Here is a 57,281-nt window from a genome sequence, read left to right as displayed (position 1 = left end):
GTAGTTAAGCAGCTGGAATGCGCGGACAGACTGACGCTTAGGGTCTTTCTGCCGCAGGGTGTAATCGGTGATACGACCGTTCTGATCCACTTCCAGCTTATGGCACAGCAGCGTAGGATAACCCAGTTGCTTCATTAGCGGTGCAGCAAACTCATAGAAGGTATCGGACAGAATCACCACCTGAAACCGCTCACGCAGCCAGTCGATAAATTCACGGGCACCTTCCAATGGCGAAAGACGATCAATAGTTGCCTGAATCTGCGGCAGGGTCAGACCATGCTCATCGAGAATCCGCAGACGCTGTTTCATCAGCACATCATAATCGGGAATATCGCGGGTGGTCGCTTTCAGCTCTTCAATTCCGGTTTCTTCAGCAAAGGCGATCCAGATCTCCGGGATCAGTACACCTTCCAGGTCAAGACATGCGAGTTCCACAAGCGACTCCTGTGTTTTTAGTTATTTAGCAATAAGCGCTACCAAATCATGTGCGGCCGATTCTACCGGATTGACGCACTGCTCAACAAGTAGGAAGAGGCAACGAGACAAATTTTTAGACCGATCAGTAACGGCGTTGATATAACGCAACTAATCCTGTTATTGAGCTTAATTTCGCTAGAGAGATGAAACACTCTCCCCCTAGAATGTCCGCTTAGTCTATTCGGGAGATACCATGATGGGTCAGGCAGACAATACGGACCGCTATGTCAGCTTCTGTGGCATTGAGTGTGATAGCTGGGCGGATGAACTCTATAACAAACTACAGACGATTCTGAATTCTGATGCTAATGAACAATGGCAGCGCTATTTCTCAATGAAACTTGAAGAACAGGCCCGCATGAAGCATGACAACCTGTTCTTTGTTGGCGCGCAGATGAACAACCTCTACAGCTTATTTGAAGAGCTGGATGATCAGGATGCGTTGCAACTGTTGTGGAAGCTGGAACAGGAGTGCTGTTGAGCAGTTTCCCCGCAGCTTAGGATACAGTAATCGATACCTCGCTCAGAGCTGTCCCTACGGCGAACAGGATCAACTGGCTCACCAACACCAGCAGGATAATATCCGGCCAGATATCCGCATCACTGAACTGTTTTAACAGATAAAACAGCACAATAATTGATAACAGCCAGCCAAATGAGGGGATCAGCGACACCAGTGATGCCACACCTGCTGCGATAACCGTATGTGAAAAATTCAGATGGACCGCCGTTACCTTACTGGCGATCCATAAAATAGCACCGGTGATAACAGCATCCAGCACAACAAGCAGTATCATATCCATATGAATAATATCTATCTCAACTAAAGATTATCAGGCGCTATCGTCTGTCAAACCATATCAATAACGTCCTGCAGATGCAGATAACACCGGAAGCGCCTCGCCTTTGAACTCAGACTGATGCTATAAACCTGTCGGTTAACGCACCATACCTATGATAAAGACCCGGCATGTCATCTCAAAGCGTTGCGACGATCAGTTCTCCGCTTTAAATTTGGGCACTACCCCTTCAATCCCAACGTCCAGCCGTGGGCGATCAGCTTCCACTTCGGTCAGCGCTTCGACTTCCTGCATGGTGTTCATGCTGCGGATCGCCAGATCCTGATACTGCCGGGTTCCGGCGGATTTCCAGTCGATCTCTTTATCGGTCAGCTCTTTGATCACCCGTGCCGGAGAGCCCGCCACCAGCGTCCGGGGTGCGACCTCCATCTTCGCCTTAACAAATGACATTGCTGCGACAATAGATGACTCACCAATAATGGCCCCATCCATAATCACCGAGTTCATTCCCACCAGGGCATTCTTGCCAATAACACAGCCATGAAGCACCGCCCCATGACCAATATGACCGTCCTCTTCCACTACCGTATCAGTGCCGGGAAAACCATGCATAACGCAGGTGTCCTGCAAGTTGGCCCCTTTTTTCAGCTCCAGGCGACCAAAATCCCCCCGCAAACAGGCGGCCGGGCCGACATAGCAGCCAGGGCCAACAATCACATCACCGATCAGTACCGCGGTGGGGTGAACATAAGCGGTTGGATCAACAACCGGGGTAATACCATCAATTGAGTAGACTTTCATAGCTGTTTTCCATATTTCTGATAACAGCTTTACCGACAGTAAAGCATTCAGACGCTACTTTAGCGGATTTCAATATACAGGAATACCCCAATATTTATTTCCGGACAATATAGTTAACTTGTTAAATAAATTAATAGTGGCAGAATACGCACCACCACTGTCTACAATGCCCTATTCTCTGAAACAGTAGCGATTATACTTCCAATGCTTAAACCCCAGTCTACAGCGGTCATTATCACCCTTGCGTCAGTCGTTGCACTTGGCCCCTTATCAACCGATATGTATCTGCCAAGTCTGCCCGATCTGACCCGGGTATTCGATACATCGGTGGACCGGGTGCAGGTGACACTGTCGGTATTTCTGTTTGGCTTTGCCTTTGCACAACTCGTCTATGGCCCACTGGCTGATCGTTATGGCCGTAAACCAGTGATGATCGGCGGTCTGATACTGTTTTTCATTGCGTCAGTGGGTTGTGCCCTTGCAACCACCATAGAGGAACTGATTCTGTTCCGCTTTCTTCAGGCACTGGGCGCCTGCGGTGGCCCGGTACTGGGGCGGACGATGGTCCGCGATATCCATGGGCCGGTCAATGCGGCAAAGGTACTCTCGATAATGGGCAGCATCATGGCACTTGCTCCGGCGGTTGCACCGGTTCTTGGCGGTTACATGGTTGCCTGGTTTAGCTGGAGTTCAACGTTTATCTTTCTCAGCGTCTATGCCATCTTAGTGACATTTCTGATTGCCTTTAAAGTACCTGAGTCACTGGCGCCGGAGAACCGCGGCTCGCTTAAACCATTAACCATACTCAACAACTTTGCCACGCTGCTAAAGCATCGCCAGTATCTGGGTTATTCCCTGTGTTGCAGTTTCATGTTTTCAGGGCTGTTTGCATTTCTTTCGGGTGCACCTTTTGTTGTGATTGACTACTTCAACATCGCGGCTGAACACAGCGGTATTTTCTATGCACTTGCCTCATTCGGATTTTTAACCGGCACCATCATCGCTCAGCGAATTGGCTCCAGGGTGGGTATCAACGGCGTATTAAAACGGGGAACAATGATTGCGGTTATCGCAGGTGTGGCGATGCTTATACCCGCCTTGCTAGGCGTTCATCATCTCTGGATTACCACTGTAACCCAGATCATCTATATGATCGCAGTCGGCATGGTAATGCCACAGGCAATGGCGGGTGCACTCGCACCTTTCGCAAAGATTGCCGGTACCGGCTCCTCCCTGCTTGGCTTTATTCAGTCAATCAGTGCTGCAACGGCGGGGATGCTGGTTGGTCACTACCACAGCGGCACCCCTACCACGATGGCGGTCACGATTGCCGCGATGGCGATGTGCGCAATGCTGGCTTTCATTTTTCTTGTAAAGCCCACCCCCGTCACGACACAACCGCAGGCCTGAATTTCAATCCCCACGACCGTAGCCAAAATTTTAATAAGGGTATATCCTTACTCACTTTATTATCTGGCAGGCCAGAGATTCTCGCCTGCTATGTTGCTGTCAACACAACACGGTCTCAGCTCTTATTGATAAGCTCAGATTGATAAGCACTCATATAATAAGCGCCGTTTTTTGCTGGAGAATTTTATGCTGATCTACCCAAACTCATCCTGCCTTCTGGTTGTCGACATTCAGGAAAAGCTGGTGCCAGCAGTACATGAAAGTGAAGCCCTTGTAACCAATGTCCGCTGGCTGGCTGAGGTAGCCAAACTGGCCGGGGTTCCGGTTCTCACCTCTGAACAATACCCGAAAGGACTTGGCCGAACCGTCCCCGAACTGCTGGATGTGCTACCCGAAGAGGGGTTTATGGAAAAGCTGCATTTCTCCTGTATGGCTGATCCCGATTGCAACGCCAAGATTAACAGTATTCGACCCAATCAGGTGATCATTGTCGGGATGGAAGCGCATGTTTGTGTTATGCAAACGGCGATTCAGATTAAACAGCAGGCCCGCGAAGTGTATGTGGTAGCCGATGCGGTGTCTTCACGTAATCCGGCAGATAAACAGGCAGCGCTGGAACGGATGCGCCACTGCGGTATCCATATCGTTACCAAAGAGATGGTCGGCTTTGAATGGATTCAGCAGTCCGGCACCGCTGAGTTTAAAGAGTTCAGCACCAGATTTCTGCGCTAACAACTGAGTAACTTTTGCCGGATGACAAGGGAGCCTGAGGCTCCCTTTCTCTTGCGCGTTATAGTTTTATCCTCTCGCTTAGATCATTGGCAGAGCCGAGAATAATATCCACCAGACTACGGGCAGCCGTCGACAGTGGATAGCGTTTACGCATCACCACACCAACAGGCCGTTGCATCACCGGGGTATCCAGTTCACGGCAGACCGCCCCCAGTTCCCGCATCTGCTGAATACACAGGGAGGGCACCGCACTCACCCCCAAACCAGTTGCCACCATCCGGCCGATAGTCGCCAGTTGATGGGTTTCGAATTCAGGTAACACCTGCATCCCCAGCTGACGCAGTTTAGCTTCAATCAGCAGGCGGATACTGGAGGGCCGTTGCAAGGTAATAAAGTCATTTTTAAGCAGCGCCTGCCAGGGGATATTGCAACTTTTCGCGAGTGGGTGATCCGGATGAACCACCGCCACAAACCGGTCGTCAAACAGCGGAGTAAAGGTCAGGTCTTCAGAGCGGCCCGGATCAAAGGTGATACCCACTTCCACCTGGCCATTGCGCACCATATCCACCACATCCTCGGCGATGACATCATTCACGGTAATACTGACATTGGGATAGAGTGTGCGGTACTGGCTGATAATGCCCGGCAGCAGGCTGCTGGCAAACGATGGCATCGCCGCCAGTACCACCCGTCCCCGGTTAAGAGCAAAGCGCTGATTCAGATCATCCAGTGCGGATTCACAGTCATGCAGAATCTTCTGTGCCACCGGATAAAACTCCTCTCCTTCCGGCGTCAGGGCGATGGCACGGGTGGTGCGACTAAACAGCGCACCACCGACCTCCTCTTCCAGATTTTTAATCGCAATACTCAGCGCAGGCTGTGACAGATGCACCTGAACGCAGGCCTCAGTAAAACTCTGAGTACGGGCAACCGCAACAAAGGCTCTTAGCTGTTTCAGGGTGATATTCTTCATGCTTCTTTCATCCAGGCGCTCATATATAAATGCATTACATCCCACTGACGGAGCATTAAGCTTACAGACTAAATTTATAAACTATATTTATAAATAGTTAAAATCATTAAATTTGCTAAATAATACCACCTATATGAGACTTAACCTATTCGCTAAACAGGTATCCGGTGTTCCGGGAACGGAACTGTCCCAGCCGGATATCTACCTCATTTAGTTGAACTCAATAACAAGAACCGAAAATGCGGAGTTGCACACATGTCGGGTTTCAATAAAGTTGTAAACAGCTACGAAGAAGCGATGGCAGGCCTGGAAGATGGTATGACCGTCATCGCAGGCGGCTTTGGCCTCTGTGGTATCCCGGAGAATCTGATCGCTCAGATTAAGAAAATGGGTACCAAAGAACTCACCTTTGTATCAAATAACTGTGGCGTTGATGACTTCGGTCTTGGCATTCTGCTGGTCGATCGCCAGATCAAAAAGATGATCTCCTCCTATGTCGGTGAAAACGCCCTGTTTGAAAAACAGCTGCTGGCAGGCGAACTTGAAGTTGAACTGACACCTCAGGGCACCCTGGCCGAAAAAATGCGTGCAGGCGGTGCTGGCATCCCGGCGTTCTACACCGCTACCGGTTATGGTACCCCGGTCGGCGAAGGCAAAGAGGTGCGGGAATTTAATGGCCGCAAGTACATTATGGAAGAGTCCATTACCGGCGATTTTGCCATCGTAAAAGGCTGGAAAGCCGACACCTACGGCAATGTGATCTACCGCGATACGGCACAGAACTTTAACCCGATGGCGGCAACCGCAGGCAAAATCACCGTGGTTGAAGTGGAAGAGATTGTGCAACCGGGTGAGCTGAAACCCACCGAGATCCACACACCAGGTATCTACGTTAATCGGGTAATTAAGGGCAGCTTCGAAAAACGTATTGAGCAGCGCACTGTGCGCCAGGGCTGATACGACACTCCGGTAATTTATTGAATTTCTGATAGCCCTTTCGCTACAACGCTGTCAGAAAGAAGAGGAAAGACAATGGCACTCTCACGTGAACAGATAGCACAACGCATTGCGCGCGAACTGGAAGATGGTTTTTACGTTAACCTGGGTATCGGCATTCCGACCCTGGTCGCAAACTATATTCCCGATGGCATCGAAGTGATGCTGCAATCCGAAAATGGTCTGCTGGGCATGGGCCCATTCCCCACTGAAGATGAAATTGATGCGGATATGATTAACGCCGGTAAACAGACCGTCACTGCGGCCACCGGCGCATCGATATTCTCCTCTGCTGAATCCTTCGCCATGATCCGTGGCGGACATGTCGACCTGACCGTGCTCGGCGCATTCGAAGTGGATGTTAATGGCAATATCGCTTCCTGGATGATCCCCGGAAAGCTGATTAAAGGGATGGGTGGTGCAATGGATCTGGTGGCAGGTGCTGACAATATTATCGTCACCATGACCCATGCCTCCAAACATGGCGAATCCAAACTGCTGACCAACTGCACCCTGCCCCTCACCGGCGCGGGTTGTATCAAGAAAGTTCTCACTGATCTGGCATTTCTGGAAATTAAGGATGGCGCTTTCCACCTGAAAGAGCGTGCCCCCGGTGTCTCGGTGGAAGAGATTATCGAGAAGACCGAAGGCAAGCTGGTTGTACCTGACCACGTGCCAGAGATGACCTTCGCTTAAAAGCAGTAGCCAGATGCGGCTGCGCCGCTTGCTAGAGGTTAGAAAAAGCGTGTAGGCGGGTGATTACTGATCGTTTGTAACAATCACTGGTCGATTTATAAAGGCTGATACCTGATGTATCAGCCTTTTTTATTTAGCGGTTGAAAGGGCCTTGAAGCGGGTTTTTACAATCCTGCTATATGCCTGACAAAAACGTCGGGCTCGATAACCCCGATCAGCGTCATATTCGGATGATACTGCCCAGCACGGTCGTAGAAGATCAGTGCCGGTGGGCCAATAACGCTGTACAGAGTGCTTAACTCTTTTGCCGCATCATCATTCGCGGTGACATCGACTTTAATACGTTGGAAGCCACTCAGCCCCTGCTGTACTGAACTATCGGCAAAGGTGACATAGTCGAGTTCGACACAGGAGATACACCAGTCGGCGTAGAAATCCAGCATAACAGGCTGTTGCTTCTCTTTAGCATCGCTAAGCAGGTTATCCAGCTGCTGTTTGTTGGTTACTGTGACAAAGCTCATCGCTGCAGCGCTCTGAGCCTGAACACCGGTGACCGCAACCCCCTTCAGCGGTTGCAGTAAGCTTTTGCCGCCCGTCAGTCCGCCGATAAAGAGGATAGCGCCGTAAAGCAGCAATACCACGCCGATCCCTTTCCAGAAATAGCTCCAGCCCGCGGCATTATCCTTTAACCGATCCAGGGCTTTCATATGTACCGCTGCCACCAGCAGAATCACTGCATACAGTAGCAAGGCGATATTGTCGGCAATCACCCGGTCCAGCATCCACACGGCCAGCAGAAGTAACATGACACCGAAACCCGCTTTGACACTTTCCATCCAGGCACCCGCTTTGGGCAGCAGTTTACCCGCAGAAGCGCCCACAACCAGCAGCGGCACCCCCATGCCTAAACTCAGGCTGAACAGTGCAGCACCGCCTAAAAGAGGGTCGCCACTCTGGCCGATATAGATCAGCGCTCCCGCCAGCGGGGCCGCCATACAAGGGCCAACGATCAAAGCCGATAACAGCCCCATCACGACGACCCCCATAATAGAGCCGCCTTTCTGGCTATTACTTATATTGTTCAGCCGACTCTGCCAGCTGGAAGGTAGTTGGAGATCGTAAAAACCGAACATCGACAGCGAGAGCAGTACAAAGATCAGACTGAAAAAGCTGATAATCCAGACATTCTGAAACGCTGCCTGGAGGTTTTCACCAAACAAACCAGCGATGACTCCCGCCACCGTGTAGGTCAGGGAAACCGACAGCACATAGATAAGCGATAAAAAGAAACCATGACGGGCCGTGGTTTTATGCCCATGCCCGGCAATAATACTGGAGAGGATCGGAATCATCGGGAACACACAGGGTGTCAGCGCCAACGCCAGACCGGCAACGAAAAACGCCCCGAGAGTAAGCAGCAGGCTGCTACCGGAGATCAGTGCAGCAAAGCGGTCCTGTTCGCTCTGCATGACTGCCGGTGCTGGCATCGTCCTGGCGGGTGCTGCGCCCGACTGCCCGGCCGCAGACTGAGCATTAGTTGCCACCACCGCCGAGTCTTCAGCTTGCCCCTGATTCACCGGTAACTGCTTCAGATTGATGGTTTTACTAACCGGCGGATAACAGATTCCCCCTTCCCAGCAACCCTGATAGTTCACAGTGACAACACTGTCTACCGGCTGCCCGGTGGTGCTGGTGAGATCCAGATTAATCACGGCCTGATTGTGATAAACCCACACCTTGCCAAACAGAGGATCATCTTTTTGCTGAGCATCGGAGTATCGGCGATCCAGCTCTTCCAGCTCTGAACCATAGGTCAGTTCAATCTTATCGCGATAGAGATAGTAACCATCAGCAATGGTCCAGATTAGTTTAACCGCACCATCGACATCCTGTTCATAATCAAAGACAAATGCCTGCTCAACCTGCAAGGGGCCATCATTACTGGCAAACGGATTGGCATTATCAAACAGTCCTGCCCTGACCGGCGTACTGAATTGCAAAAACAGTAACACCAGAATGGCTATGGCTGGCATGGTCAGGCGTTGAAACAGTAACGGCACGGTAACCCCTTTATGTATAAATGAGATCGAACCATTGATGGACAGCAAGCAGTCTGGGGAGTTCGATCCAGCCTGCTGATAAACAGGCAGAAAACTTAGCAAAATACGAAAAAAGTCACTGGCTTTGCGACAAGCCGGTTAATTTCAGCAATTGTATCACCGGATCCCCCCTATCAGCACTTAAACCTTCACCATTAATATGTTACAAAGTACCTCCTTTACGAACGCGCTAACGGGTGTACAGGGTAAAGGCTGTGCACTTTAGGAAATTGAGATGTCTGATAACCGAGTCGAAAACCTCAATATTGAGAGTAATACTGTTCTGGTCACACCTGACCAGCTGAAAACCAAACAACCCCTGTCAGAATCTGCAGCCGCCACGGTAATGGAAGGCCGCCAGGTGATTAAAAACATTCTTAAGGGTGAAGATAAACGACTGTTTATTGTGGTGGGCCCCTGCTCTATTCACGATACCAAAGCGGCGATCGAATATGGTCACAAGCTGAAACAGCTGGCTGAACAGGTTCAGGACACTCTCTATCTGGTTATGCGCGTATATTTTGAGAAGCCCCGCACCACAGTTGGCTGGAAAGGGCTGATCAACGATCCTCATATGGATGACTCTTTTCAGATTGAAGAGGGCCTGCATATCGGTCGTGAGTTGCTGATTCAACTGTCGGAAGCAGGTCTGCCACTGGCAACTGAAGCGCTCGACCCTATTTCACCCCAGTACCTTCAAGACCTGATCGCCTGGTCTGCCATCGGTGCCCGTACCACCGAATCCCAGACCCACCGTGAGATGTCCAGCGGTCTGTCCGGTGCAGTCGGCTTCAAAAACGGGACTGACGGTGGCCTGACCGTTGCTATCAATGCCCTTGAATCGGTTTCTCATCCCCACAGTTTTCTGGGCATAAATGAGCAGGGACAGGTTTCAATCGTACGAACAAAAGGCAACAAGTATGGCCATGTCGTGCTGCGCGGCGGTAATGGCAAGCCAAACTACGACTCTGTGCACGTTGCCCTGTGCGAGCAGGCTTTGGATAAAGCCGGACTGAAGAAAAACATTATGGTGGATTGCAGCCACGCAAACTCCAATAAAGACCCGGCTTTACAGCCACTGGTGATGGAAAACGTTACCAACCAGATTCTTGAAGGCAACAAGTCGATTGTCGGCCTGATGGTTGAGTCCAACCTGGGCTGGGGTAACCAGAAGATGACCGAAAACCCTGCTGACCTGCAATACGGTGTCTCTATCACCGATGCCTGTATCGACTGGGACACCACCGAAAAAGCCCTGTTGGATATGCACAGCAAACTGAAGCAGGTGTTACCTAACCGATAATCACACTGCGGAAAGAGAAAAAGGACCTTCGGGTCCTTTTTTGTTATTACGGGCAGCAAAAGACAGGAAAAAATGCTGCAGTGCGGTAATAAAACTACAGTAATACTATCTTTTAGTCGATATACCCCTATGGAATACCGCTGCCTACTTCAGTATTAGTAGTTTTTTAACGTATAATGCGCCCGCGGAATAATTAATTATAAGGCTTAAGCAAAGATGTTAAGGACAGTCACAAGCTGCCCGGTTAAGCCTCTGGCTACCAGCCAAATGACAAGGGGATAAAATGACTACAACGAATCAAACTATTTACTGGACCCTTACCGACGAAGCACCATCACTGGCTACCTGTTCTTTACTGCCAATCGTAAGGACTTTTACCAAGGCTGCTGGCATCGACGTTAAGATCAGCGATATCTCTCTAGCTGGACGTGTGCTGTCAGCATTCCCCGAAAAACTGACTGAAGAACAAAAGGCCGAAGATGGCCTGACGTTCCTGGGCGCCCTGACTCAGGACCCTCACGCAAACATCATCAAACTGCCTAATATCTCTGCGTCTATTCCTCAGCTAAAAGCCTGCATTGCTGAACTTCAGGCCCAGGGATGTGATATCCCTAACTATCCTGAAGCGCCGCAGACTGATGAAGAAAAAGAGGTTCAGGCACGCTACTCTAAAATTCTGGGCTCTGCTGTAAACCCTGTACTGCGTGAAGGTAACTCTGACCGCCGTGCTCCCGGTGCAGTTAAAGCCTATGCCCGCAAGTTCCCACACTCCATGGGTAAATGGAGCAAAGCTTCCCGCACCCACGCTGACTATATGCGCGACGGCGACTTTTTCTCCAGCGAGCAGTCAATCACCATGGAACAGGCCGGTACGGTTCGCCTGGAATTTGTTGATCAGGCTGGCAATGTAGAAGTGAAGAAAGAACTGCCTCTGGAACAGGGTGAGATTCTTGACAGCATGCGCATGAGCTGCAAAGCCCTGCGTGAGTTCTTTGAAGAAACCATGCAAGACGCTAAAGAAAGCGGCGTGATGTGGTCTCTGCACGTTAAAGCAACCATGATGAAGGTGTCTCACCCAATCGTATTTGGTCATGCTGTAACTGTGTTCTACAAAGAACTGTTTGATAAATATCAGGATCTGTTCGATGAGTTAGGTGTTAACCCTAACAACGGTATCGGCAGCGTCTACGACAAGATCTCTACCCTGCCCGCCTCTAAGCGCGAAGAGATTGAAACAGCGATCCATGAATGTCTGGAACACCGTCCAGAGATGGCGATGGTTGACTCTGTTAAAGGGATCACCAACCTGCACGTGCCTTCTGACGTCATCGTTGACGCCTCTATGCCTGCGATGATTCGTAACGGCGGTAAGATGTGGGGTCCTGACGGCAAGCCTAAAGACACTAAAGCGGTTATGCCGGAAAGCACCTATGCGCGTATCTATCAGGAGATGATTAACTTCTGTAAGACCAATGGCGCTTTCGATCCGACTACCATGGGCACCGTGCCTAACGTCGGTCTGATGGCTAAGAAAGCTGAAGAGTACGGTTCACACGACAAGACTTTCGAAATGATGGCCGACGGTATCATGCGGGTTGTTACCGCTGATGGCACCGTGCTGATGCAGCACGATGTTGAGAAAGGTGACATCTGGCGCGCCTGTCAAACCAAAGACGAACCTGTTCGTGACTGGGTTAAGCTGGCCGTTAACCGTGCCCGCCAATCCGGTATGCCGACGGTTTTCTGGCTGGACCACAAACGTGCCCACGACCGTGAACTGATTAAAAAGGTTAATACCTACCTGCAGGACTATGACATTGAAGGTCTTGAGATCTCTATCAAGACTTACAACCAGGCTATCCGTTACAGCATGGACCGTATGATCCGTGGCAACGACACCATCTCTGTCACCGGTAACGTTCTGCGTGACTACCTGACCGATCTGTTCCCAATTATGGAACTGGGAACGTCAGCTAAGATGCTCTCCATCGTGCCAATGCTGAAAGGCGGCGGTATGTATGAAACCGGTGCTGGCGGTTCTGCACCTAAACACGTACAGCAGGTTGAGGAAGAGAACCACCTGCGTTGGGACTCTCTGGGTGAGTTCCTGGCTCTGGCCGTCTCTCTGGAAGAGATGGGCATTAAAGAGGGCAACAAGCGTGCTGAGATTCTGGCTAAAACCCTGGATGCAGCAACCGGCACCCTGCTGGAGAACAACAAATCTCCTTCACGTAAAACCGGTGAGCTCGATAACCGTGGCAGCCACTTCTACCTGGGCATGTACTGGGCACAGGAAGTAGCAGCACAGACAGAAGATGCCGAACTGGCAGCAATGTTTGCACCACTGGCGAAAACACTGACAGACAGCGAAGCGCAGATTATTGCTGAGCTGAGTGCTGTTCAGGGCAGCCCTGCGGACCTGGGTGGTTACTACCATGCCAACCGTGAAACGGTTAAGAAAGTAATGCGTCCTAGCGCAACACTGAATGCAGCGCTGGCGGCTCTTTCCTAAGCACTGAATTCAGGGTTACAACACCCGCTAAAAAAACCGGATCAGCTAAACTGATCCGGTTTTTTTGTAGCCCCTTGATGTAACCGTCTGCTGGCAGTCGTAATCCTGCCGCAACAGTCCGCTGCTTTAATGCAGTTTCATTTTTGGCTTCACGGTTCCACTGATCTTCTGGGCCCAGTACACCGCAGCCGCTCTCAACCAGCCATGGATAGCAATCTGGTGCATCCGGTAAAGCGAGATATACACTAATCTGGCAAGCTTCCCTTCGATAAACATCGTGCCGTTAGTGAGATTACCCATCAGGCTGCCAACCGTACTATATCGACTCAGGTTAACCAGCGAGCCATGATCCTTGTAGATATAGCTCTGTAGCGGCTTACCCTGTTCTAACAGAAGAATATTCTTATATACCAGACTTGCCATCTGATGCGCCGACTGCGCCCGGGGCGGAACCCAGCTGCCATCCGGTTGCTCGCAGGCACAACAATCTCCGATAACAAACACAGCGTCATCCACAGTACTCTGCAAGGTGGGCTTCACCACAATCTGACCATTGCGGTTGGTATCAAACAAACCGGTCTGCCTGATAAAATCCGGTGCCTTAACGCCAGCAGCCCAAACCTGCAGATCAGCACTAATCAGTGCGCCATCACCGGTCACAAAGCCCTCTTCGGTTGAACTGGTCACCCGCACATTTTCATGAATACTGATGCCCAGAGCCATCAACTCTTTTTTCGCTGCCGTCGCTATCCTTACAGGTAATGCAGGCAATATCCGTGGGCCAGCCTCAATCAGGTCGATACTCAGTCGCTTACCCGACATCTCCGGCATGCCGTAGATCTTAAACAGATCAGCAACATGATAGAGTTCTGCTGCCAACTCAACACCGGTGGCACCACCACCGACAATGGCCAGCCGCAGTTTCGCTTCCGATGCTTTCTGGTTGATCCGTAAAAACTGGTTTAACAGTGCCCGGTGAAAGCGTTCAGCCTGCTGATGGGAATCCAGGAAATAGCTGTGCTCAGCGACCCCAGGTGTACCGAAATCATTACTGACACTGCCGACCGCCATCACCAGAGTATCAAAAGAGATCTCCCGCTCCGGTAATACCTCTTTCCCCTCTTCATCTTTGAACGATTGCAAACGGATACTTTTAGCAACCCTATCCAGGCCGATCATCGTCCCCAGCTGAAACTGATAATAGTGCGCTGCGGCATGAGCACGATAGACAACACCATCACTGTTCATATCCAGCGAACCCGTGGCGACTTCGTGTAATAAGGGTTTCCAGATATGACTGCGATTACGATCAACCAGGATGATATTGGCGCGTTTCTTTTTACCCAGCTTATGGCCCAGGCGTGTTGCCAGCTCAAGACCACCAGCCCCTCCCCCTACGATGACGATTGTTTTCATTTCAGATCCTCAAAAAAGTCAGGTTAGCACTCAGGCCTAAGCGCTAACCTGACTCAGCTGTGCAGAAAACAGCGGCGCTACAGTATAAATAAACCCTCTGTAAGCAAATTTATAAATATATCGATAGTGCTAAACAGCCGATACTTTCAGGCAGGGCGTTACACGTCAGATGTCTGCTGACTAAAAAATTGACACAGATCATAGATTATGAAGAAGAGCACTCCCAGAGTAAACGTTCGCAGGTGCTGAGCAACACAAATTCTGTTGCTCAGTCCTCCCCCTGACGGCGCGAAGATTCAGCCCTGCAGCCGCCCAGATTCAAACAGTTGTTCATCCAGAGCAGAAAGAACCCTCTTTAGCCAGCCTTATCTGCTCCAGCCGATACCCATTTTAAGAGGTCTGCCGCTTGAGAAAACAGGTGATTATTGCTTAGATAAGGCAGATAAGCTGCTTTTTATAATTATCTTTAACTCTGGACTTTTGGTGCCCTTACTCAGCTTTATCAACCTCCAAATCAGATCAAAGCATAATCTGTCTGGTTATATGGATATGGTTATCAAAGAGGTTATTCAATGAAACTCATACATGATGACACGCTTGAATTTGAAGAAATTTCGTGTGATTCAGAATCAATTCTTGTCTCCCGTAAGTCCTACCGGCTGCCAATACAGGACCGGGATAACAATTTACTGGAAGCCAACGGCAAAACTTACCCCCTGCTAGACATCAGCACCGAAGGCGTTTGCATCGGTATTGAAGCCACCTCCCCAATCTCCTCGGAGGATATCCAGCCAAGCTGCAAACTGACGCTCGGCGGACAGAGCTTCGACGGTTTAGAAGGTGAAGTGGTGCACGCCTCTCTCGATGGTGACGGTAACTGGATATGTGGAATTCAGTGGCTGAAGGTCGATGAAGAGACGCTGAACTCAATAGAACAGATGCTAGTAAAGCTCCGTAAGGAAATTTTTGATAATGCCTGATCAGAACAAGCTCGACATTATGGGAATGTTGCTCAGCGAAGAGGTCGGAGACGACATCGACGAGCTGCAACAACTTAACAACATCATTTTTTGCGATACTGATACGACCCCTTTAAACGAAGCCGAGTCCCGCAAGGATCAGGGTGAACTTATCTGGCAGACCGATAGTGATCAGTTTGCGATTCACGCCTGGAAGTTAAAAGGCAAAATAAGTCTTAAATTTATCACCAAGTCTAAAACTAACGTCTCAGTGGAAAGACTGGCCAAGATTGCCTTGAAGGCTATCCTGGAAGATCTTAAGAAGGCTAACCCATGACTATTATTGTTTGCCCAAACTGTTCTCGAAAGCATCATGCTGATACCAGTAAGGTCGCTGCAAAGAAACGCTTCGTGGTGCGGTGCAAGGCGTGTGATCATAAGTTTCTGATCAACCTTGATAACAGCGAGATCATTCAGCCTGTTGCCTCTCCTGTTCCGCCAGCGCCAGCGCCGGCAGTGCAGCCCCAGACCGCCAGTAATCCCGTAGCGCAAAGCGCGCAACCCCCTGCCGCCCCTCAAGGGCAGAAAACGCCGAGAAAAATCTGTGTATCACTCAGTAAAGGAGGGGTCGGTAAAACCACGACCGCAGTGAATCTCAGTGCCGGTCTGGCGATGGCGGGCTATAAAGTATTGCTGATCGATACCGATACCCAGGGCCAGTCATCCTTTATGCTGGGTAAGAAGCCCCCAGCAGGCCTGACCGAACTGCTCACCGGCGAACTGACGCCAAAAGAAACCATCGTTGAAGCACGGCCAAATCTGTTTCTGTTAAGCGGTGGACGTTCTCTGGCGGGTGTTAAGCGAATCATTGATAAAAAGAGTTTCGGTTCTGAGTGGACACTGTCTGAAGCGATGGAGAGTCTCGATAAAGAGTATGACTATGTCGTTATCGACACCTCGCCCGGCTGGGATCAACTCACGGTTAACGTGCTGTTTTACGCCACCGAGGTGCTGACACCGGTATCTCTTGAGGTAATGTCGCTGCACGGTCTGGCGGAATTTACCAAAAACCTCCATGCGATCAAGAAATATAAAGAGATCGATCTCAACTATATTTTGCCAACATTTCTTGACACCCGGGTGGAACAGCCGCAAAACATCTATCGCAAACTGCAAAGCCTCTACGGTGATAAAGTGTGTACACCGATTCGCTATGACGAACAGCTAAGCCGCTCGCCCTCCCATGGAGAAACCATCTTTGAGTTTCTGCCTGACGGTGATGGCGCTGCTGATTATTCGGCGCTGGTGCGAACCATTACCGGCAATAAAGCCATTCTTCTCGGAGACAAAAAAAATCACGATGAAACGGTGATTCCCTCTCTGTAGAACAGCCAGCTTCAGGCCCAAAAAAAGACAAACACCGGTTTGTCTTTTTTTTCGATAGTCAGCGGCTAAACCGACCGCCAACACCGGCTTTTACCGCTTATAGCCGGTTCAGCGCTACCTTAACCGGCCTGGTAAACGGCTTTTCGCGCCTGATGCAGTTTCTTGTAACTCTCAATCAGGCGCAGATGCTTATCCAGCCCTTCCAGCTTCATACTGGTGGGTGTCAGGCCATAGAACTTCACCTCAGCATTGACAGAACCAACCACATTTTCCATCACCTCTGCGCCAAACATCCGCCGCAGACTGTGCAGGTAGTCGTCCAGCTCCAGCTCATCATCCAGCACGATTGTCAGCACCGCATTCATCGCCCGATAGAAGAGTCCGCGCTCAACGGTATTGTCATTGTATTGCAGAAAGCTATCCACCAGCTCCTGTGCGTCTTCATGTTGCTGCAATGCCAGATAGATGAGGATCTTAAGCTCCAGAATAGTGAGCTGTCCCCAGACCGTGTTTTCATCGAACTCAATACCGATAAAGGTTTTGATCTCGGTGTAGTTGTCCTCTTCACTCTCTTCCAGTCTCTCGACCAGATCCGCCAGCTCGTCATCATCCAGTGAGTGGATGTTGAGAATATCCTCACGGAACCAGATCGCTTTATTGGTGTTGTCCCAGACCAGATCCTCCACCGGATAGACCTCAGAGTAATCGGGCACCAGAATCCGGCAGGCAGAGGCGGTCTGATCAGGCCCGAAACCATTGAAGGTGGCGACATAAACCTCTTTCCCCATCGCCTGCAGGATCGCCATCAGACGGTCGCACTCCTCCTCATTGGTACCTGAGAAGTCCCACTCAACAAAGTTGTAATCGTGCTTAGCACTGAAGAAACGCCAGGAGATCACGCCGGTTGAATCGATAAAGTGTTCCACAAAGTTATTGGGTTCAGTGACCGCCATACTGTTAAAGGTAGGCGGTGGCAGATCGTTAAGACCTTCAAAGCTTCTCCCCTGCAGCAGCTCAGTCAGACTGCGCTCCAGCGCAACCTCAAAACTGGGGTGTGCACCAAAGGAGGCAAACACACCACCGGTGCGGGGGTTCATCAGGGTGACACACATCACCGGGAACTGGCCACCCAGGGATGCATCCTTGACCACAACCGGAAAGCCCTGCTCTTCAAGCCCCTGAATACCGGCGAGAATGCCTGGGAACTTCTCCAGAACGGCCTGAGGAACATCCGGGAGTACGATCTCCTGCTCAATAATCTGCCGCTTCACCGCCCGCTCGAATATCTCTGACAGGCACTGCACTTTCGCTTCAAACAGGTTGTTACCGGCACTCATGCCGTTACTGAGAAAGAGGTTTTCCAACAGGTTGGATGGAAACCAGACGGTTTCATTATCGGACTGACGCACATAGGGAATCGCACAGATACCCCGTTCATAGTTACCGGAGTTGGTATCGATCAGATTAGAGCCCTGCAACTCACCATCCGGGTTATAGATCTCCAGACAGTAGTCATCCAGCAAACCTTCTGGAATGGCATCATCGTCAGTGAGCGGAAACCACTTTTCATTCGGGTAGTGGACAAACTCAGCGTTCGCCAGCTCTTCGCCGAAGAACTGATCGTTGTAGAAGAAGTTGCAGCTGAGACGCTCAATAAACTCACCCAGCGCTGAACAGAGAGCGCTCTCTTTGGTGGCCCCTTTACCGTTGGTAAAACAGAGCTCTGAGGCAGCATCGCGGATATTCAGTGACCAGACATTGGGCACGATATTACGCCAGGAGGTAATCTCAATCTTCATGCCCAGCCCTTCGAGAATGCCGGTCATGTTGGCGATGGTTTTCTCCAGTGGCAGATCTTTCCCTTCAATCATGGTGCTCACACCATCATCAGGAATTCCCATCGCCATAATCGAGGCATCGGCATCCAGATTTTCAACGGTTTCGATCTTAAATTCCGGCCCTTCCTGCACCACTTTCTTCACGGTACAACGTTCGATGGAACGCAGAATGCCGGTGCGGTCTTTGTCGGAGATCGATTCTGGCAGTTCAACCCGAATCTGGAAGATCTGGTTATAACGGTTTTCCGGATCAACAATATTGCTCTGGGAGAGACGAATATCATCGGTCGGTATATCCCGGGCGTTACAGTAAACCTTGACAAAATAAGCTGCACAGAGCGCTGAAGATGCCAGAAAATAATCAAACGGGCTCGGGGCAGAACCATCCCCTTTATAACGGATCGGCTGATCGGCAGTGACGGTGAAATCATCAAACTTCGCTTCAAGCCTGAGGTTATCTAAAAAATTTACTTTGATTTCCATCTGAATACTCTATCGGAAACTTTTATAAGGATATCGATATAACTACCGACTTAGAGATTGCGCAGACTTAGCCCGGTTACAGCCCCTGTTTTGGGCAGCATTTTACACTAATAGGCAGCTTAAAAACGATCTGATTACGATTAATATCAGTAAAGGAGACGCGCACCGATATACGGTGCGCGGTTAAATCAGTGAGAAGCGTTTAACAGCTGCTCAGGCGGAAAGGCGGTACAGAAGTTACCCCAATGACGGCCATTAACGTAAAGTGGCACCGAGATAGAGTTGAGGATCTCACCGGTATCCCGGATAAAGGTTAACAGCAGAAACGGTGAGGTCTGGCTGGCCCGGCGTATCTCAGCCCGGCTACCATTGTAGATACGACGATGCCGGCTAAGTTGGTTATCTTTCTCAAAATCCCCCGTCATAGGTTTGGATACCTTGGCGTTATGTGCCGGGCAATAGCCATTCACATCAAAGGCTGAAGCGATCAGAAATGCAGGTTTATCCGCTATAAAACGGTCAAACAGTGGCTGCATAACCCGCTCAAATTTGTCGGTATAGCTGGTGTCAAATTTTTCAGGTTTCTGGTCAGGATTCGTTCGTTGATACTGGGTATCAAAAACATTTAATCCAGCATCGGCCAGCTTTTGTAACTCTCTCTGGGTCTCACCCGCCCACCCGGTTGCAGTCGTCACGATCTCTTCAAATCCACCATAACCAATACTGAAGCGGGATAGCAGTTCCTGCATCTCTTCTGTTGCCGTTTCCAGATTGATTGAGTGTTCGGCAGAGACCGTCATCTCTGACTGTATATGGTCTGACAGTTCAGCTATTTTGGAAACATGCTCGTGAGTACTGTTATTGGTATAAGACATCTCCTCAATAGCCGCACTGATCTCACTCATCTGGCTATGTACTGTTTCAAAATCAGTAATCATCGCCACAAACTTATCGCTGGTTTGAGAGATAAAACTATCGGTTTCAGAGACATAGCTTTTAATTTTTGACGCGCCAGAGCGGGTATCATCCACCAGAGTGACCATCTGGTGAATATTTTTGTCGATCTCCTGGGTGGCTGTATTCACCTTCTGAGACAGACTGCGAACTTCATCTGCCACCACGGCGAAGCCGCGACCAGCCTCGCCCGCCCGCGCCGCTTCAATAGACGCATTCAGCGCCAGCAGGTTAGTCTGATCAGAGAACGCCTGCACCAGCTTCAGCACTTCAATAATGTTGCTGGAGTTATCCGATAGCTGCAGCACGACATTCTGAAAATCGGTCAATTGATCTTCAATCGCATGGATCTGACCTTTAACACGCGCCATATCCTCACCAGCGGTCCGAATCTCAGTCAGGTTAAGATCATTACGTTTGGCGATATTCTGAGTATGCAGAGCAATGCCCTCAATCGCCTGAGTAGCTTCCTGACTGGCCTGAAACACCTTTTGTGCCTGGTCCACCTGTGATTCAGCCGTGCCTTTCGTTTCAAGCAGAACCTTCTGAAGCTGACTGACACTTAAAGAAACCCTGACACTGCGCTCCCGGGTATCCGCGATGATCTGCTTCAGACTGCCGGAAAAACCATTATAGTTTTCCGCCATGCCGGCAATCTCATCGAATGTTTTCACCGGCAGTGTGGCCGATATATCACCCTCTTTATCTTTCACTGCGCTGAGTACGATGTTCATATCCCGAATCGGAGATAAAAACAGGTGCCGCATAAAATAGATACTAAAAACAGTGACGACCAAAATGAAAATCACCATCAGCATGACGACATTAGAAAGCGAGTGGGTGAGCGATAATAACTCACTGCTAATCGCAGGATCCGCGTCTGCTTGCTGCGGCAGATTAAGCAAAGAAGTATATATCCAGTAGCAGACCCCAAGCAGAAGAAGGCTGGGTAGCTGCAAAAAAGCCACGTTGCCGATAATTTTCTTAGTCAACGTATAGAAGAAAGTCTTCTCTACCGTTTTATACATACCCACTTCTTTCATCTCCATTATTATTTTTGTCACATCTCATGAAACCAGAGTCAATAATGCCTGATAAGGAAAAACTCTTAATGACACATAATTTATTTCTATTGATTGAAATTGAGTATCACTTAAAAGAAGCCCATTAGCAAAACCTCTGTATGACGGATCAACAAACAATTACCCAAAATGGTTATGCATAGCTATGTTGATTAAAGTAGGATTTCCACTTTTGTTGATTGCTGACGAAAGCCGTCAGGATAGATGGCTGGAGGTGGCAAATGAACGGATAGTCTGCCCCGCCAATATGACTTTCAGGAGATCTCTCTTCACCCTGATCTGTTTTTACCGTTAGGAAGCACCAATCGTACTGTTATGTGACAGTCGCTCACTCCGGCAGACCGTCGAATTCTGGCACCTCACCTACCCCATCCCAAGCCGCTTTGCTGGATGAGAAAATGTGCGCCGTGGGCACCCTGCCGATTTTTGTGTCCAGACACCCTGCCGGCACGACGAGCAAACCTGCAACCTGAGTACCTGGCAATGCCGAACCACACAACTTACAAAAGCTTTTGCTATGATGAGTCCCTGGAAGCGTAAAAGAAGTCACCGCATCTGCACCTGAAAGCCAGTTTAATTTAGCTGACGTTGAGAACAGATTTGCCGCATGAGCAGAACCGGTATCTTTTTGGCAATGTTGACAATGACACAAGTAAAAGCTCTCAAACTCCCCTTGCACTTCAAATGTAACCGTGCCACACAGACAAGAACCAAAGTAATCAGCCATAACGTTTCCCTATTTGAAGAGTGCGATGAATAGTGCAGCAACATATAATTTCGATGCGATTGAAAAAAGCCCATGAAGACCTTGCCAACACTTTGATGAAAAACCGAAAAACCCCTGAAATAGCCTACAGCTGGGGTTTTCATTACTCGACACACGTTACCCGGCGCTTCAGAGCCATCTATGAGTGTACACCCACAAATGACCGGCAGCAGGTTTTAGAGGAATTTCAGAGTTGAATTGAGTGTTAACAACGGTGAGCTCACAACCATGTTTCACATTCCTTAACTTAACCCTGAAAGATAAGTACATATGCAAGCATAAACATTCAGGAATGGAAGTGACTGGCGGTGGACTGTAACGCCAAGAGTCTTCGTTTTAATTACTTCAAAACAACGAATGTCTCGGGGTTTTAAAAAGCTATCAGCCTTGCTAAAACACTATTGCTTGCGGTTTCTGAAAGATACAGACTTTGCCCGGTTTCCACATGTTCTCATGTTGCACCACCGCCGCCCCCTGCCCCGACCTTGATTCAGGAACATCCATGAGCAACGCCCACACTCTTTGAGTTTAGAAATGTCGTGAAAACGTAGCAGACTCTCAATGGATAGCGTCAGAACGTCAATGACCCAGTTCGGATTAACCATATCGGGTACCCATATATAGTTGTTTCCTTTCAGTTTCAAAGACGAGTTATTTAGCGCAATTCTTATACCCTCTTCAAGCTTTTGCAGCGCTTCATCCGTTTGTGTTTCTCCCGATGCTATGCCGCTAAGTGAAGCATATGCAGTCTCCCTTAGTTCGTGAATGCTTGTCAGCAAAGTTGTAATGTCGGTTTGTTGTATCTCATTTTCCAACGCATTCATCTGTTGTTCGCTGAAGAGAGATGAAGCGTTCGCCCATCCCAGAAAGCCTGGCCAGTCAGAAATACGACTACTGTCTCTGCACTTATCCTGATCATCGACGGTATTCACAAAATCAAGTGCAGGATGCCCACCAATGAACGCATCTTCATTACATAGCGCCATACCATAACCTATTACTTCAATTTAACGGTTGTTTAATTCTACCCGACTAACTAACCTATTATATCTTATTAACGGTTATACGGGTGCGTTTTATGCTTAATTTGTCACATCGTTTCACATTTGAAGGGCAGGATATTGCATGGGGGTGTATTGGCGAAGGTGAACCACTCGTTCTTATTCACGGAACGCCCTTTTCCTCACAGGTCTGGAGGAAGATCGCACCACTGCTGGCAAGGCGAAATAAAGTCTACTATTTCGATCTGCTTGGATATGGATTATCAGAAAAGCGAGAAGGCCAGGATGTATCGCTGGCGATTCAAAATACTCTGTTTACTGCTCTGCTTCAGGAATGGGGAATCGAGAAGCCTGAAGTGCTCTGTCATGATTTTGGTGGCGCAACCGCGTTGCGGGCGTACTACCTGAATGGCATCCGTTATGCCCGTCTTACTATTATTGACCCGGTAGCCGTCGCTCCCTGGGGATCGCCGTTTGTCAGCCATGTCCGTGAATACGAAGAAGCCTTTGCGGGACTACCCGCATATGCTCATGATGCTCTTCTCCGTGCATACCTTCAGAGTTCTGCGTATTCTGAACTGAGTGAAGAGACGCTTGAAATCTATATGGCCCCCTGGCAAGGCAGCATTGGACAATCAGCATTCTATCGCCAAATAGCACAGATGGATCAGCGCTACACCGATGAAATAAAGAAGCTTTACGCCCCCATGGAAGACCCAGTACAGATTTTGTGGGGCGAGAACGATGAATGGATACCTATTTCGCAGGGCAGGAAACTTGCAAACCTGCTGACCGGTGGAGTGTTAACAGCGGTTCCTGCATCGGGCCACCTGATGCAAGAGGACGCACCAGAAGCCATCGTGGCGGCTATGTTTGACTAAGAGAAACTTCACGTTTGAGAGGTGTCTGATTTGTGGTCATTCAGGTCAATCTGATGGTACCAATCGAGGTTAGTCCAACCCTCTTAACTGACTGTTCGTGGAAAACACCATGGTGTCCTATTGTAAAACTATTTTGTAGTACAGCGGCAATCACTGCATGCTATGCTAAAACTCATTCTGAACAAATGGAAAGAGGATAAGGGATAATGAAACGGGGCTTACAAAAGGACCTACGACTTTTTCAAATAAGATGGCGACGCCGACGTCGCTCCAATTCAAAGTTGCGGAAACCAACCCTATCCACGTGTTACTATTTTTCAAGGGACAAGGAGAATGATTACAATAACCAGTTTATATGTGCCATACATGAAGTCGGCCATATGGCTCTACTTCACTATCTTGTTCCAACTAAACTGATAAACGTTAGAATATGGAAAAACAATAGATTGGAGTGGGAAGGAGAGACAATTCCAGACACTATTCCTACTAATCTCGACTACCTAGCTAAATGCTTTGTTGCGGGATTTCTGGCTGAGATAATGGTCCATAAAGTATTATGTAGGCTTTCTTATAAAGAGTGTTATAAAATATTCAAAACTCAACCAGAAACCGCTCAAGACTATAACGGCTTTCGTAATACCTTTAAAGAACTGTTTACCGCAGAAACACATATCATATCTGAATTTGAGTATTACATATCAATACATGAAGAGGTGTATGGTTATTTACTACGATTTGGCATTGACCGCATGAATCAGACAGCAAAACTATTAGCAAGCAAAGGTAACTGCACATACAGAGATTCATGTTACCTGTATTAAAACTATCATAATTTGAGCACAGACTGCTGTTTTTTAAGTCTCTTTTTTCGATTCTGTAGGATACCAGCGAATAAAAACCTCATAAAACCCAAAACACGCAATGGCAAAATCAATTCGATTACCATGTTGTCCAAACATAAACTTTTGGCCTGGATTCCTAATCGGCATCACCAAATATCGGTTTTGTACTGGAGTAAACATCACTCCTAGTCCTTCGAGTTTATTTACCAGTCTTACCAATTCTTTCAGATCACCATTTTCAATACATGTTGATTTCGAGTGGGCTATTTTATTTCTAATTAAATTAATTTGATATATAACCTTTGCTATAGGTAGTGGCATACCAAATGCTGCCGAAAGGGCAAGCTTCATTCCAAAATCACGTGGTTCTCTAACAATTCTTCCGATATCTCCTCTTCGCTTTTCTTTTAAATATTCCACAAGCATTGCCTCTATCAACCAATGAAAACGAAGAACCGTTCCTAATTCGTCATCGGTTTCTAAGGCATTAATTACAGTAGATACGAGCTCTTGAAGCTCTTTAAGAAAGTGACTCAAAGAATCTATAAATCGTTCCATAAATTTCGGGCATCCTTAATGGGTTGAAAATGAATTTCGAGGCCTGATAGCGACAAAAATTGCTCCACTATCGACGTGTCGTGAACATCACGCTTTTATCACATAGGAGGAGTTATATATTTCAGTATGAACGAAGCTTTGGCCACTACCTCTGTAATCGGCCCTCCAAAAATTACCACACCGCTCTTCTCGAAATCTTAAATTTCCTTTACATGGTGGGCATACTGACACCAATCTTTGGCATTTAACATTAAAGCGATCTTCAACCTTCTTTTCACTCTGACTGGTTGAGCACGCTTTATCTATGCGCACCCCAAATCACTTTTACCACCAAAGGATCTGCCTATAGCTTACAACACTTCCAGCTGAATCACGGATATCGTAAAGTCATAAAGCTCTGAAAAAACGACCATCTCTTCACAGCTTTCTTCAAACCATACACCGGAAGGAATCGATACCCCTTTTCTTTGATTATCACGAGTAGTGGTGCCACTTGCTAATGAATGCTGAGGTACTGTAATTGGTGACTGATTACTCGTCTTGAAATAAACACCAGACCTATACGCAGCTTTGCTGGATCTTGCCCACAAGATAAAACCATCCCTCGATACAACAATTACCGCTCTTCGTTCAGTATATTCTATCCACCGAAGCGTTGCGGCGATCAATGACACAGCATACCGATCAGCACAAGATCCAATCATGTCCAGGTCAACTTTGATCGTATCTGGGATCTGCTTTCGGTAATCATCTAATGGCATTAGTAAGTTTGATGCAAAAACATTAGCTTGATGTTCAATCTGAGCGTAAGCAGAATCCCATCTCACCATATCTTGTTCCCCACACTGAATACCTTGAGGGTATTCAAGCCGATGAAGCAAATAATGGCCAAACTCATGAGCTAAAGTGTAATTTATACGTCCCTGCGACTCCATCGCATTATTATAGATTATCCCCCACCCCTTTTTACCTGAAGGAGCTTTAAATAGACCTCCATCAAACTTCGGAAGATTAGCCCCCTTGATCATAGTTATAGGGTCTTCAGGATATTTATGGTGTGAAAAATCTTTAGCAATATCCTTCACATTGACGGGAAAACGTTCCTGATCAGAAGAATACGCGTTTAAGATATGGGTTAGTTGAAAAGCCCATTTTTGTGGTGTCATATTATTCGCTATCTTCATCATCCCAAAGATCAACAAATGAACGAATCTTGGTCTTTGTCTTTTCATCCATTTGTTGATATTTACGATAAAAACGAGCATCAGCTGCATCTTCGATCGTGATGCTAGCCTCATCATCCATCAAGTACTCGATTGTGACGCCTAACTTTTCAGCAATCTTTGACACCTTCTCTGCGGATGGTCTAGGAGGGTTCTTGTTTTCGAGTTCCCAAATATAACTTTTACTGGAACCGGTGAGATCAGCCAATTTTTCAAGGGTATACCCCTTACCTATTCTAAGATCCTTAATCTTAGAACCCAACGCTGTAGACATAATAAATTTCCTTCACTACATCAAAAAGTTCGGAATTGACTTACATTATAAGCTTGACTTACGAATATTTCCATGGCTAAATTTGTTCAGCATTCCGAACTTATGGTGTTTCTTTTGAGGTATTACAATGTCTAGAACACACGTAGATCACAAAGACATAGCAAAATTTGCCCTGGATAAAGTCAATCTGCCGAAGACAAAGGCTGATGAATATAGGGCTCAAGCTCGTCGCTTACGTGAAAAGCTAGAAAGTTATTTGAAAGATCACCCAGACTTTTCACTCCGGAGAATGCAAATTTCAGGTAGTTTGGCCAAAGGCACTGCTCTTCGGTCACTCAACGATATCGACATAGCGTGCTACGTAAGTGGTGCTGATGCTCCTTCAGATATATCAAAGCTGCTAAAAGGTATTGCTGAAAACCTACGCAAAGCATTTCCGAACTTTTCACCTGATCAAGTTAAGCCTCAAACATATAGTATTTCAGTATCATTTAAGGGAACTGGGTTAGATGTAGATATCGTCCCCATACTCTATTACGGGGACAAAGACTGGTACGGCAATTTGGTAAGTCAGGATGACGGCTCTTTTCTTAAAACTAGCATCCCTAGACACCTGGAATTTGCAAAAAAACGAAAAGCTAGCCTGCCACATCATTTTGCTCAGGTTGTTAGACTGGCAAAGTACTGGGCTCGAAAAGAAAAACGAGAAAGGGACGGATTCAGATTTAAATCATTCATGATCGAAATGATTTTGGCAAAACTAGCAGATGACGGTGCTGATTTTTCTGATTACCCAGAAGCACTACAAAACTTCTTTACCTATATCGCCAGGACCGATATGAGAGAGTTAATTGTATTCAACGACTACTACCCGGCATCAGACATCGGAACCATTTCAACACCAGTAAAGATTATGGATCCAGTTAATCCAGAGAACAATGTCAGTCAGCTATACACGGATTATCAAGCCGACATTATTGTCGAAGCTGCATTGGATGCTGGCGATGCCATTGACGCTGCCTTATCTGCCACGTCCAAAACGGATACAGTTTACTATTGGCAGAAAGTTTTTGGCTCAACTTTCCAAGTGTGAGGTCACAATGAGCTATAGCTATTCAACAACCGAATCAACTACTTTCACTGTTACCCATGCAAAGCATATAGCAGCCAAAGTCGCCACTGATTTAAAGCGCATGCAACGTTTCTATGGAAAACCCAGTGATACGTCAATCGATCAATACGAATGTGAAATAGTCGAACTTCTAAAGCATGGTTACTTAGAAAAAGTTACTTATGGCTTTCAAAAAAATGACAACTGGATTGAACCGACACTCATTTATACATCTAGAGACCTCAGTATTTCAGAAAGTGATGATCCAGGAAAAATCAGGCCTGGTAAAAACATTGATAATGCATCATTTGCAAGCTTCCTTGAGTACTCTAACACTTGGAATACCTTATCTAGTGAAGAACGGAAAACTTTTAAGGAAAACTTACCCTTTCAACGTACTACAGGTGATACTCCTGGTGTCACTGGCTATCTAGAAGACGACAGGACTTATTCATCAGGCGGTAGATCATTAGCGCGGTCCAGTGTAAGGAGCTATACATGAACACAAAACCTTCCCTCGACGAACTGTTTGAAAAGCGAATATCATATCCCGACTTTGAGGCTCAGGATAGACTGGCACGCCTTGTTGGACTGGATGATAAGAAAAGCAGTCTTTCAAAAATGCTGGGCTTATTAATTAACTCAAAAGGCTTAGAAAATTGGGCTAATAAATACCACAGAGGGGCCGACCAACTAGTAAACATGATCTTGCGACGACCACCCCTAATTGTTTTAGCCGGCGATGTAGGTTCAGGTAAGACAGAGCTAGCTGAAACTATTGGTGATATGGTTGCAAGACAGGAAGACATTGATATCAACCTGTTCCCGTTAAGCCTGTCTGCTAGAGGCCAAGGCCGTGTCGGTGAAATGACTCAGCTTATCTCAAGTGCCTTTGATTATACCATTGCTGAAGCCCGAAAGTTAAAATCAGAAAACGGCCCAGCTCGAGGTGGAATAATACTACTCATAGACGAAGCTGACGCGCTAGCTCAGTCTAGAGAAGCAGCTCAAATGCACCATGAAGACAGAGCTGGAGTTAATGCATTCATTCGTGGAATTGACCGAATAGCCAACGGGCAACTACCTGTAGCCGTCGTTATGTGTACAAATCGTGTTAACGCACTCGATCCCGCCATTAAAAGACGAGCTGCTGACATACTTAGCTTCTCTAGACCTAACGCAGAGCAACGCTCATCAGTCCTAAGCAATCCATTATCTCAACTGAATTTCACGTCTGAACAGATTAAGACCATTGTTGATGCCACAGGCGTAACTCAAAACAGAACTTATGGATTTACTTTTTCTGATCTTACGCAAAGACTTATCCCGGGAATCGTTCTTGATGCTTACCCCCTGAAAGCCGTATCAGCCTCTAGAGCACTAGAAATCACTAAGACTATAACGCCTACCCCTCCTTTTAAAGAGGCAGACATATGAGTGAGTGGTCTTTACCTATAATACTGGAAAGCCTAAGCGAAGACATTGAACATCGCTTATCTACTATTAGACAGGCGTTCAATCATCCCGTAACAAAGGGGAATGGTACTGAAAACACCTGGATTGATTTACTTAATACTTACCTTCCAGAAAGATACAGAGCCAGTGAAGCTCATGTTGTCGATAGTAAAGGTGTTTTCAGCGGTCAAATGGACATCGTTGTTTACGACCGACAATATTCACCATTTGTTTTTCACTATGGAGGGCAAGTCATCGTACCTGCGGAAAGCGTTTATGCCGTTTTTGAAGTGAAACAGTCTCTGAATTTAGACATGATTAAATACGCTCAGGAGAAAGTAGCCAGCGTCAGAAGCTTACATAGAACCTCCTTGCCGATCCCATATGCCAATGGTACTTATCCAGCTAAGCCGCTAATACCGATTATTGGCGGTATACTTACCCTTGAAAGCGAATGGAGCCCAGCTTTTGGGATGCCACTATTAAAGCAACTGAAGGCAGATCAAGCAGAAGGACTTCTCGATATAAGCTGTGCAGCGAATCATGGTTATTTTTATTTCGATGACACTAACAGTGACTTTATCCTTAAGACACAACAGAAAGCCACTGCTGCCTTTTTATTCAAACTGATCTCAATATTGCAATTCAGTGGAACAGTTCCCATGATTGATGTTCAAGCATACGGAGATTGGTTAGCCTAAGGAAGAACTTTAGTCCTTAAGCCAAGGAAACTAATTGACACAATTTCCAAACCAACATGCCTACCTGAGTATTATTTTCTTTCAGGGCGGCCATCGCGAATTCCTGATGGCAAGAATACTTTTGAGCGCTATACCTCTTGCGCTATTGAAACAGATTCCTGAATCAATAACTGAACCATAGAGCACATTAAAAGTTAGATAAAGTACGTCTTTGCCTAACTTTTTATTACCTTTGTCTTCATTTTAATTACGTCTACACAAACTAAACCACCTGCCCCGCAGCCACTCCGGACGCCCAGGCCCACTGGAAGTTGTGGCCGCCCAGATGGCCGGTTACATCGAGGCACTCGCCAATAAAATACAGACCAGAAACAGATTTAGCTTCCATGGTTTTCTGATTGATTTCATTAGTATTTATACCACCAAGCGTCACTTCAGCTGTACGATAACCTTCAGTACCCGACGGTTTGATTTTCCAGCAACAGAATGCAGCCGCAACCGCTTCAAGCTGCTTATTGGAGAGGTTTCCTATTACGCCAGAGAGTTCAAATTTTGCACAGAGTATCTGTGCCATCCGCTTACTCATCTGCTGCGCCATGATGGTGGTCAGTTCTGCTTTTGGGCGTTGTTCCCGCTGCTCTTTCAACCATGCGAACAGATCGAAATCGGGAAACAGGTCGATCTCAACCTCCATGCCCGGCTGCCAGTAGTTGGAGATCTGCAGCACCGCAGGGCCACTCAGCCCCCGGTGAGTAAACAGCATCATCTCAACAAAACTGGTTTTACCGATACTCGCCCGCACCCGGTGCGAAACACCGGACAGCTCGCTCAGCTGCTCTTTATCTTTAGGTTGCAGGGTAAAAGGCACCAGAGAAGCGCTACGCGGTAACAGATCCAGCGAAAACTGCTCGGCGATGTCGTAGGCAAAACTGGTGGCTCCGCCGTTTGGAATAGACAACCCACCGGTAGCAATCACAACCGATTTTGCCGCTATATTGCCAGCAGTGGTTTGCAGCTGAAAACCGCACTCGGTCTGTTTCAACTTATGTACCTGAGTTTCGGTTCTGATCTCAACCCCTGCCCAGTCACACTCGGTGAGTAAAACCTGAAGAATCTCTTTACTGGATTCGTTACAGAACAACTGTCCCAGCGTTTTTTCGTGATACTCCACTCCATGGCGGTCAACCAGATCGATAAAATCCTGAGCGCTGTAGCGGCTTAACGCCGATTTACAAAAATGCGGATTTTCTGAAATGAAGTTCGCAGGTGAGTTATGGAGATTAGTGAAGTTACAGCGGCCACCGCCAGACATCAGAATCTTCCGGCCAATCTTAGCCGTATGCTCAAGCACCAGTACGGATCGACCCCGATAGCCTGCCGTAGCAGCACACATCAGACCGGAAGCACCAGCCCCGATAATAACCACATCAACCTGTTGCAAGGTAACTATTTCCCGCTAAAAAATGAAACGCATTGTACCCAGTCAGATCGGTTCTAGCGAGTTCTATTGGCTTTGCGGTTCTTATTGACTATGACTACCGTCACACAACGGTGGTGTTCCGGTCTGTTTGCACTGGCAGAGAAAAACCGTTTCCGTTTTGCGGGCCACAAAGACTACCGGGTCGAGCCCTGTGCCCTGATGAGAGCCATCACAAAAGGGTTGCTTACTGGAACGCCCACAGGCACACCAGCCATAGGTTTCACCCTCAGTAAGATCAACTTTGGCTGGCAGATCGCCAGCACGTTGAACATCAGCATGAGACATACTCTGATCTCCGTTTACTGCCTGCGAATCATTCCGCAGGTAACAGTAAACGTAGAGTACGGTTTATCAGAGATCAAACTCCAGGAGAGATTATTCCTCGTCAGAGGCGTTCTGACGGGCTTCTTCTGCCTTTTTCAGACGACGGATTTTTTCCGCTAATGGCGTGTTGCGCTGCGGCTGACCCGACTCTTTAGCCTGTTCAGCTTCGCGGGCTTTCTCATACACAGACTTGCTCTTACTCTTTTTCTTCTGTTCCAGATTACGGCGCTTACGGCTTTCATAGCTGTCAGGGTCTGCCAGTTTTTCACTGCGACGCGGCACATCGAGAAAGATAGGTTTTGGTGAGGTGCGTTTTTTCTTAATTCGTGTCATATCAATTACCTTTATTTCGGTGAGCCGAGCGATCACTCTGTGACTCTGCCTCTACCCGTTCCTGTTCTAGTCGTTCCTGCTCAAGCAGCTCCGCTTCAACGCGTTGCCGTTCCCACTTTTCCAGCCATTCATCGACCGTTTCGTAGGTTATCTGGCCGAGCTGACCACCGCGCAACTCGTTCAGCAATATTTCCGATGCTTTATGCATATCGACCTTGCCACCAGGCCTCAACCCGCCCCGCTTGCGACCAATCTCTTCCAGCACCTGATCGCCACGCTCGGGCATCTGCTTCAACTTATAGCGGGTCATCAGGAGTTCTGGATATGCTTTACGCAGAAATTCAGCGGCATAGAGCGCAACATCCTCAAACTCGATAGCCGTATTCTTAATTGCGCCACTGGCAGCCAGCCGGTAGCCGGAGTCCACATCTTCAATCTTTGGCCATAACATTCCCGGGGTATCGGATAACGCCATACCGTTGCGCAGGGTAAAACGTGTTTGCCCTTTGGTGACAGCCGGTTCATTACCCACCTTGGCAATTTTTTTACCCAGCAACGCATTGATCATGGTGGATTTTCCCACGTTGGGAATGCCCATAATCATCGCCCTTACCTGGCGGCCATTATTACTACGGGAAGGCACCAGCTTATTGCACAGATCCGGGATGGTGCTGATCAGTTTTTTCTGCGAATAATCGATCATAATCGCCTGAGTATCAGGCAGGCCATTATAGTAATCAGCCCATTCCTGGGTTCGCTGTGGATCAGCCAGATCACTTTTATTCAGCAGTTTGATCACCGGTGTCCCTTTACGCAACTGAGATACCATCGGATTTTCACTGGACACGGGCAGGCGAGCATCAAGCACCTCAATGACCACGTCGATCTCGTCCATCACCTTGGCGATCTCTTTGCGGGCTTTATGCATATGGCCTGGGAACCAGTTAATTGTACTCATAATCACAGTCTGCTAAATCAGGGAGCAACATTATACCTGTCGCATAGAAAACAGCGACTTCTTTCGCCGTTTATCCGATAATCTGATTACCTGTAATGGTGATATACCCTGCTGACAACAAAAGCTGTTACTTATATGCTTAAACTAAAAAGCAGTTTTGAATGGAAAAACCTATATGGAAACCTCATCAGATTCACAAGTTCTGATGGCCCGACAGCCGATCTTTGATCGCAGCCAGCGGGTTGTTGCCTATGAACTGCTATACCGGGATGGACAGGACGCTGAAAACAGCTTATTTCGTAACTCAGGCAGCAGTAGCGAAGTTATTCTGAACTCTTACACCAGCATCTCCGACCAGGGGGAGCTAAAACGGGTGCCTGCGTTTATTAATCTCAATCGTGACCTGTTAATATCAAACGATTTTCCGGAACTTCCACGTAAAAATATCGTTCTTGAAATTCACCAAAACGTTAAAGTAGACCGGGACGTGATTGTCGCTGTTTACCGCCTGGTAAAAGCAGGTTATCGGATAGCGTTGGATCACTTTACCTATAAACCGGCCTATGAGCCGCTGCTAAAGATGGCCCAGATCGTCAAAGTTGATGTACAAAATATGAGCTTTGAGGAGGTTGCTGAGCAGGTTCGACTGCTGACCCCTTTCAAAGTCACGCTGCTGGCAGAGAAAATTCAGACAGTAGAGATGCTGGAAGAGTGTAATAAGCTGGGTTTCAAGCTGTTCCAGGGCAATTTTCTCAGCAAACCTAAAATGGTTAAGGGGAAAAAAGTTGATCCTAACCAGGCCGCACTGTTTGAACTGGTGCAGGAACTGCAAAATCCCAATACGACGCCCGAACGACTCGAAAATCTGATTATACGTGACCCGGTTCTCACCTATAAACTACTGCGCATTGTTAACTCTGCGGCTTACTCTCTGGTTCGTAAGGTTGAATCGCTGACGGAAGCGATTGTGATGCTGGGCATGGCGCAGATCAGAAAGTGGGCTACCCTGATCGCTCTGAACAACCAGAGTGGCAAACCGGAAGAGATCTGCCGCAGTCTGCTCGTAAGGGGGCGCATGTGTGAAGAGATCGCGCTGGCCTCTAAACGCACTAACCATGGCAGTTATTTTATGACCGGCATGATGTCCAATCTGCACCTGCTGCTGGATATTGATCGCGAATCTATGCTCAGAGAGGTTCCGCTGAGTGATGAGATCAAAGATGCGATTCTCTTCCACCAGGGTGAGATGGGTGAAACACTTATGTACGTTGGTAACTACGAAGCTGGCGACTGGGACCTGCTGCCCACCAATTTTGATTCTACACTCTATGAAACCAGTTATCGCAAGGCGCTCGACTGGAGCAAAGAAGCGATGCAGGCGCTTAACGACCTCGACTAACCGTTGCCTAAGTGCGGATCAGCACTCACCACACTACAGGCCGCTGTTGCGGCCTGTTTGTTAACCACTTCACGCACCAGGTTGCAGATCAGGATGGGCATCAGCGAACGCTTTAAGTTTTAAGCAGTTTTCATTTACCCGCACAATATTAGGGTAGCAATCGAGGATGCAGCCAAAGCGATTGGCATTAAAGACCTGAGGAACCAGATAGAGATCAGCCAGGGTGACGTCGTCAGCAAAACTATAATCGCCTGCCGTGTCAGACAGTATCTGTTCCAGCGCATCAAACCCCTGGTAGATCCAATGCTGATACCACTGGGTTTTCTGTGCTTCGCTGACACCTAATTCAGACACAAGATATTTCAGCATCCGCAGATTATTGAGCGGGTGGATATCACAGGCTACCAACTGTGCCATACTCCGCACCTTAGCTCTGTCAGCCGCATTTTCAGGTAACAGCGGCTGAGCACCTGGGCAGCTCTCCTCCAGATATTCACAGATCGCCAGTGACTGGGTTAACAGCAGCTCACCGTCCTGGAGCGCGGGCACCAGCCCCTGAGGATTTCGCTGCAGATACTCTGCTGAACGCTGTTCTCCCGCCAGCAGGCTTATCGGCACCTGCTGATAATCAACCCCTTTTAAATTGAGCGCGATACGCACACGGTAGGCAGCTGAAGAGCGGCAGTAATCATATAAAATCATATATTCCCATTAGCCTTTCTTTTTATAACAAAGAGTTAAAACAATTAACGAATGTAAACTATAGAATAAAGCTCTGCTATAACACCCCATATCCGGGTGTTATAGGGGCCTCTCATACTTTAATTTTTGCTGCAGATTCCGATCCAGCCAGCTCTTGAAAAAGTCGATAAACAGGCTTACTTTTGGTGGGCTGTATTGGCGCTCAGGATAGACCGCATAAAGACTGAGCCGCTCTGCCTCATAGCCGGGCAGCAACAACTCCAGCCTGCCCTCTTCAACATATTGCTCAATCACAAAAGAGGCAAGGTTGGCCACGCCGCGATGGGCCAGCGCAGCCTGCAACACCAGCAGACTATTATTAGCTTTCAGATCTCCGCTCACCTGAATTGTCTGACTCCCCGCAGGATCTGTCAGTGTCCAGGCATTGGTATTACTGGCAAGCATAAAAACAAGGCAGTTGTGTTGCCTGAGGGCCTCCGGTGTTTGCGGTCGCCCATGTTGTTCAAGATAAGCAGGAGTCGCACAGAGAAACAGCGGGATCGAGGCGATCTCACGGGCGATCAGACTGGAGTCTGGCAGTTGCGGATGGGTGATCCTTAAGGCCAGATCAAAGCCATCTTTGAGTAGTTCAACATCACTGTCATCGAGAGCAACTTCCAGCTGAATATCAGGATAAACGGCCATAAACTCAGGTATAGCTTTGGAAAGCAACAGCTGCCCGAAAGTCATATTGCAGTTTATTTTCAGCACACCACGGGGCTTTCCCTGAAGTTGTGATACCAGGTTTTCAGCTTCGTCGACTTCCGCCAGAATCACCTGACACTTTTCATGATAAGCGGCTCCCACCTCTGTAACGCTAAGGCGCCGGGTCGTTCGTTGCAGCAACCGTGCCCCCACATGCTGTTCCAGATGGGCAATCTGCTTGCTCACTGAAGAGCTGGAGATCCCCAGCTCAGTTGCCGCCAGAGAAAAACTTTTAAGATCGACTACCCGCACAAAGACTTCCATCGCCGACAAAACATCCATTCACAGCCTCTCCTGCATACTGATATGAGGTTAACCTAGCAGGGCATCCCCGGAGACACAATATTAATTCCATAGTGAGAATAATCATCAGGGCATAAAGAGAAAAAGCGACCCAATGGTCGCTTTTCAAAGACAAAACAGATGATCAGAGGGGAACAATCAGCACAGGGCGTTTCGAATTATGCATCACCTTATTGGCCGTAGACCCCAACAGAAACTGGCCCATCGCTGAATGTGTGCGGGTTCCCATCACAATCACATCAGCATCAATCTCATCAGCAACCTTCAGTATGGTTTTCCAAGGGACCCCCTCTTCTACCCGGGAATTGATCGCACCCTCAGCCAGTATCTCATTCTGTTCAAGCTCTGACTCGCAAAAACGCTCAATGCGCTCCTGAATTTTAACCTTCAGGTTTGCCAGACTCTGATCATGCAGCTCATTTAACGTTTCATCATTTATCATCGTTTGCACGATGCTTTGAGCCGAAGCGCTGAGAGGCTCGATGACATGCAAATAGGTAATCTGAGAATGATAGTGACCACAAAGACTGACCGCCGCACGAAACGCAGGGCGTGATCCGTTATCAATATCAGACGCATAGAGAATTTTTTTCACATCAGGCAGCATATTGCAATCCTCAGATAGAAAAGGCCCCTCGGGGTCCTAATAGTGTTAACTGGGTTATTAACGATACAATAATTCTGGCAAAAAAAGCGAGATCGACGAGAACAGTGTAATCAGCGCAAGACGCACAATATCAGCACACCAGAACGGAGTAACTCCTTTGAAAATCGTACTGGCTTTAACATCCCGCAGCACTGCACTCAGTACAAAAACGTTCATCCCTACCGGTGGAGTGATCAGACTGATCTCTGTTACCACAACCACGACAATACCAAACCACACGAGATCAAAGCCCAGGCTCTGAACCAACGGGAAAAAGATCGGCACCGTCAGCAGAAGCATCGACAAACTTTCAAATACCATCCCCAGTATGATGTAGATTGCCAGAATAACCAGAATAACGACCATCGGGGCAACATCAAGACTGTTTACCAGATCCAGCAGATCAGCAGGCAAACCCGCACGATTAATAAAGTTAGAAAAGATCAGCGCACCGATTAGCACACCAAACAGCATTGCAGAGGTGCGTGCGGTATCGGTGAGAATATCAAACAGAGAGCCCATAGTCAGAGAGCGGCGATAGAGGGCTATAACAAACGCACCACCAGCGCCAATGCCTGCGGCTTCCGTTGGCGTGAATATACCCATGTATATACCGCCCATAACGATAGAGAACAGAGCAAGCACGCCCCAGACACCATTCAATGCCTGAACACGCTCGGGCCAGCTCATCTTATCGCCACAGGGACCAGCCTCCGGGGTACGCCAAACAACAAAGCGCACCGCACAGAGATACAGCAGAATACCCAGAAAACCCGGAATAAAGCCTGCGGCAAACAGTTCACGGATACTGGTCTCAGTTAACAAACCGTAGATAACCAGAATTACTGACGGCGGAATCAGTATACCCAGCGTTCCTCCCGCTGCGATTGACGCTGTTGCCAGTGAGTCCGCATAACCATACTTACGCATAGGCGGCATAGCGACCTTTGCCATAGTGGCAGAGGTTGCCAGACTGGAACCACAGATAGCCGAAAAACCACCACAGGCAACCACGGTAGCCATCGACAACCCACCTTTACGATGCCCAAGAAAAGCATAGGAGGCGCGATACAGCTCATGGGAAAGACCCGATTTGGTTACCAGATTGCCCATCAGAATAAACAACGGAATCACCGACAGGCTATACTCCTGAGCGGTGTTGATAACCCGCTTAGACGCCATCGACAGAGAGGAATTCCAATTGAAGTCCATTAAATTGTCGAACCCCAGCCCCTGCATATATGCAAAACCGAAAAAGCCCACCAGCCCCATCGCAAAAGCGATAGGCACGCGAACCACGACAATAAACAGCAATAATATTGCAAAACCAGTTAATGCAGTAATCATTCTTATAATACCTGTAACGTTGTCAGTGCATCTCTACCGGACTAACCGGCATCAATCCCGGGCAAGGAATAGGAGCCGGTAAACACCGTAGCTAATCATCAGTGCGGCGGTTAGCCAGCTCATGACAGCGATGTATTCAACAATATACCCCACCGGCATCTGCAGAAACTCAGTTACCTCATCGCGGCTTATTGAGCGCACGGCAAGCTCATAAATACGAACAGCAAGAAAGTATAACGATGTCGAGATCAGAAAAGCGGACAGCAGGCCGAGCACTTTAATCAGCGTACTGCCCAGTACGCGATCCAGAATATCGACCACCACATGACCGCCGCGCCAGGTAATAATTGGCATCTCTGCAAACACCAGAATAGCGAGACTCATCTCGGTCAACTCTGTCGCGCCATCTACCGCATTGCCGAGAAAATAACGGCCAAATACATCAGCGCAAGTCAGCATCATCATAAAGAAAAGCGTGAGAGCAGCGATCAACTCAAGGAAAAAGGCCAGCCAAACGACCGGCCCCTTCTCCTCATAGTGCGCTGTAATCCAGGCACTCAAGGACATAGCAAACTCCTTACTTATAGCTGCGGGCGATTTGCCGCAGCTCAGCCAGAGCTGCTTTTGCATCCACACCACGATCAGCTACAGATTCGTAAAATGCCTCATCCATACCCACGGTCAGCGCCTTAAACTCTTCTGCCATAGGCTCTCCAGGCTTGACCATAACAACATTCACACCATTTTCCTCTGCTGCTTTGAGTCCTTCAACATCGGCAGCATCCCAGGCGCGACCTGCCATTGCAGAGAGTTTTTCACCGGAAACACTGAGAATGGCTTCACGATCTTTCGCATCAAGCCCCTCAAGGAAGTCAGGATTCATGAAAATGCCGAAACTACCCAGGTACATACCCCCCGGCAGTGCAACCACGTTGCGGGCAACTTCATGCAGACGCAGAGATTTCTGCTCGCCCATAGGAATAAAGACGCCATCGATAACGCCCTGTTGCATCATCTCATACACTTTTGGCGCTGGCGCACCCACTGCAGTTACGCCCATACGTGCGCCGATCTCGCCCTGAACACCCCCGCCTAAACGGATCTTTTTACCACTCAGTTCAGACAACGATGAGATTGGATTAGCAAGATGGATCTGACCCGGACCATGAGTAAACAGACCGATGACCTCCAGGCCATCATGCTCGTTGGCCTTAGCGAAGTACTTCTGATGTACACGCCAATGGGCCACAGATGCTGCCTCAGCACTGGCACCCAGCAATGGCTGTTCAACTGCCTGGGTTAGTTTAAAGCGACCTGGCACATAGCCGTGATAGCTCCAGGAAGCATCAACAACACCGTCTTCTACCAGCTCAAACATGGTTTTTGGATGGCCCAGTCCATACTCGATCTCAACCTTAACCCGACCTTCAGTGGCATCTTCAACCCACTTAGCCCAGGTTGGCCAGACAACAGCATTCTGCGGATGGGTCGGTGGCAGCCAGCTCGCTACACGCAGTGTGGTTTCAGCCATTGCACTTACGGAAAAGGATACGCCTAAAGCAACTGCAGTAGCTGTCTTGAGGAAAGTCATTTTTGTCATTCGGTCTATCTCCTGGCTATCTCTTCGACGTTTATAACGTCACTTATTTTTATGAGAGATTATTGGGGCTTTGCCCCTATTTATTATTAAATTTACCCGAGCATCTCTGCTATAAGGTCATTCGAATCATAACCAACAACGTGATACATTTCCATCATTACAATAAAACAAATATGTATCAGTAATGTTGCATACTGTTTTTCTTAATCGCTCGCTGACAGTTCTGCCAACGCTATTTAGTTAACATGTTAACTTAATAAATTTTGTTCGTAAACAGCTAGTCAGAGTATTCCTCTTTCTGAGTAAGGTTTTTAACATCCGCTGATCGCACCTTTCATCAGCATAGCACCCAATAGTTAACACTGACGTATCAACTTACCAACCGACCCTGTTGGATATAATTACCGCCTCTCATGTTGATGGCGCTATTTTTTGCACATAAACTCTGTGAAATACTGGTAATATCCACTGATAATATGTCTTATTTGATTTGGATACCCCTTCCCGTTCTGATTGTATGAGTACCGAATGAGCAAACTTCGTTGTATTGAAGAGCTGGTTGATGAGTTCAAGAACCAGCGCCCTATCCGGGGTGGTTCTTTAATTATCACCATCTATGGCGATGCGATATCGCCCCGAGGAGGAACAGTCTGGCTGGGAAGTTTGATCAAACTGCTGGAGCCACTGGGACTTAATCAGCGGTTGGTGAGAACATCAATTTTCCGACTGACAAAAGATGGCTGGCTGGCATCAAGTCAGGTTGGACGTAAGAGTTTTTACAGTCTTACTGACACCGGACGCCGGAGATTTGAAGTCGCGTTCAGACGGATCTATGCCGAGCTTTACCCCGAATGGGACGGCAAATGGGATATGATTATCACCACTCAGCTTGATAACGAGCTGCGCAAGGTGGTCAAAAAAGAGCTCGAATGGCTTGGATTTGGCAATATTGCGCCCAGCTTCATGGCCCATCCAATGGCTGATATAACCGATGTTAATACCACCCTGCAGGAGCTATGTGTTCTTAATGATGTCATTCATATGCGCTCAGAGCTGGTCGGCAATCAAACCTCTTCACCTCTGAAAGAACTGGTACATGAGTGCTGGAACCTTGATCAGCTGGCGGAAGGCTATCAGGCGTTTCTGGAACGCTTCAGGCCGATTCTCAGAGCCTTAGAAGCGCAGCCCGAGCTGGACCCCGAGCAATGCTTTCAGCTTCGTATCCTGATGATCCATCACTACCGCAGAATTCTGCTAAGAGACCCTCAGCTGCCGGAAAAACTACTGCCCGCAGACTGGAGCGGAACATCCGCCCGAGTGCTGTGCCGCAATATCTACCGGTTGATCTATAAGGGAGCTGAAGCGCACCTGTCCTCTACTCAGGAGACCGCCGACGGCCCACTGCCTGAACCCGCTCCCCGCTTTTACAAACGCTTTGGTGGCTTGTAAGCAACTGCAACAAAACATTGCAAGCCACAACAGTTTATGGAATTAATAGTTTACCAGGCGAGCCTGAAAACCGGCCGCCGACGACACTATTACTATCAGAAAGAACAGATTCTATGCCGCTACCTCAAGCCGTTAAACGCACCAAGATTCACACCCGCACCGTCACCTGTCAGGGATTTGAGAGGGCTGACGGGCTTTGGGATATCGAAGGCCATCTGACCGATATCAAAACCATACCGATTACACTCCGTGACCGCAGCCTGAGTCCGGTGGCAGCCGGTGAGCCGATCCACGATATGTCGATCCGGATCACCATCGACCTGGATTTCAATATCCTCGATGCTGTGGCCAGCATGGAACACACCCCATTCACAATCTGCCCCTCAATTACCGATGCTTACAAACAGCTGATCGGTCTGAGAATAGCCCCCGGATTCACCAAACAGTGCAAAGAACTGTTTGGCGGCACCCATGGTTGCACCCATCTGCTGGAGCTGCTTGGCCCGGTGGCAACCACCGCATTTCAGGCAACCCATCAGGCCCGGGAGGCCAGAAGTCACGAGTCCAGTGAGGAGCACCGCCCCCACACCCTTAACACTTGCCATACCTTTGACAGCTCGGGTGAGGTGGTAAAAAAATATTGGCCGCAGTACTACGAAGCCGACAAACTGATCGCCAGCAAACAGATCAGCTAAAGCGTTTTTCGTTTGCGTGGAACATCACGAACTCGATAAACAGCCGCACCTTACCGGGAATATATTTGCGTTCAGGGTATAACATATGAACCTCCCGCGGGTGTGGCTGCCAGCCCGGCATCAGCCGGGTCAAGCGGCCTGCTGCCAATGATTTAGTCACAACATAATCAGGCAGATTCGCAATACCCAGCCCATGCTCGGCCGCCCGCGCCGCAATATTCAGCTCATCCACCTTCATCCGCGCATGACCATCGATCCTGACCGTTTCCTCCCCTTTACTGAACTGCCAGACCGGATTCCTGCGGGTTAAAATCAGAGTGTGGTGATACAGATCCTGAGGATGTTTTGGTGCTCCCCGCCGCCGCAGATAGTCCTCGCTGGCGCAGACACTGAAGCTTGATTGCAACAGCGGTCTTGATATCCAGTTCTGTAGTCGCACCTCACCGATGCGAAACGCCACATCAATCCCCTCCTCCACCAGGTCGATATTGCGGTTAACCACGATCAGTTCCAGATTGATACGTGGAAAGCGCTCCATAAACTTAAAAAACCACTCTGCCAGCAGATCGTTGGTAAGGCTGACCGGTGCAGTCACCCGCAACAGCCCTGAAGGCTCCATCAGTTCATCATCAAGCTCTTTAGTGGCAGACTCCAGCTCAGTAAAAAGCGGCTGGCAGCGGTTATAAAATTTAACTCCCGCCTCTGTCAGCACCATTTTGCGAGCACTACGATGCATCAGCTTGTAGCCAAGATCACTCTCCAGCTGCTGAACCTTACGGCTGACGGTTGATGTTGGCACCGATAAGGATTCTGAGGCAGACAGAAAACTGCCCCGCTCAACCACCTTCAGAAAGATAAACAGATCCTGATAGTTCATTTGATCACCATAAACCCATATTTGGGATCATATATTACATATCAGCATCATCTTTTTATATAGGCAATCATATATGATGATTTGATCATAATCATAACAATCCAGAGTGCTTATTTAATGAATATCGCAACCAAACATCTGAATATAAAGCATCCTGATATCAAACAGCTGTCAAAGCAGGTCAGATTCCAGAACCATGACGGTACCGTCTGGTTTGGCGAACAGCGCATGCTGTTAATGCAGATGGCGTCACTGACGACCTTTCGCAAAGAGCAGATACTCACCGTTGGCCTGGAGCGAGCCAAAGGTTTTTTCATGCGCCTGGGCTACAGCCTGGGACAGAAAGACGCCGAACTGGTTAAGCGGCTGGCCGGTGACCTTGAGCCTCTGGAGCTGTTCCGTACCGGTTTTCAACTGGACTCCCTGAAAGGCTCGGTAAAGGTTGAGGAGCTCAAGCTGGAGATCGATCCTGACAACCAGCATTTCTACGCCTTGCTGAATATGCATGACTCTTACGAGGCAGAGATGTTTATCTCTGAACTGGGCCTGACAGACGGCCCTGCCTGCTGGGCACTGGTAGGCCATACCAGCAGCTTCGCTTCAGAACTACTGGGGCAGGAGATCATCTTTAAAGAGACCCACTGTCGCGGCTGCGGCGACCATCAGTGTCTCTTCGAAGGCCGGCCGGCCACTGAATGGGACGACTATCAAACCTACCGCGACTACTTTAAAACCGCTCCAATCATTGAGGAGCTTTACGACCTTCAGAGCCAGGTCACCGAACTGCGCCACAAGGTGGAAGACTCAACTTACATCGACAACCTGATTGGCAAATCAGAAGGGTTTAAGCAGGTTTGCAAACTGGTGAAAAAAGCGGCAACCGGTAAGGTATCAGTGCTGCTGCAGGGTGAAACCGGTGTCGGTAAAGAGCTGGTAGCAAAAGGTATCCATGAAAGCTCTGGTCGCGCAGCCCAACCCTTTATCGCCGTCAATTGCGCTGCTATCCCCCCCGACCTGATTGAAGCGGAACTGTTTGGGGTTGAGAAAGGCGCATTTACCGGTGCCAACAATACCCGCGAGGGACGCTTCGAACGCGCCCATCTGGGAAGCATCTTTCTTGATGAGGTTGTCGAACTCAGCCCCCGTGCGCAGGCGGCTTTGTTACGGGTGTTACAAGAGGGCGAGCTGGAGCGGGTGGGCGACTTCCGTACCCGCAAAGTCGATGTCCGGGTTATCGCTGCAACCAATGAATCGCTGATCAAAGCGGTTGAAGCTGGCCGTTTCAGAGCAGACCTTTACTACCGTCTGAATGTCTACCCGATCGATATCCCCCCATTGCGTCAGCGCCGCGAGGATATCTCCATGCTGACAGCGCACTTTCTGCAGAAATATGAAGCAACTTACAACAAAAAAACCCTTGGACTCTCAGACCTGGCAACCAAGGCGCTGCTTAACTATGACTGGCCCGGCAATATCCGTGAACTGGAAAACATAATCGAGCGGGGAGTAATTCTGGCGGAAGATAACGAAACCATTGATGCCGAATATCTGTTTCCCAATATCCATCAGGACAGCAGCAGCCAGGTGCTGTCCAGGTCTGGCACGCTGATTGAAAGCCCCACCCTGTCGCCAGAGAACGAAGAGCTTAACTGGACCAGGCAGGCACTTGAGCAACAGGGCTCGATGGAAAAAATCGAGGAAGCGCTGGTGCGATATGCGCTGTTACAAGCGGACAACAATGTTGCTGAAGCCGCCCGTATGCTGGGCATCACCCGCCCGACACTGGCGTATCGACTTAAAAAACTGAATATAGAGGTTGAATAGATGTTATCTGAACAAAGCCAGCAACTGCTGACTCTGGCGATCACCACCGCTCGCAACACCGATGTCAATGTGAATATCGCGATCTGCGATTCTGGCGGCAACCTCTGCGCCTTTCAGCGCATGGATGGCTCACCTCTGGGATCAGTAGAGATTGCCCAGAAGAAAGCCCGCAGCGCAGTACTTTTCGGCGCCCCCACCGAGGCTCTCGGCCAGCTGGTACGGCAACAACAACTGGACAGTTTTGAGCAAACCAATGGCGGCCTGATTCTGTTTGCCGGTGGTGAACCGGTCTTTCATCAGGGCAAGCTGATCGGCGGAATCGGTATCTCCGGTGGCAGTGCAGCTGAGGATAAGATGATTGCCCTGGCAGCCATCAATCAGGCAGGGTTAAGCCCGGCAGGAGCGACAGATGAAGCTTAAGCTTAGCGTCGTTGACCAGTCACCAGCTCATAACGGCCAGCCTCAAAGCCAGGGACTGCACTACTCCACCCGCCTGGCGCAGCTGTGCGAAGAGTTGGGTTATCACCGTTTCTGGATTGCTGAACACCATGACACGGCCAGCTATTCCAGCTCCTGCCCGGAGATTCTGATTGCCCATATCGCCCAGAATACGCAAAAGATTCGCGTCGGCAGCGGCGGCGTCATGCTATCTCACTATAGCCCCTTGAAAGTTGCCGAAGTGTTTCGCACCCTGGAAGCGCTTAATCCGGGAAGAATCGACCTGGGCGTTGGCCGCGCGCCCGGCGGCACTGACCTGACCAGCAGAGCGCTGGCTTTTCCGAACAAGCCCAACACGGCAGAGCTATACCCTCACCTGCTGAGTGACCTAAGTGGCTTCTTACATGACAATCTACCCGAAGAGCATCCATTTTTCGGCATTAATGCCACGCCGATCAATGCCACCGCCCCACAACTATGGACACTGGGGTCCAGCAGCGGCAGTGTTGATCTGGCTGCTGAGCTCGGTCTGGGCTTCGTTCTGGCACTATTTATAGGCACTCATGAGCGGCCAGCGGAGATCTTTGAGCGCTATAAAGCCAGATTCCGGCCTAATGGCCGGGGGCTGGAGCAGCCACAGACCATTCTCTCAATCGCCTGCCTCTGCGCCGACAGCAAGGAGGAAGCCGCCTATCTGGCCGCACCCAATATGTACTGGAAGGTGATGGCATTCCGTCATGGTATTCGCGAGCACCTCCGTAGTCCTGAAGAGGCGCTCAGTCTTTATAACAAACTGCCGCTATCGGATCAGGCTTATTATCAGGAAACCCTTGATTCGGTGGTCAGCGGATCACCTGCTGAGTGTCGTGAAGAGCTACAGTTACTGGCGCAACACTATCATGCAGAGGAGCTGATGCTAGTAAACGTTACCCACGGTTTCGAAGATCGCTGCAACAGTTATCGCAAACTGATGGCCGCATTCTAATAGCGAAAACAGCCGTTTCAGTTATGAACCGGCTGTACAGCAGCGGGCAGCAGGCGCAGCTCTTCAGGCAGGCTGATGGTGACCATCGCGCCATCAATAGCCAGTGTTAACTCAACTGCCTGTAGCAGATGATAGCCGCTACCCAGCTGCGCAAAGTCATTTTCATCCAGGCCTTGCTCAATTCTCTTGAGATAAAAACGCCCATGGTGAGCATATATTTTATCCCCGACTAACGGGTGACCCAGATAGCTCAGCTGGGCGCGAATCTGATGCTTGCGCCCGGTATACAAGCGGCACTCAATCAGGGACCGGTCTGCATCACTGCGTATCAGACGAAACTGCGTCTTACTGGAACGAGGTTTGCTGTAATCTCCGCCATCTTGGTCGACAACATACACCTGACTACGGATCGCACTGCCCGACTGCCCGGATAACTGACACTCCATCAGTTTTTCCTGCCAGTCAGGTCGCCCCTCAACCCAGGCGTGATAGACCTTGGCACGAATAAGCTCGCTAAGTCGGGGTTTCCAGTATCGATCAGCAGCCACATCCTTAGCCAGCACCACCAGACCGGAGGTCTCAGTATCCAGACGGTGTAATAAACGGGCATCATAGTAGGGTGTCTGCCGACGTACCAGAGAGATCAGCGTGTTATAGAGATTACGGGTGGTACGACTCACGGGCAAAAGCGGCGGCTTATACACCACAAGCAGCTCATGATTCTGCCACAGTAAACGCCACCCCGTATCTACCCTGTCCTCTGTGTGGCCGGGCAAACTCAAACTAACCTGTTCAACACCGCTGAGCATATAATCGGCGGACACCGCCGTGCGGTTGATACAGATATAACCACCGGCAAATAGTTCCGGCAATCTCAAGCCATCTGCAGCGGTCAGTCGTGAGCGCAAAAACTCGCTCAATAGCAGTGGAAATCGATCAGTGACCCCAGCAATCGCAGCCTCAGAAAGATTAAAAGTAAGTGTGAAGCATCTGGCCAACGGATCGGTTCCCGGGATTAAAATAGAAAAAGCCTCATGAGAGGCTTTCTGGCAGAATAGTGTAGAAGATAAACCGCTAATCAGAGATCCGGTAGTTGCTGATGGGCAAATATCTCTTCGATCTCGGCACGACTGCTACAGGACTGTACCTGTTTAACCACATCCGCTGTCAGATGTGGCGCAAACTGCTGAATGAAATCATACATATAGCCCCGCAGGAAGGTGCCTTTACGGAAACCGATCTTGGTGGTGCTGTAATCAAACAGATGGCTGGCATCCAGACGCACCAGATCACTATCCTGTTTTTCATCAAATGCCATACTGGCAATAATACCCACCCCCAGTCCAAGACGGACATAGGTTTTAATAACATCTGAATCCACCGCAGTGAACACCACTTTCGGCTCTAACCCTTCCCGGCTGAAAGCATCATCCAGTTTTGAACGGCCGGTAAAGCCAAACACGTAAGTGACGATGGGAAACTGAGCAACATCCTGTAAGGTCAGTTTTGTTACCTGCGCAAGGGGGTGGTCCTTCGGCACAACCACGGAACGGTTCCAACGGTAACAGGGCATCATAATCAGATCATTAAAATGTGACATTGCTTCAGTGGCGATGGCAAAGTCCACCACCCCGTTAGCCGCCATTTCAGCAATCTGCATCGGCGTACCCTGATGCATATGCAGGGAAACATCCGGATAGTTCTTCATAAAATTATTAATCGTCTGAGGCAGTGCGTAGCGGGCCTGAGTATGGGTTGTTGCCAGATCAAGACTCCCCATTTTTTCGTCACTAAACTCCTGAGCAACCTGCTTGATGCTTTCCACTTTCCGCAGAATATCACCGGCCACCTCAAGAATCGCTTCACCGGCAGGGGTTACCCGGGTGAGGTGTTTGCCGCTACGGGCAAACACTTCAACCCCCAGCTCATCTTCCAACAGCCGAATCTGCTTACTGATACCCGGCTGGGACGTATAGAGGCTCTGCGCAGTCGCCGAGACATTGAGATCATGCCGGGCCACTTCCCAGATGTAACGCAACTGTTGCAGCTTCATTTATACCTCCAACAACGATAAAACTGTATTTTAATAACTATTGATTATAATACACTGTTACCGTTTTCGGAAAACCTATCTTCTGCCTTTAATCCTTTAACCAGGCTAAGCAGGAGGTAAAGTGATTAACACCATAACGCCACACTTTCAGCTTAGCCGGTTGCGCAGCTTACGAATCTCTTCCTCACACGAGGTGATTTTCTTTTCCAGCGTGGCCAGCCGTGCAGTGGCACGCATTACCTCCTCCGTTTTGTCTTTCACCTGCCCCCGAAGCATGTTCTCACGCCGCGCCGCATCGTTGACCGCCAGCAGGTTTTTCTGATTTACCCGCTTCAGCTCCTCCTTCACTTCATTGACTTTATCGTCAAGACGCTTACTGCGGTTCTGTTCCGAGAGCAGCAGACTGCTTAACTGGCTGCGTTCCCGGCCATTCTGGCTATCTTCGGTCTTATAGCGTTTAAGTTCGGCCTCCAGGGTTTTAATCTGGGTCGCAGAAGTTTCCAGCTTGACATCCTTCTTCGCCACCAGCGCCTGAAGATTATGAATGTCTTTAGTCAGAGCGGACTCTTTCCGACCACACTCATCGCGAAATTTTTCCAGGGCATTGCGATAATAGCGAGTATCAGCCTCTACCTTAGCGACCTGCTCAAGGCTGTGGCGCTGCTCATCGACAATGCGCTGATCAAAGGTTCGCTTAGAATCGTCCATTTTTTTCTGCAACAGGTTCAACTCCTGTTCCACATTCAGACGGCGTTGCTCCTCTGCTTTTTGTTCAGAGGTTGCGGTTCCCAGATTAATTTTCAGCACAGAGATCTCGGCTTCCAGCACCTGAATCTGATGTCTCTCCTGCACCAGTTGCTGCTGCAGGTCGCGAACATTCTGATCCATCTCTGCCTGCTGACTCTGGGCTTTAAACAGTTCAGTTTCAGAGTGGCGCCGGGCGTCCTCACTGGCGAGTTGCTGATACTGCTTATCCGTCGCCAGGGAAGACTGCGCTTCCTGCACAGCAAGCTGCCACATTGACTCGAAACTATGAACTAAGGACTCGGGCAGCTCAGGCATTTTAGGCGAGGAATCACCATACATGCGCATGCGATCAGGCAACACGGACCACCACTGCTCCAGCAGTGCCTCCAGCTGTTCCGCCCCTACCCCGAGCACCTTTGCCAGATCATCCGTATTGGGTGGACGACCACTTTTCAGCATCGCATCAGCTGCTTTATTAAACTCTTCAGTACTAATCTGTTGACTCATTAATAACGCCTTACCGGGCAGATGGTTGCCCGTCAATTTTCTGCAAATTTTTTAATCCATTTTCTAACTCATCCCCCAAGGGCGCGTAGAAAATTTTTCTGCCACCGGATGGCAGAGGTACTCGTAGCTCAGCAGCATGAAGAAACAACCGGCGGATTCCATACCCTTTCATCTCCCGGTTTACCGGGTCAGTACCATATTTATCATCACCAATTATGGGGTGCCCGGCAAACTGACAATGCACCCGAATCTGGTGAGTCCGACCGGTGATTGGTCGCGCCTCAACCAGTGTCGCCACACCATCAAAACGCTGTAAAACTTTATATTCGGTGAGCGAAGGTTTTCCCAACGGATGGGCTTTTACGATCCGTTCACCGGATTTTAGTTCATTTTTCTGCAGCGGCGCATCGACCTTTGTTTTGCGGGCAGACCACTTTCCCTCTACCAGTGCATGATAGATTTTAGTGATCTGCTTCGCTTGTAAGGCGGCGTGCAGAAAACGCAGGGCGCTGCGTTTCTTCGCCACCATAATGCAGCCTGACGTATCCCGGTCTAGCCGGTGAACCAGCTCCAGAAACCGGGCTTCCGGACGGATCTGGCGGATCGACTCGATGAGCCCAAGACTGATACCACTGCCACCATGAACCGCCAGCCCTGAGGGCTTGTTCAGGACGATAAGATCATCATCCTCAAACAAAATTGAGTTCTCAACCAGATGTTTGAGATTATCACTGACCGCGGCCTGAGGTTTCTCTTCACTCAGCCTGATGGGCGGCACTCTGACCAGGTCCCCATCCTGTAAACGATAATCTGGTTTAATGCGCTTTTTATTAACCCTGACCTCACCTTTACGTAAAATCCGGTAGATCAGGGTTTTAGGGGCACCTTTAAGACGGGTGCGCAGGAAATTATCGATCCGCTGCCCGGCTAACTCTGAATCAATTTCAAACCATTGGACTGCAGGGGCTGATACTGCTGTTTCTTCTGACATATTAATGGGATATCGGACCTTTCGATTGATGCTATCTGTTTAAGCTGCTATATTCTAGCGCTGCTGCGAGCAGTTGGCTTTAGCTAATTTGAAATTCCCGATTATTTTGCAATTTAGTTCGTAGAATCAGGCAAATAATCGGTTTGAATCCCTCGTACAGCATCAATTTTAAGAGAATTACTACGTATTTCATCCAGCTGGCAATGCCCTGAATTACAAAGCCAGTTGGAGGTGAAGATGTCAGTTGCCCGGAACCTGCCAATATAAACCGGCAGACACAACCTGATCAGACTCGAAATAAGAAGTCGATATGAGGCCACTGTTTCCTTCACCGTCGATAAGACCAGAGTGCATCGCTATGCTTTCTGGCATTAAGTTAAACACATGAGTCGTTACGAAGACTTGGCTTTTTGTGTCTGTTTAGTTTACAGGCACCTCTCTGTGTGGCTTGCGGCTGGATGAAGTGCGTTAGTGTTATAAGAGAACGCTAACAAACAATGAAAAGAATGCTAATTAACGCAACTCAACAAGAAGAGTTGCGCGTTGCCCTGGTTGACGGGCAGCGCCTTTATGATCTGGATATTGAATCCAGCTCCCGCGAGCAGAAAAAAGCCAACATTTACAAAGGCAAAATCACCCGGGTTGAGCCTAGCCTGGAAGCCGCTTTCGTAGAATATGGCTCCGAGCGTCATGGCTTTCTGCCTCTCAAAGAGATCTCCCGCGAATACTTCAAAAAAGGCTCCGATAAAGGTGGACGCCCAAATATTAAGGAAGTCATTGCCGAAGGCACTGAGGTCATTGTTCAGGTTGATAAGGAAGAGCGAGGCAACAAAGGTGCTGCGCTGACAACGTTTATCAGCCTGGCAGGCCGTTATCTGGTGCTGATGCCAAACAACCCCCGTGCCGGCGGCATCTCCCGCCGCATCGAAGGCGATGATCGCAAACAGCTGAAAGAGGCGCTTGATGGCGTCACTATTCCGCCCAAGACCGGCGCCATCGTACGTACTGCAGGCATCGGACGCACCTCTGAAGAGCTGCAGTGGGACCTTGATTATCTGATGACCCTGTGGGAAGCGATTACCGGCGCTGCTGAAGAGCGCCGCGCTCCCTTCCTGATCTATCAGGAAAGCAATGTGGTTATCCGCGCAATCCGCGACTACCTGCGTCAGGATATCGGTGAAGTGCTGATCGATAAACCTGAGGTCTATCAGGAAGCCCTGAACTTCGTGCAGCAGGTGATGCCCAGCTATCAGAACAAGATCAAGCTGTATGATGAAGCGATCCCGCTGTTCAACCGTTTTCAGATTGAGAGCCAGATTGAAACCGCATTCCAGCGTGAAGTTCACCTGCCATCCGGTGGCTCTATTGTTATAGACCCAACTGAAGCACTGGTATCGATCGACATCAACTCTGCCCGTGCAACCCGCGGCAACGATATTGAAGAAACCGCGCTGCAAACCAACCTGGAAGCCGCAGATGAGATCTCCCGACAGTTGCGCCTGCGGGATATCGGCGGCCTGATCGTTATCGACTTTATCGATATGACCCCCATTAAGAACCAGCGGGAAGTTGAGAACCGGATGCGTGATGCGCTGAAAGTGGATCGCGCCCGGGTTCAGCTGGGCCGTATCTCCCGCTTCGGTCTGATGGAGATGTCTCGTCAGAGACTGCGTCCGTCGCTGATCGAAAGCCGCGGCGCGGTATGCCCCCGCTGTAATGGTCAGGGGACTGTACGGGATACCGAATCTCTTGCACTCTCTATCCTGCGCCTGATTGAGGAGGAATCATCCAAAGACCGCACCGCGCAGATTCGCGCTATCCTGCCGGTCTCTGTCGCGACCTTCCTGCTCAACGAAAAACGTCGTGAAGTTCACGAAGTTGAAGTACGTCACAAAGTTCGGGTTGTGGTTGTCCCCAATCCAAACATGGAAACACCGCATTACGAAGTGGTTCGCCTGCGTGATGATCACACTGTGATCAACACCAATGATGCCAGCTATACCCTGCAGCCTGAGCCTCAGGAGGAACTGGAAGTCGAAGCGGCCAGAACCCAGCCTATTCGTGAACGCGCCGCTGTCAGCACCGTAGCACCCTCTACTCCCGCTCCGGCACAGGCAGCACCCGCACCACAACCTGTAGCGCCGGTACAGCAGCAACCTGCCACGCCATCACTGACCAGTCGTATTTTCAGTGCCCTGGGTGGTTTATTTGGCAACTCAGAAGATGCCAAAGAGAAAGCCCGACTGGAACAGGAAAAAGCCAGACAGGAACTGGAGCAGGAAGAGCGCAATAAGAAACAGCGCGGTCGCAAACGGACTGGTGGCAACAACAATCGCCGGGATCGGGATCGCAACCGCAATCAGCGCCGCGACAGCGACACCATCATTGATAACCTGTCTGACTCCTCCGAATCACTGGTCGCTCGCGACCGGGATGATACGGCTGAGGATTCAGGTCGCGGCCGCTCACGCAACCGACGTCGCGGTGAGCGTGACAAAAACAGCCAGCAGGACCAGTCTGAAGAGCAAAACAACACGCAACGCAGCGCAACTCAGCAAGCCGAACCCCAGAAGAGTAACGACCTGGACAAGCCATCTGAGCAGAACGAAGATGGCCGGGCCCGGGGTGAGCGCCGCCGTGGACGTCGCCGTCGCGGCGAACGAAGCGGTAAGCGTACGACTGACAGCAATAACACAGAAACCAATGAGCAGCTGGTTACTGCTGAGGTGGCCACAGAAACCACCGTTCAACTGGCGGTTGAAGCAGAAGTGGACACTTCGGTAGAAACAACTCAGAGCGATGTTAAGACTGAAGAGGCTCCGCGCAAGCGCCGTCAACGCCGTCGTGGACCAAAAGCCGATAATGCTGCCAATACCCAGGCGGATGAAACTGATCTGTCAGCGGCAACAGAGTCTACTGTAAATGCAGAAGATCAACCGCTTGAAGTGGAAAAATCAGAGCCATCCTTAGAGTCTGAGCCTGTAGTATCAGCAGAGTCTGAGCCTGTAGCCGCTGAAACGATAACAGAAAACGAGGCTGACGCCGGGCAGCATAAACAGCCTGAAGCTGAAGTCGCTGCGACTCCTGAAGTGATTGTTTCGGAATCACCAGCGCCGGAATCGGTAGCTCCGGAATCAACAGTTCCAGAGTCAACAGCACCTGAAACCGCTGTATCTGAAACCGTTAGCGAAGCAACGCCTGCGCCTGAAGCAGCTATCGCTGCGGATGACGTCGCTGATGAAAAGCCAGTCGTTGAAGCAGTCGTAGCCGAAGACAACGATGTAACAGAAAATATCGTTGAAACCGTATCGGCTGAGCAGGTGGCTGTCGTACCGGAAACGACTGCGGAGCCAGTCACTGCAACCGAGGACGTTCTCGAAGTAGAAATTGAGATTACAACTGACTCAGAGACACCCGAACAGGCTGAAACAGAGAAGGAAGAGCAGCAACCCGCTGGTCGGCGTGTGCGTAAGCGTCCTGATCTGACAGCTCCGGTTGTTGCCCCCGATGAAGTGATGACCGCCCGTCCCCGTCGTGAAGCGCCGCCAACAGCAGCGCCGGAGCAAGCGGCACCCCGTCAGCGTCGTCAGCGTCGAGCACCTAACGACCCTCGCCTGCAGGAAAACAGCGATAACTGATACTCTGTGATAATCAAAAAGCCGGCTAATCGCCGGCTTTTTTTATACCTGATTTGCAACAGAAAGCAGTTGCTAATACCGTATTATTCAGGGATAACAGCGAGGCTCAATCTCCAGCATCACCCCAAATTGTTTGTATACATCTGCCTGAATCGCGCCCGCCAGTTCAATAATATCCGCGCCGGTAGCGTTACCATGATTGACCAGCACCAATGCCTGCTTCTCATAGACCCCGGCATCGCCCTGAGTACGCCCTTTCCAGCCTAACTGGTCGATCAGCCAGCCCGCAGCCAGCTTGCAATATCCCGGTTTATCAGCAAAAACAACCAGCCCGGGAAAGTCCTGTTGCAACTGTCCAGCCTGACTTTCAGATATCACCGGATTTTTAAAAAAGCTCCCGGCATTACCCAGCTGCTCAGGCTGAGGCAGCTTGCTATTGCGCACCTCACAGATAAGATCACTCAACTGCAATGGCTCAGGTGTTGTTATACCACGGTCCGCCAATTGCCCGGCAATGCCACCATAGTGGAGCACCGGTTTAAACTCACGACTCAGGGTAAAAGTTACGGCGGTGATCAGATAACGTCCTGGAAAGCGACTTTTAAAAATACTGTCACGATAATCAAACTGGCAATCGGCAGACGTAAAGATGACCGGTTCGCCGGTTTCCAGATCAAACGCTGCCAGACTCAGCATCCGGTCTTTAATCTCAACCCCATAAGCCCCGATATTCTGAATCGGTGCGGCCCCCACGGTGCCTGGTATCAATGATAAATTTTCCAGACCATACGCGCCCTGCTCCAGGGTCCAGCGAACAAACTGATGCCACTCTTCGCCACCACCCGCAGTCACGGAGACCGTCCCATCGGGATTATCAGTGATCTCTAATCCACGAATTCTATTCACGACCACCAGCAGATCCAGATCAGCACTCAGGACCAGATTACTACCGCTCCCTATCAGCAGCACAGGAATCCCGTGATGCTGAATAAACTCTCGCAGTTCAGCCAACTGATCAATGCTCTCCAGTAACGCAAAATAGCGCGCTGAAACATCAAAACCAAAACTGTTATAGGGCTTAAGTGAGACGTTTTCCTGAACATGCAGACTCATTGATTTAGCTCTTTAGCAATACGGTCCAAAAGAGCCACAGATGCAGCTTCAACCAGATCCAGTACCTGATCGAAACCAGACGGCCCGCCATAATAAGGGTCAGGCACCTCCCGGACAGAGAGTTCAGCCAGATCGAGAAACAGACCAAGATGGCCCTGAAAGCCTGTCGGGCAGATCGCTTTAAGATTTGACAGGTTCTCTTTATCCATCGCCATAATGTAGTCGTAATGTTCAAAGTCAGCGCTGATCGCCTGACGGGCACGCAGATCACTCAGGTCATAACCCCGCTGACGGGCGGCTGTAACAGAGCGGTGATCTGGAGGGTTACCAATATGGTAGGCAGCCGTGCCAGCAGAATCGATCTCAATCAGATGAGCCATACCCCGCTGTTCTACCAGCGCACGAAACACCCCATGAGCGGTAGGAGAACGGCATATATTGCCCAGACAGACAAACAGCACTGATTTTTTTTCCTGATATTTCAAATCATTTACTCTCGAAAACTTAGTATGCGCGGATGTAAACGTCTCATGCAGTGCATTATAAAACAAACTGCTACAAAATGATTTGTCAGGTAAAGCATCGCATAAGTTCACCAAACAGAGACAAAAAAACCGGCCTACTCTGGCCGGTTTAATTTCAAAGCACTGCTCAAATTGAAAGCACTGTTCAAGAGTGCCGCAACACAGCCAGCATCAGGATAATGTTTTACGCAGCGCATCCAACGCTTCATTTAAGCGACCTGGTGACGTAATCGCAGCAACAAAGCGGTCCGGACGAACGATGACAATTTTGTCACGCGCACTGGTAAACCAGTCTGACAGCTCATGATCGACATCCTCAACACTCACCACACCGTCAGCCTGAAGGCGCTCATGATAGCTAAGCCCACTCTTGGAGCGATTCACCTGAATATAACGGGTTTCAAGCTTACCCCAGAACGCTTTGTTTTCTTCAGACACAAACTCCAGCGGGTTAGTACGGTAACCAATAACGGAAAACCACGGCCCCTGAACATCATCAAACTTCTGACGATTACCCTGCGCATCTTCAACATCCGGTTGCACAAACAGCTTTCCGACCAGACTATCAGCATAGATCTCATCCGTTTCGTGATAAACGATCCCCTTAGTGACATGTGCAACCGGTTTAAACTTGAATTCAACCAGGTGTTCCCGCAGGTTGTCCACCGAATCTGATGCCTGGAAAATCCAGTCACGAATACCGGCCAGAATCGGGTTAGTCATGCCCAGCACGGCCCCCATATTATCAGCCAGAGCGATCAGGTCGGTGGCATGTCCACGACGCTCGGTATCGTATGTTTCAAGCACTGACAGCGGAATACGTCCCTTGGCGGCCGCTGCCACTTTCCAGCCGATATTGACCACATCACGCAACCCCGAATTCAGCCCCTGACCGGCCCACGGCGGTGTGATATGCGCGGCATCGCCGCAGAGCATCACACGCCCCTTTGTGAAAGAGGATGCAACACGTGAGTTGTGGGTGTAGGCACGAATTCGCACGATATCCAGATCATCTGCAGCATCGCCGATATGCTTGCGAATCAGCCCCCGAATCAGGCTTTCTTCACACATTTTCTCCTCATCCTCACCCGGATGCAGCATAAACTCCCAGCGACGGTACTGATATGGCATATGAATACAAACAAACGGACGCTCTGGATCTGCATGAAGTGCAGTATACGGTGCATCAAGCTTATCATTAGCCGCATCCACCACGACCCATTTAGCCTCATGAGTCAGGCCCGTGTAATCAATCTCAAGCTGTTTACGAATTTCCGACCGGGCACCATCAGAGGCAACTACAAATGCCGCTTCAAGGGTGTAGTTTGAACCGCTGTTATCGGTTATTTCCAGGCTCACTTTATCCGCGTCCTGGGTAATGCTGGTCATGGTGTGGCCAAGACGCAGGTCAACGCACTCATAGCGCGCCAGCCCCTCACGCAGGGTCACTTCAGTGAGCTGTTGCATAAAGATATTACGCATCGGCCAGCCATATTTCGCGGTGGTGGGCTTAACTTCAGCAAAGCAAACGCCGCGGGCATTGTAATAGCGCAGGGGCACATTGCGGATCATATCTTTTAGCGCAGGCTCTGCCAGACCAACACCCTGCAAAACTCGCATCGCTTCATCATCCATGCCAACCGCACGGGGATAAGGCAGAATCTCTTCAGAGGCTTCGATCACAACGGTATTAATACCGTACAGCCCCATATAATTAGCTAGCGCGATACCATTTGGCCCGCCACCGACGATCACTACTTCTGTATTTTCAATAGTCACTACTATTCTCCGAAAACGTTTGCGTTATTTTTATGCAGCTAATTTAATCGCTAAGGCCGGTGCAGAGGCTCTCTTCTCTGCATCGCTCCTGACTTA

Annotated in this window: 55 protein-coding genes (2 of these 55 cut by a window edge); 23 read left to right on the top strand and 32 right to left on the bottom strand. The window is 49.2% G+C overall.

The window, feature by feature from the left end; all coding sequences use genetic code 11:
* Positions 1–435, bottom strand: partial view of a bifunctional phosphoserine phosphatase/homoserine phosphotransferase ThrH gene (thrH, locus tag ACQY8X_RS01545; protein WP_091358485.1) — the 5' portion only. It extends 183 nt beyond the left edge of the window; 435 of the gene's 618 nt are visible here — the first part of the coding sequence; it begins with the start codon at positions 433–435; its stop codon lies beyond the left edge, outside the window.
* A 235-nt stretch (positions 436–670) separates the two neighbouring features.
* Here thrH and cowN point away from each other — a divergent pair, with 235 nt between their 5' ends.
* Positions 671–958 carry a N(2)-fixation sustaining protein CowN gene (gene cowN / locus ACQY8X_RS01540; RefSeq protein ID WP_428033376.1) on the top strand — a complete coding sequence of 96 codons (288 nt, stop codon included), beginning with the start codon at positions 671–673 and terminating at the stop codon, positions 956–958.
* Between the two features lie 16 nt (positions 959–974).
* Here cowN and ACQY8X_RS01535 read toward each other — a convergent pair whose 3' ends face one another.
* Positions 975–1,280 (bottom strand): hypothetical protein, encoded by a 306-nt coding sequence (locus ACQY8X_RS01535; protein ID WP_428033375.1) that lies wholly within the window; start codon positions 1,278–1,280, stop codon positions 975–977.
* Between the two features lie 192 nt (positions 1,281–1,472).
* Positions 1,473–2,078, bottom strand: coding sequence for a phenylacetic acid degradation protein PaaY (gene paaY / locus ACQY8X_RS01530; RefSeq protein ID WP_428033374.1), 606 nt, complete (start codon positions 2,076–2,078; stop codon positions 1,473–1,475).
* Positions 2,079–2,282: 204 nt separating this feature from the next.
* Here paaY and ACQY8X_RS01525 point away from each other — a divergent pair, with 204 nt between their 5' ends.
* Positions 2,283–3,488 (top strand): Bcr/CflA family multidrug efflux MFS transporter, encoded by a 1,206-nt coding sequence (locus ACQY8X_RS01525; RefSeq protein WP_428033373.1) that lies wholly within the window; start codon positions 2,283–2,285, stop codon positions 3,486–3,488.
* A gap of 186 nt (positions 3,489–3,674) precedes the next feature.
* Positions 3,675–4,220, top strand: coding sequence for a hydrolase (locus tag ACQY8X_RS01520; RefSeq protein ID WP_428033372.1), 546 nt, complete (start codon positions 3,675–3,677; stop codon positions 4,218–4,220).
* A gap of 58 nt (positions 4,221–4,278) precedes the next feature.
* Here the strand turns inward: ACQY8X_RS01520 and ACQY8X_RS01515 are convergent, their stop codons facing one another.
* Complete coding sequence (locus ACQY8X_RS01515; protein WP_428033371.1) at positions 4,279–5,193, bottom strand: LysR substrate-binding domain-containing protein; 915 nt, start codon at positions 5,191–5,193, stop codon at positions 4,279–4,281.
* A gap of 255 nt (positions 5,194–5,448) precedes the next feature.
* On the opposite strand from ACQY8X_RS01515, the gene ACQY8X_RS01510 reads away from it, so the two are divergent.
* Together ACQY8X_RS01510 and ACQY8X_RS01505 are read left to right on the top strand one after the other, a co-directional pair.
* Positions 5,449–6,150 carry a CoA transferase subunit A gene (locus ACQY8X_RS01510; RefSeq protein ID WP_428033370.1) on the top strand — a complete coding sequence of 234 codons (702 nt, stop codon included), beginning with the start codon at positions 5,449–5,451 and terminating at the stop codon, positions 6,148–6,150.
* A 75-nt stretch (positions 6,151–6,225) separates the two neighbouring features.
* A complete protein-coding gene (locus ACQY8X_RS01505; protein ID WP_428033369.1) occupies positions 6,226–6,885 on the top strand; it encodes a CoA transferase subunit B in 660 nt (219 codons plus the stop codon).
* A 164-nt stretch (positions 6,886–7,049) separates the two neighbouring features.
* Here the strand turns inward: ACQY8X_RS01505 and dsbD are convergent, their stop codons facing one another.
* Positions 7,050–8,945 (bottom strand): protein-disulfide reductase DsbD, encoded by a 1,896-nt coding sequence (gene dsbD, locus ACQY8X_RS01500; RefSeq protein ID WP_428033368.1) that lies wholly within the window; start codon positions 8,943–8,945, stop codon positions 7,050–7,052.
* A 274-nt stretch (positions 8,946–9,219) separates the two neighbouring features.
* Between dsbD and ACQY8X_RS01495 the strand changes: the two genes are divergently transcribed.
* Positions 9,220–10,287, top strand: coding sequence for a 3-deoxy-7-phosphoheptulonate synthase (locus tag ACQY8X_RS01495; protein WP_428033367.1), 1,068 nt, complete (start codon positions 9,220–9,222; stop codon positions 10,285–10,287).
* A 283-nt stretch (positions 10,288–10,570) separates the two neighbouring features.
* On the top strand, positions 10,571–12,799 hold the full coding sequence (locus ACQY8X_RS01490) for an NADP-dependent isocitrate dehydrogenase (RefSeq protein ID WP_428033366.1): 2,229 nt from the start codon (positions 10,571–10,573) through the stop codon (positions 12,797–12,799).
* 126 nt (positions 12,800–12,925) lie between these two features.
* On the opposite strand, the gene ACQY8X_RS01485 is transcribed toward ACQY8X_RS01490, so the two are convergent.
* Entirely contained in the window at positions 12,926–14,215 is a 1,290-nt protein-coding gene (locus ACQY8X_RS01485; protein WP_428033365.1) for an NAD(P)/FAD-dependent oxidoreductase, read from the bottom strand.
* A gap of 572 nt (positions 14,216–14,787) precedes the next feature.
* On the opposite strand from ACQY8X_RS01485, the gene ACQY8X_RS01480 reads away from it, so the two are divergent.
* The 3 genes from ACQY8X_RS01480 to ACQY8X_RS01470 are packed head-to-tail and all read left to right on the top strand — an operon-like array spanning position 14,788 to position 16,560.
* Entirely contained in the window at positions 14,788–15,195 is a 408-nt protein-coding gene (locus ACQY8X_RS01480) for a PilZ domain-containing protein (RefSeq protein ID WP_428033364.1), read from the top strand.
* Positions 15,188–15,511, top strand: a complete 324-nt coding sequence (locus tag ACQY8X_RS01475) for a hypothetical protein (protein WP_428033363.1) — start codon at positions 15,188–15,190, stop codon at positions 15,509–15,511. Before ACQY8X_RS01480 ends, ACQY8X_RS01475 begins: the two co-directional genes overlap by 8 nt.
* Positions 15,508–16,560 (top strand): AAA family ATPase, encoded by a 1,053-nt coding sequence (locus ACQY8X_RS01470; RefSeq protein ID WP_428033362.1) that lies wholly within the window; start codon positions 15,508–15,510, stop codon positions 16,558–16,560. Before ACQY8X_RS01475 ends, ACQY8X_RS01470 begins: the two co-directional genes overlap by 4 nt.
* 119 nt (positions 16,561–16,679) lie before the next feature.
* On the opposite strand, the gene ACQY8X_RS01465 is transcribed toward ACQY8X_RS01470, so the two are convergent.
* The 3 genes from ACQY8X_RS01465 to ACQY8X_RS01455 all read right to left on the bottom strand — a co-directional run bounded on the left by ACQY8X_RS01465 (position 16,680) and on the right by ACQY8X_RS01455 (position 21,644).
* Positions 16,680–18,881 carry an OsmC domain/YcaO domain-containing protein gene (locus ACQY8X_RS01465; protein ID WP_428033361.1) on the bottom strand — a complete coding sequence of 734 codons (2,202 nt, stop codon included), beginning with the start codon at positions 18,879–18,881 and terminating at the stop codon, positions 16,680–16,682.
* A gap of 188 nt (positions 18,882–19,069) precedes the next feature.
* Positions 19,070–20,899, bottom strand: coding sequence for a methyl-accepting chemotaxis protein (locus ACQY8X_RS01460; protein WP_428033360.1), 1,830 nt, complete (start codon positions 20,897–20,899; stop codon positions 19,070–19,072).
* Positions 20,900–21,245: 346 nt separating this feature from the next.
* Complete coding sequence (locus tag ACQY8X_RS01455) at positions 21,246–21,644, bottom strand: GFA family protein (protein ID WP_428033359.1); 399 nt, start codon at positions 21,642–21,644, stop codon at positions 21,246–21,248.
* A gap of 32 nt (positions 21,645–21,676) precedes the next feature.
* Here ACQY8X_RS01455 and ACQY8X_RS01450 point away from each other — a divergent pair, with 32 nt between their 5' ends.
* A complete protein-coding gene (locus ACQY8X_RS01450; protein ID WP_428033358.1) occupies positions 21,677–21,880 on the top strand; it encodes a helix-turn-helix domain-containing protein in 204 nt (67 codons plus the stop codon).
* Between the two features lie 201 nt (positions 21,881–22,081).
* On the opposite strand, the gene ACQY8X_RS01445 is transcribed toward ACQY8X_RS01450, so the two are convergent.
* Positions 22,082–22,669 carry a CGNR zinc finger domain-containing protein gene (locus ACQY8X_RS01445; RefSeq protein ID WP_428033357.1) on the bottom strand — a complete coding sequence of 196 codons (588 nt, stop codon included), beginning with the start codon at positions 22,667–22,669 and terminating at the stop codon, positions 22,082–22,084.
* A gap of 92 nt (positions 22,670–22,761) precedes the next feature.
* Here ACQY8X_RS01445 and ACQY8X_RS01440 point away from each other — a divergent pair, with 92 nt between their 5' ends.
* The gene (locus tag ACQY8X_RS01440) at positions 22,762–23,565 is read left to right on the top strand and encodes an alpha/beta fold hydrolase (protein ID WP_428033356.1); all 804 of its coding nucleotides are present in this window, start codon (positions 22,762–22,764) and stop codon (positions 23,563–23,565) included.
* Positions 23,566–24,419: 854 nt separating this feature from the next.
* Here the strand turns inward: ACQY8X_RS01440 and ACQY8X_RS01435 are convergent.
* The 3 genes from ACQY8X_RS01435 to ACQY8X_RS01425 form a co-directional block, all read right to left on the bottom strand.
* Positions 24,420–24,965: a hypothetical protein gene (locus ACQY8X_RS01435; RefSeq protein ID WP_428033355.1), complete on the bottom strand. Its 546-nt coding sequence runs from the start codon at positions 24,963–24,965 to the stop codon at positions 24,420–24,422.
* A gap of 350 nt (positions 24,966–25,315) precedes the next feature.
* Positions 25,316–26,152 carry an ImmA/IrrE family metallo-endopeptidase gene (locus ACQY8X_RS01430; RefSeq protein ID WP_428033354.1) on the bottom strand — a complete coding sequence of 279 codons (837 nt, stop codon included), beginning with the start codon at positions 26,150–26,152 and terminating at the stop codon, positions 25,316–25,318.
* Entirely contained in the window at positions 26,133–26,462 is a 330-nt protein-coding gene (locus ACQY8X_RS01425; RefSeq protein WP_428033353.1) for a helix-turn-helix domain-containing protein, read from the bottom strand. Before ACQY8X_RS01425 ends, ACQY8X_RS01430 begins: the two co-directional genes overlap by 20 nt.
* Positions 26,463–26,589: 127 nt before the next feature.
* Between ACQY8X_RS01425 and ACQY8X_RS01420 the strand changes: the two genes are divergently transcribed.
* Genes ACQY8X_RS01420 through ACQY8X_RS01405 form a run of 4 tightly spaced genes read left to right on the top strand, consistent with a single transcriptional unit; the run spans position 26,590 to position 29,729 of the window.
* A complete protein-coding gene (locus tag ACQY8X_RS01420) occupies positions 26,590–27,555 on the top strand; it encodes a CBASS oligonucleotide cyclase (protein WP_428033352.1) in 966 nt (321 codons plus the stop codon).
* A 7-nt stretch (positions 27,556–27,562) separates the two neighbouring features.
* Positions 27,563–28,075, top strand: a complete 513-nt coding sequence (locus tag ACQY8X_RS01415) for a hypothetical protein (RefSeq protein WP_428033351.1) — start codon at positions 27,563–27,565, stop codon at positions 28,073–28,075.
* The gene (locus tag ACQY8X_RS01410; RefSeq protein WP_428033350.1) at positions 28,072–29,010 is read left to right on the top strand and encodes an AAA family ATPase; all 939 of its coding nucleotides are present in this window, start codon (positions 28,072–28,074) and stop codon (positions 29,008–29,010) included. The genes ACQY8X_RS01415 and ACQY8X_RS01410 overlap by 4 nt, the downstream gene beginning before the upstream one ends.
* Positions 29,007–29,729, top strand: a complete 723-nt coding sequence (locus tag ACQY8X_RS01405; protein ID WP_428033349.1) for a DUF6602 domain-containing protein — start codon at positions 29,007–29,009, stop codon at positions 29,727–29,729. Before ACQY8X_RS01410 ends, ACQY8X_RS01405 begins: the two co-directional genes overlap by 4 nt.
* A gap of 262 nt (positions 29,730–29,991) precedes the next feature.
* Here ACQY8X_RS01405 and ACQY8X_RS01400 read toward each other — a convergent pair whose 3' ends face one another.
* The 4 genes from ACQY8X_RS01400 to ylqF all read right to left on the bottom strand — a co-directional run bounded on the left by ACQY8X_RS01400 (position 29,992) and on the right by ylqF (position 32,824).
* Positions 29,992–31,170 (bottom strand): NAD(P)/FAD-dependent oxidoreductase, encoded by a 1,179-nt coding sequence (locus ACQY8X_RS01400; protein ID WP_428033348.1) that lies wholly within the window; start codon positions 31,168–31,170, stop codon positions 29,992–29,994.
* An 81-nt stretch (positions 31,171–31,251) separates the two neighbouring features.
* Positions 31,252–31,494, bottom strand: a complete 243-nt coding sequence (locus ACQY8X_RS01395) for a CDGSH iron-sulfur domain-containing protein (RefSeq protein ID WP_428033347.1) — start codon at positions 31,492–31,494, stop codon at positions 31,252–31,254.
* Positions 31,495–31,584: 90 nt separating this feature from the next.
* Positions 31,585–31,866, bottom strand: a complete 282-nt coding sequence (locus tag ACQY8X_RS01390; RefSeq protein ID WP_428033346.1) for a hypothetical protein — start codon at positions 31,864–31,866, stop codon at positions 31,585–31,587.
* 1 nt (position 31,867) lies between these two features.
* Positions 31,868–32,824, bottom strand: a complete 957-nt coding sequence (gene ylqF / locus ACQY8X_RS01385) for a ribosome biogenesis GTPase YlqF (RefSeq protein WP_428033345.1) — start codon at positions 32,822–32,824, stop codon at positions 31,868–31,870.
* Positions 32,825–32,999: 175 nt separating this feature from the next.
* Here ylqF and ACQY8X_RS01380 point away from each other — a divergent pair, with 175 nt between their 5' ends.
* Positions 33,000–34,223, top strand: a complete 1,224-nt coding sequence (locus tag ACQY8X_RS01380; protein WP_428033344.1) for an EAL and HDOD domain-containing protein — start codon at positions 33,000–33,002, stop codon at positions 34,221–34,223.
* Positions 34,224–34,292: 69 nt separating this feature from the next.
* Here the strand turns inward: ACQY8X_RS01380 and maiA are convergent, their stop codons facing one another.
* From maiA to ACQY8X_RS01350, 6 genes are all read right to left on the bottom strand, one after another.
* Positions 34,293–34,925 (bottom strand): maleylacetoacetate isomerase, encoded by a 633-nt coding sequence (gene maiA, locus ACQY8X_RS01375; RefSeq protein ID WP_428033343.1) that lies wholly within the window; start codon positions 34,923–34,925, stop codon positions 34,293–34,295.
* 99 nt (positions 34,926–35,024) lie between these two features.
* Complete coding sequence (locus ACQY8X_RS01370) at positions 35,025–35,951, bottom strand: LysR family transcriptional regulator (RefSeq protein WP_428033342.1); 927 nt, start codon at positions 35,949–35,951, stop codon at positions 35,025–35,027.
* Positions 35,952–36,096: 145 nt separating this feature from the next.
* Positions 36,097–36,579, bottom strand: a complete 483-nt coding sequence (locus ACQY8X_RS01365; RefSeq protein WP_428033341.1) for a universal stress protein — start codon at positions 36,577–36,579, stop codon at positions 36,097–36,099.
* Between the two features lie 57 nt (positions 36,580–36,636).
* Positions 36,637–37,965 (bottom strand): TRAP transporter large permease, encoded by a 1,329-nt coding sequence (locus ACQY8X_RS01360; RefSeq protein ID WP_428033340.1) that lies wholly within the window; start codon positions 37,963–37,965, stop codon positions 36,637–36,639.
* Positions 37,966–38,016: 51 nt separating this feature from the next.
* The gene (locus ACQY8X_RS01355; RefSeq protein WP_428033339.1) at positions 38,017–38,532 is read right to left on the bottom strand and encodes a TRAP transporter small permease; all 516 of its coding nucleotides are present in this window, start codon (positions 38,530–38,532) and stop codon (positions 38,017–38,019) included.
* A 10-nt stretch (positions 38,533–38,542) separates the two neighbouring features.
* Positions 38,543–39,565, bottom strand: a complete 1,023-nt coding sequence (locus ACQY8X_RS01350) for a TRAP transporter substrate-binding protein (protein ID WP_428033338.1) — start codon at positions 39,563–39,565, stop codon at positions 38,543–38,545.
* Between the two features lie 528 nt (positions 39,566–40,093).
* Between ACQY8X_RS01350 and paaX the strand changes: the two genes are divergently transcribed.
* Positions 40,094–41,014, top strand: a complete 921-nt coding sequence (gene paaX / locus ACQY8X_RS01345) for a phenylacetic acid degradation operon negative regulatory protein PaaX (protein WP_428033337.1) — start codon at positions 40,094–40,096, stop codon at positions 41,012–41,014.
* 113 nt (positions 41,015–41,127) lie between these two features.
* Positions 41,128–41,709 carry a DUF2889 domain-containing protein gene (locus ACQY8X_RS01340; protein ID WP_428033336.1) on the top strand — a complete coding sequence of 194 codons (582 nt, stop codon included), beginning with the start codon at positions 41,128–41,130 and terminating at the stop codon, positions 41,707–41,709.
* Here the strand turns inward: ACQY8X_RS01340 and ACQY8X_RS01335 are convergent.
* Positions 41,702–42,586 (bottom strand): LysR family transcriptional regulator, encoded by an 885-nt coding sequence (locus ACQY8X_RS01335; protein ID WP_428033335.1) that lies wholly within the window; start codon positions 42,584–42,586, stop codon positions 41,702–41,704. The genes ACQY8X_RS01340 and ACQY8X_RS01335 overlap by 8 nt on opposite strands.
* A gap of 117 nt (positions 42,587–42,703) precedes the next feature.
* Between ACQY8X_RS01335 and ACQY8X_RS01330 the strand changes: the two genes are divergently transcribed.
* From ACQY8X_RS01330 to ACQY8X_RS01320, 3 genes are read left to right on the top strand one after another with little or no spacing between them, the layout of a single operon-like run.
* Positions 42,704–44,410, top strand: a complete 1,707-nt coding sequence (locus ACQY8X_RS01330) for a sigma 54-interacting transcriptional regulator (RefSeq protein ID WP_428033334.1) — start codon at positions 42,704–42,706, stop codon at positions 44,408–44,410.
* Entirely contained in the window at positions 44,411–44,830 is a 420-nt protein-coding gene (locus ACQY8X_RS01325; protein WP_428033333.1) for a GlcG/HbpS family heme-binding protein, read from the top strand.
* Positions 44,820–45,833, top strand: coding sequence for an LLM class flavin-dependent oxidoreductase (locus tag ACQY8X_RS01320; RefSeq protein ID WP_428033332.1), 1,014 nt, complete (start codon positions 44,820–44,822; stop codon positions 45,831–45,833). The genes ACQY8X_RS01325 and ACQY8X_RS01320 overlap by 11 nt, the downstream gene beginning before the upstream one ends.
* Positions 45,834–45,850: 17 nt before the next feature.
* On the opposite strand, the gene ACQY8X_RS01315 is transcribed toward ACQY8X_RS01320, so the two are convergent.
* From ACQY8X_RS01315 to rluC, 4 genes are all read right to left on the bottom strand, one after another.
* A complete protein-coding gene (locus tag ACQY8X_RS01315) occupies positions 45,851–46,741 on the bottom strand; it encodes an RluA family pseudouridine synthase (RefSeq protein WP_428033331.1) in 891 nt (296 codons plus the stop codon).
* 170 nt (positions 46,742–46,911) lie between these two features.
* Positions 46,912–47,886: an HTH-type transcriptional regulator CysB gene (gene cysB, locus ACQY8X_RS01310; RefSeq protein ID WP_428033330.1), complete on the bottom strand. Its 975-nt coding sequence runs from the start codon at positions 47,884–47,886 to the stop codon at positions 46,912–46,914.
* Between the two features lie 147 nt (positions 47,887–48,033).
* A complete protein-coding gene (locus ACQY8X_RS01305) occupies positions 48,034–49,140 on the bottom strand; it encodes a hypothetical protein (RefSeq protein ID WP_428033329.1) in 1,107 nt (368 codons plus the stop codon).
* A gap of 10 nt (positions 49,141–49,150) precedes the next feature.
* Entirely contained in the window at positions 49,151–50,131 is a 981-nt protein-coding gene (gene rluC / locus ACQY8X_RS01300; RefSeq protein WP_428033328.1) for a 23S rRNA pseudouridine(955/2504/2580) synthase RluC, read from the bottom strand.
* A 497-nt stretch (positions 50,132–50,628) separates the two neighbouring features.
* Between rluC and rne the strand changes: the two genes are divergently transcribed.
* Positions 50,629–53,769 carry a ribonuclease E gene (gene rne / locus ACQY8X_RS01295; protein WP_428033327.1) on the top strand — a complete coding sequence of 1,047 codons (3,141 nt, stop codon included), beginning with the start codon at positions 50,629–50,631 and terminating at the stop codon, positions 53,767–53,769.
* 87 nt (positions 53,770–53,856) lie between these two features.
* Here the strand turns inward: rne and murB are convergent, their stop codons facing one another.
* The 4 genes from murB to ACQY8X_RS01275 form a co-directional block, all read right to left on the bottom strand.
* Complete coding sequence (murB, locus tag ACQY8X_RS01290) at positions 53,857–54,882, bottom strand: UDP-N-acetylmuramate dehydrogenase (protein WP_428033326.1); 1,026 nt, start codon at positions 54,880–54,882, stop codon at positions 53,857–53,859.
* Positions 54,879–55,367: a low molecular weight protein-tyrosine-phosphatase gene (locus ACQY8X_RS01285; RefSeq protein WP_428033325.1), complete on the bottom strand. Its 489-nt coding sequence runs from the start codon at positions 55,365–55,367 to the stop codon at positions 54,879–54,881. Before ACQY8X_RS01285 ends, murB begins: the two co-directional genes overlap by 4 nt.
* Before the next feature lie 210 nt (positions 55,368–55,577).
* Positions 55,578–57,185, bottom strand: a complete 1,608-nt coding sequence (locus tag ACQY8X_RS01280; protein WP_428033324.1) for a bifunctional 3-(3-hydroxy-phenyl)propionate/3-hydroxycinnamic acid hydroxylase — start codon at positions 57,183–57,185, stop codon at positions 55,578–55,580.
* A 93-nt stretch (positions 57,186–57,278) separates the two neighbouring features.
* Positions 57,279–57,281: the end of a VOC family protein gene (locus ACQY8X_RS01275; protein WP_428033323.1), read on the bottom strand. Its footprint extends 456 nt past the window's final position; 3 of the gene's 459 nt are visible here — the last part of the coding sequence; its start codon lies beyond the right edge, outside the window; its stop codon occupies positions 57,279–57,281.

The sequence above is a fragment of the Amphritea sp. genome (assembly GCF_050300915.1).
Taxonomy (GTDB): Bacteria; Pseudomonadota; Gammaproteobacteria; order Pseudomonadales; family Balneatricaceae; genus Amphritea.
The sequence above is the reverse complement of the archived record's forward strand: the minus strand, read 5'-3'. Positions and strand labels throughout refer to the sequence as shown.

Coding starts and splice junctions, on each gene's coding strand:
- cowN (WP_428033376.1), top strand. CDS start 671: ATGATGGGTCAGGCAGACAATACGGACCGCTATGTCAGCTTCTGTGGC.
- ACQY8X_RS01535 (WP_428033375.1), bottom strand. CDS start 1,280: ATGGATATGATACTGCTTGTTGTGCTGGATGCTGTTATCACCGGTGCT.
- paaY (WP_428033374.1), bottom strand. CDS start 2,078: ATGAAAGTCTACTCAATTGATGGTATTACCCCGGTTGTTGATCCAACC.
- ACQY8X_RS01525 (WP_428033373.1), top strand. CDS start 2,283: ATGCTTAAACCCCAGTCTACAGCGGTCATTATCACCCTTGCGTCAGTC.
- ACQY8X_RS01520 (WP_428033372.1), top strand. CDS start 3,675: ATGCTGATCTACCCAAACTCATCCTGCCTTCTGGTTGTCGACATTCAG.
- ACQY8X_RS01515 (WP_428033371.1), bottom strand. CDS start 5,193: ATGAAGAATATCACCCTGAAACAGCTAAGAGCCTTTGTTGCGGTTGCC.
- ACQY8X_RS01510 (WP_428033370.1), top strand. CDS start 5,449: ATGTCGGGTTTCAATAAAGTTGTAAACAGCTACGAAGAAGCGATGGCA.
- ACQY8X_RS01505 (WP_428033369.1), top strand. CDS start 6,226: ATGGCACTCTCACGTGAACAGATAGCACAACGCATTGCGCGCGAACTG.
- ACQY8X_RS01495 (WP_428033367.1), top strand. CDS start 9,220: ATGTCTGATAACCGAGTCGAAAACCTCAATATTGAGAGTAATACTGTT.
- ACQY8X_RS01490 (WP_428033366.1), top strand. CDS start 10,571: ATGACTACAACGAATCAAACTATTTACTGGACCCTTACCGACGAAGCA.
- ACQY8X_RS01485 (WP_428033365.1), bottom strand. CDS start 14,215: ATGAAAACAATCGTCATCGTAGGGGGAGGGGCTGGTGGTCTTGAGCTG.
- ACQY8X_RS01480 (WP_428033364.1), top strand. CDS start 14,788: ATGAAACTCATACATGATGACACGCTTGAATTTGAAGAAATTTCGTGT.
- ACQY8X_RS01475 (WP_428033363.1), top strand. CDS start 15,188: ATGCCTGATCAGAACAAGCTCGACATTATGGGAATGTTGCTCAGCGAA.
- ACQY8X_RS01470 (WP_428033362.1), top strand. CDS start 15,508: ATGACTATTATTGTTTGCCCAAACTGTTCTCGAAAGCATCATGCTGAT.
- ACQY8X_RS01465 (WP_428033361.1), bottom strand. CDS start 18,881: ATGGAAATCAAAGTAAATTTTTTAGATAACCTCAGGCTTGAAGCGAAG.
- ACQY8X_RS01455 (WP_428033359.1), bottom strand. CDS start 21,644: ATGGCTGATTACTTTGGTTCTTGTCTGTGTGGCACGGTTACATTTGAA.
- ACQY8X_RS01445 (WP_428033357.1), bottom strand. CDS start 22,669: ATGGCGCTATGTAATGAAGATGCGTTCATTGGTGGGCATCCTGCACTT.
- ACQY8X_RS01440 (WP_428033356.1), top strand. CDS start 22,762: ATGCTTAATTTGTCACATCGTTTCACATTTGAAGGGCAGGATATTGCA.
- ACQY8X_RS01435 (WP_428033355.1), bottom strand. CDS start 24,965: ATGGAACGATTTATAGATTCTTTGAGTCACTTTCTTAAAGAGCTTCAA.
- ACQY8X_RS01430 (WP_428033354.1), bottom strand. CDS start 26,152: ATGATGAAGATAGCGAATAATATGACACCACAAAAATGGGCTTTTCAA.
- ACQY8X_RS01425 (WP_428033353.1), bottom strand. CDS start 26,462: ATGTCTACAGCGTTGGGTTCTAAGATTAAGGATCTTAGAATAGGTAAG.
- ACQY8X_RS01420 (WP_428033352.1), top strand. CDS start 26,590: ATGTCTAGAACACACGTAGATCACAAAGACATAGCAAAATTTGCCCTG.
- ACQY8X_RS01415 (WP_428033351.1), top strand. CDS start 27,563: ATGAGCTATAGCTATTCAACAACCGAATCAACTACTTTCACTGTTACC.
- ACQY8X_RS01410 (WP_428033350.1), top strand. CDS start 28,072: ATGAACACAAAACCTTCCCTCGACGAACTGTTTGAAAAGCGAATATCA.
- ACQY8X_RS01405 (WP_428033349.1), top strand. CDS start 29,007: ATGAGTGAGTGGTCTTTACCTATAATACTGGAAAGCCTAAGCGAAGAC.
- ACQY8X_RS01395 (WP_428033347.1), bottom strand. CDS start 31,494: ATGTCTCATGCTGATGTTCAACGTGCTGGCGATCTGCCAGCCAAAGTT.
- ACQY8X_RS01390 (WP_428033346.1), bottom strand. CDS start 31,866: ATGACACGAATTAAGAAAAAACGCACCTCACCAAAACCTATCTTTCTC.
- ylqF (WP_428033345.1), bottom strand. CDS start 32,824: ATGAGTACAATTAACTGGTTCCCAGGCCATATGCATAAAGCCCGCAAA.
- ACQY8X_RS01380 (WP_428033344.1), top strand. CDS start 33,000: ATGGAAACCTCATCAGATTCACAAGTTCTGATGGCCCGACAGCCGATC.
- maiA (WP_428033343.1), bottom strand. CDS start 34,925: ATGATTTTATATGATTACTGCCGCTCTTCAGCTGCCTACCGTGTGCGT.
- ACQY8X_RS01370 (WP_428033342.1), bottom strand. CDS start 35,951: ATGGATGTTTTGTCGGCGATGGAAGTCTTTGTGCGGGTAGTCGATCTT.
- ACQY8X_RS01365 (WP_428033341.1), bottom strand. CDS start 36,579: ATGCTGCCTGATGTGAAAAAAATTCTCTATGCGTCTGATATTGATAAC.
- ACQY8X_RS01360 (WP_428033340.1), bottom strand. CDS start 37,965: ATGATTACTGCATTAACTGGTTTTGCAATATTATTGCTGTTTATTGTC.
- ACQY8X_RS01355 (WP_428033339.1), bottom strand. CDS start 38,532: ATGTCCTTGAGTGCCTGGATTACAGCGCACTATGAGGAGAAGGGGCCG.
- ACQY8X_RS01350 (WP_428033338.1), bottom strand. CDS start 39,565: ATGACAAAAATGACTTTCCTCAAGACAGCTACTGCAGTTGCTTTAGGC.
- paaX (WP_428033337.1), top strand. CDS start 40,094: ATGAGCAAACTTCGTTGTATTGAAGAGCTGGTTGATGAGTTCAAGAAC.
- ACQY8X_RS01340 (WP_428033336.1), top strand. CDS start 41,128: ATGCCGCTACCTCAAGCCGTTAAACGCACCAAGATTCACACCCGCACC.
- ACQY8X_RS01335 (WP_428033335.1), bottom strand. CDS start 42,586: ATGAACTATCAGGATCTGTTTATCTTTCTGAAGGTGGTTGAGCGGGGC.
- ACQY8X_RS01330 (WP_428033334.1), top strand. CDS start 42,704: ATGAATATCGCAACCAAACATCTGAATATAAAGCATCCTGATATCAAA.
- ACQY8X_RS01325 (WP_428033333.1), top strand. CDS start 44,411: ATGTTATCTGAACAAAGCCAGCAACTGCTGACTCTGGCGATCACCACC.
- ACQY8X_RS01320 (WP_428033332.1), top strand. CDS start 44,820: ATGAAGCTTAAGCTTAGCGTCGTTGACCAGTCACCAGCTCATAACGGC.
- cysB (WP_428033330.1), bottom strand. CDS start 47,886: ATGAAGCTGCAACAGTTGCGTTACATCTGGGAAGTGGCCCGGCATGAT.
- ACQY8X_RS01305 (WP_428033329.1), bottom strand. CDS start 49,140: ATGAGTCAACAGATTAGTACTGAAGAGTTTAATAAAGCAGCTGATGCG.
- rluC (WP_428033328.1), bottom strand. CDS start 50,131: ATGTCAGAAGAAACAGCAGTATCAGCCCCTGCAGTCCAATGGTTTGAA.
- rne (WP_428033327.1), top strand. CDS start 50,629: ATGAAAAGAATGCTAATTAACGCAACTCAACAAGAAGAGTTGCGCGTT.
- murB (WP_428033326.1), bottom strand. CDS start 54,882: ATGAGTCTGCATGTTCAGGAAAACGTCTCACTTAAGCCCTATAACAGT.